The sequence below is a fragment of the Microcystis aeruginosa FD4 genome, assembly GCF_009792235.1.
Taxonomy (GTDB): Bacteria; Cyanobacteriota; Cyanobacteriia; order Cyanobacteriales; family Microcystaceae; genus Microcystis; species Microcystis viridis.
In genome coordinates, this window is record NZ_CP046973.1 from 3,393,879 (window position 1) to 3,451,549 (window position 57,671).

Consider the following 57,671-nt stretch of genomic DNA (forward strand, 5'->3'; position numbering starts at 1 on the left):
AACCAAACCAAACATTTTCAAAAATAATCTCGCCAGTTTGACGTTTTTCTGGAAAATAAAGCTCTTTAGAACTGTTAGGATCGGTGATTTCAATGGGAATACTAATTAATTCACCAATGCGTTCTATAGCAGTAAAACCCGCTTGAAACATGGTAAATTTTTCCGCAAACTGACGCAGGGGATTAAAGAGACGCTGAGAGAATAAAATAAAAGCTGATAAAACTCCAAAATCAATGGTTTTCTGGAGAATAAAAATACCGCCTAACCATAATACTCCTCCCACGGCAATTAATCCGATCCATTCCAAAGTAGCTGAGACGGCAGAATCATAAAAAATTGTTTGATCTAGGGATTGACGATATTGAGTATTGATAGCGCGAAACATTTCAGCATTAAAGCGTTCGCGGCGAAATAATTGAACAATATTGACTCCGACTACATTTTCCTGTAATTGGGCATTAAGTTTTGATAATTCCTCGCGTACTTGATAGTTAGCGCTGCGGTATTGTTTTTGAAAAAAGATAATTAAAGCGGTGACGGGAAATAACATCAACACCAACAATAGAGCTAATTGCCATTGCAAGGTAAACATGGTGATGATAATAACTAAAATATTGACCAGATCACTGACAACTCCGATCGCCCCACTAGCAAAAACTTCTCCTAATGCTTCCACATCGCTGGTTAAACGAGTGACTAAACGTCCCACGGGAGAGCGATCAAAAAAACTAGAGGAAAGGGAGGTGACATGGGTAAATAAATCTTCCCGGACATTAGCAGTAATTGACTGACCGACTTTCTGCACTAGATAACCTTGTGTTGTCCCTAAAATCAGTCGTAAAATAATCGAAACCGACAGGATAATAATTAGGGTATTAATGGCTGCTGTTAAGGGCATTTGAGCCAAAAAATCCCAAGTTTGTTCCTTTTGCAAAAGGGAGACCGCTTGACCGATAATTAAGGGTTGGACTGCCCCCGTGAGAGATAGGGGAAAAAGAAGTATTAATGACCAAAATAGCAGGGCTTTTTGCTTTTTTGCGTAGGGAAGTAGTCTTAATAATAAGCTCCAGTCATTTTCTTTGACCGGAGGGGACACAGGTGAGGATGATAGACTCATGAAGGGATTTCCAGTGAAATTCTCGGCAGCCGGGGAGAAATTACGCCCCTATTGTTAACTTTTCTAACAGGCGATCAATCTGGAAATGTTCCTCCATTAATTCTCGAATACAAGCGACTTTTACCTGTTCCTGTAAGCGAATCTTCCCGAAGGCCTGATCGACGATTTCCACGGTGGTGAGAGTATCTAAATTTACCGAGAGAATTGGTACTTCTAAATCCTCGGCCCGGTCTAAAATCAGAGGCTCTGGAGAGATGGAACCGGTTAAGATTAAACAGGTGGTGGAAGTTTCTAGGGCAGCTAACTGTAGGTCTGTGCGATCGCCACCCGTAATCACGGCCATATTTTCCCCCTTGCGAAAATATTCTAAAGCGGCGTTGACATTCATTGCCCCGATCGCTAAACTTTCTACCATCCAATCCAAACGATCGGGCCGACATAATACTTTGGCCCCCAAAAGATGGACGATTTCCCGAACACTAATACTACGCAGCAGTTTACTAGCGGGTAACAGTCCTAAAACTTCCACCCCTTGGCCAGCGAGATAGGGTTTCAGGAGAGATTGTACTTCCTCCCAATCATCGGCAGGGATATCACTAATCACTACCCCCAGCAGCTGATTATTTAATTCCTGTCTTGCTTTCAGCAGACTCTCGGCAATCAGGGGAGAACTATAGCGGGCCACCAATAGGATCGGAGTCTGGAGAATTTTGGCCATCTCCCCCATTGATAACTGAAAAATACTGCCTTCCCAGAGAGTCCCCGGCCCTTCGAGGAGGGTAATATCACTGTTAACCCGATCGAGATAGCCCGCAAGAATATTGCCGTAGTCCTGTTGATCTGCACCTTGTAGACGTTTAGCAACGGAATCCACATCCGTATAGATCAGGGGTAAACGCAGCTGCTCGGGGGATAATTCTAGTAATTGCCGGATAAATTCTACATCCTCATCGACCAATTGCCCATCGACGTAGCCCGGACAATTGCCCACTGGTTTGCCGTAACTTATCTCTAGTCCTTTTTGTCGCAAGAGATGCGCTAAACCGACTACAGTTCCCGATTTACCACTGAGGGGTTCCAGGGAAGAAATAAGTATAGATTTGGCTGATTTCGCCACGATTTGCTCCTTTTAACCCGTACAGTCCCGACTTTTATTCTTCAAATCGCAGCAGTTTCCGATAAAATCCCTGCGAAAAGTCGGCCGAACCTAGCTGCTTAAAGGTTTTAATCGCATCGATGAGATATTCGATCAACTCGGAGTTAATAATCGTCATCTCATAGCTTAGGTCGGCCTGTCCTTCAAATTGTAAACGACAACGGGTCAATTCCGAGGGCAATTTTGATACATACCAAGACGCTACAAAGGGAATCCCTTTACTGCTTTCTATGCGACGACGACCTTCTAAAGATCCTGCTTGATACAAAGCGATCGCATAGGGCAGGATACTATGTTTGTCCTTGGCATAGTAGGGCATATATACTACCACATCGGCCTTATTAGCGGGTTCTAATTGTTCGATAGTCGGCATAATTAGTCAATTCTTTTTTGGTTCACAGCCAAGTTACCAGTGACACTGATATTTTCCATATATTTTAACCGATCGATCGGGGAATCTCCTGATCGGGACAATAGGCAGAATTTACGACCAGATCAACTTTCTATACTGAGGTGATCATCGGCTATAATCGGCATACTAACCCGAAAAACCGTGCCAGGGTAGGGGGAACTTGTTGGATCGGGATTGGGACTGATAAATTCAATCGTCCCCCCCATGCTGGTAATTAATTCTTTGGCGATCGCTAAACCCAATCCCGTACCCCCTATATCTCCCCCCGCTTGCACTCCCCGGTAGTGACGTTGAAAAATTCTTTCTTGATCGCTCCTCGGAATACCATAACCCGTGTCTTTAAAAACAATTTCTACACTATTCTTAACATTTTTTACCTCGACGGTGACTTTGCCGCCGGCAGCAGTATATTTGAGGGCATTATCAATTAAATTGCTGAATACTTCCCGCAAACCGGGGACATTGGCGCGAATAAGTGGTATGTCTTCCCCGTGAATCGTTTCTAGACCGATATTTCTCTCTTTGGCTACCGCTTGGGCGGAAAGGAGCAGCGGATCGAGAAGATCATGGAGATCGATCGGAGTTAGTTGGCTGCTGTCAGCAGGCAAGAGAAAGGCGGTGGGGGAAGATTGCGCTTGCAGGAGAGGAATATCGACAGTGGGGTAATTTTCGCTTTCTTGGTGGATTTGTGCCTCAAATTCGGCGATTAAGTCCCGAACTCGATCGCTTTCCCTCAGGATACCAGCAATGGCGGGATCGTTACCTTCTTCGGCTAAAAGTCTTTTGAGCAGAAGTTTACCAAAGGTTTTTAAAGCGGTGAGGGGATTGCGGATTTGATGGAGAAAGGTATCGAGGCGCTGACTTTGCCATTGTCGATAATAACGTTCTTCCCCCAATTGGCGATCAAGTACACAGGCTAAAGCGAGGGTTTGGGTGATTTTTTCCATCTGGGTTAATTCCCAGCTTTGCCAAGGTCGTTTTTCTCTGGTTGTCACCAATAATCCGATCATGCCCTCTTCATACATTAAGGGTAAAAACAAGCGATGACTGCTGACGCTCTCCTGATTACCCCAGAGGTGGGACAAATCTTCTAACTTAACCGCAGTTAACAAGTCTGCCGCCGGTTGCCCCGGTTGTAAGGAAAGCCGCTTTTTTTGGGGAGAAGGGGGATTAAAAGGCGGATAAACAACGACTGGGATTAAATTACTCGATAAAGGTTCGGTTAAATAAACCGCACTTCTGTCAGCTTCCATTTGCTCCCGCAAAAGTTCCATCTGCACTTGACAAAGGGCAATAAAATCATCACTAAGGGGCGTCCGGGAGGGGGAGGAGAAGAGCATACCAAGAAAGTAAAAAGTAAAAAATTAGAAAACCCAGATACAGCTAGGGTTGCGAGTTTTGTTTCCCAGTGTACATAGGAGAGAATGACCATCCTCTTGGGTCGAGGGCAGCCAGCAAAAAGCAATTAGGACAAGGGTTTGGTCACTATTTTAGGGGTGGATCACGGTATATATTAAAAAAAGTTTAAGAATAATAAGTTTTGTATCGGTATTTGGGGGTGTGTTTTTGTCAGAAAAACTTAAACATAGTCTCAGTCTAGCTTCTAGTCAAACTTGTCTGTAATTGGGTTTGTGAGAGACACTTGATTTCTTGGTCTAGAAGGGATATAATCACTACGGCTTTTGTAACTATCATTACAACGATTAGCCAAAACAGGAGGTAATTGGGTTGGCCAGAAAACGGAAACGTAAAAGTCGCCGTCGTCAAGAAGGACGTAAGATACTTGAACTTGTACCCCAGTATAGTATTGAAAGTGGCGAGGATAAACCCGTAACTGCGGCGCGTAAGTATATTCAAGCTATAGGCATTAGCCCACCAGCTTTATTGATTGTCAAGCGTAACGAGCATACAACTGATCGCTATTTCTGGGCTGAAAAAGGACTGTTTGGAGCGCAATATGTGGAGGAAAACCACTTCCTTTTCCCCAGTTTGCGCGACCTGCAGCCCCAACCCGTCAAAGCACCAGTAGCAGTTGCTAAGTAACCGAAAGGACTATTAATCATATCATGGAAAGTGAACTCGTTTGCGAAAAAGTAAACGAGTTTTTTTTGTCTGAGATCTGGGAATCAGCCATCAGCTTTTCGCTGATGGCTGAAGATAAGAAATCTGAGGCTGAAAAGCAGCCGAGTTTTAGGCGACATTACCTGCTGTGGCCGTAATAATTTGACGCACTTGAGCATCGGTCAGATTAGGATTGGCATTCAACATTAAGGCCACCACTCCGGCCACATGAGGTGCTGCCATGGAGGTTCCACTCAAGAAACCATAGCCACCATTAGGGAGAGTAGAATACACTTGTACACCAGGGGCGGTGACATACCGCATCGAAGAATTGGAACCAGCACGATTGGAGAAGGAAGCCATCTGGTTAGAACTATTAACAGCACCGACGGCAAGACCCCAAGAGGTGGCATTGACAGCGGGATAACCGGGTTGAGCTGCCCCCCCATTACCGGCGGCCATAACCACGATAACACTGCGACTGCTGGCATACTGGAGGGCTGCTTGAACCTCACTGTTAGTGCTACCACCTCCCAAACTCATATTAATCACATCAGCACCGTTATCTACCGCATAGCGAATGCCTTGGGCAACGCCACTATAGCTGCCACTACCAGAATCGCTCAAAACTTTCACCGGCATAATTCTGGCATTGTAGGCCACACCAGTGGCCCCGAAACCATTATTACCAGCAGCAATGGTTCCCGCCACATGGCTACCATGGCCGTTAACATCTAAAGTGTTATTATTGCCATTGGCAAAGTTCCAGCCATAAACGTCATCAACGTAACCGTTGCCATCGTTATCAAGACCATCATTGGCAATTTCGCCCGCATTCGTCCAAATATTGGCCGCTAAGTCGGCATGATTGCGGTCAACTCCTGTATCTAGTACAGCAACGATGACTCCTTGTCCTGTATAACCTCTTGCCCACGCTTCGGGAGCATTAACTAAGTTAACCCCCCAGTCATTAGCACCACCAAAAGTGGGAACATCGGCAAAAGGACTTTGATTCAAGGCTCCGGCGACGGCTCCCGCAGCATTAACTAAACCGTATCCTGAAATGGCACTATATCCGGGTACAACTGGGGTTGTGGTTGCCGACAGGGTTAAGTTATAGTTAGTACTGCCACTGTAGGGATAAACCCGGACAAAGTAAGTACCCGCATTCAGTTGACCAGTAATACTCTCACTGATGTTACTGCCATTAGTGGATCTAGCAATCACACTGCCATTACTATCTAACAAGGACACATCAGCATCGGCACTTAATCCCGTTAAACTCAGGCTAAAGTTGCTACTGGTTCCTAAACTAAAACGATAGTAATCATTGGTGTCTGTAAAACCAACAAAATCGCTGTAGGTGCTAGGAGTTGCTCCAATGGTGATATCACGCGCCGTTGCTAAGGTATTACCGGCATTATCAGGAATCACTACAGAAGCGGCAGCTAAACTTAAGTCATAGTTAGTGCTGCCACTGTAGGGATAAACCCAAACATAGTAAGTACCCGCATTCAGTTGACCAGTAATACTCTCACTATCGTTACTGCCATTAATGGAGCTAGTAATCTCATTGCCATTACTATCTAATAAGGACACATCAGCATCGGCACTTAATCCTGTTAAATTCAGGCTAAAGTTGCTACTGGTTCCTAAACTAAAACGATAGTAATCATTGGTGTCTGTAGAACCAACAAAATCGCTGTAGGTGCTAGGAGTTTCTCCAATGGTGATATCACGGGCCGTTGCTAAGGTATTACCGGCGTTATCTAAGGTAGTAAGATTAAGATCAAGGCTCGCTACTTCTTCTTTGAAAAGAGATGTGGCTAGATTAGTGGTGGAGGGAAAAATTGATGACTTATTCCCCGCTAGGAATTTCTGAAAACCTGAGGAATCTAGACTATCTATACAGTTATAGAGGTCGTTGCTAGTAAAGTTATCTATCATGGTGTTCTGGTGGTTTTTTATTGGTTAAATGGCTGAGAGAACAATCAAGAAGACCTGATCAGACAGACAATATTTGTCAACTTTTGGGTAAGTCCCCAAAAGAGTAGGCCAATTCAAATCTGAATTGCATTACTGTCCGAGTTTTTACGTCAATTCAAATCTGGATTACACCACCCTCTGACATTATTCCAAAGAATACCTTGAATGGGGTTCGATAGTCAAGACATTTTTGGGGACGTATGAATTATGAATGATGAATTATGAATGATGAATTATGAATGATGAATGATGAATTATGAATTATGAATTAATGCGATGTGTAACTAAGAAACGACAGAATCAGGGTTCCAGAGGATACTTTATCTCTGCTGATTTCTGAAAGCCTTGTAAATCAAGGGCTCTTCTGGTTTCTGTGTGAAAACGAGGTCTATACTGATAGAATATCCGCAAAATAGCCCTAAAAGTCTTGCCCGATAAGCATTTCACGATTCCATAAGCAAAAATTATCACACAAAGTCGAGAAGAGCCAAAATTAGTTGCACATGGGGTGAATTATGAAGTAGGGAGCAGGGAGCGGGGAGCTTTTTTTCAGTGACCAGTCAACAGTAAACAGTAATCAGTGAAGTGAAAACTCACATCTGATCACTGATCACTGATTCAAAGCTGACTCCTGACGAATGTTACGATTGTTACAACATCTTGACATTAATTCTGATACCCTGACAATGTGTCAATCTGTGCAGTAATGGGGCAGAAACTCAAGTGGTATCGATCCATATTTCTATTGTTGAGGGCAACCCGCACTTGCGATCGCTATTAGCTTGGCATCTGCAACAGGCCGGTTATTTGGTTAATCAATCGGCAACCCTGCAAAGTGCGCGTCAAGCTTTCCTTCATCGTCAACCAACCTTAGCAATTATCGATTCCGACTTGCCAGATGGGGATGGAATCGAACTTTGCCGTTGGCTTTATCAACAAAAACAGTCTTTAATACTGATTCTATCGGCCCGCAATAGCGAAAAAGATGTGGTCAATGGTTTAAAAGCAGGGGCCGACGACTACCTGAGAAAGCCCTTTGGAATGCAAGAATTTATGGCTAGGGTAGAAGTGTTAACTCGTCGTTTAGGCAGTAGGGCTGCTCCCCTACACTTGGATTATGGGGAATTAAAAATAGATTTAGCCCAAAGACGGGTACAATTTCGCGAGGAATATATCGAATTAACCCCCCAAGAGTTTAGCCTACTCTACGTTTTAGCCCAAGCGGAGGGAACACCCCTATCAAGAGCCGATTTGCTGCGTCGTGCCTGGCCTGAGGAAATTGATAACCCCCGGACAATTGATACCCATGTTCTCTCTCTGCGGAAAAAAATCGAAACCGATCCCAGGCAACCTAATTTAATTCAAACCGTCCGCAACGTCGGCTATCGTTTCAATCTAGAAATGTTGGCCGAGATGACTTCAGCTTTAGAAGCTAATATTATTGCCCCCACCAAAGGCAATCATAACGGTCATTCCATGAGTAAAATTCCCGCTCACAATGTTAGTCGTTAATTCTGGCTTTGTCCAACCAATGAGCAGATTTTCTGCTGAAATCAATCGTCTCCTAAGCACTTCCTCAAAGCGAGGAGACGAAAACAAAATTAAACCGTAGTCACCATTGACCGATCTGCTTGTTGCTGAAATTCCGTCAATAAACGCCGGAATTCGTCGCCGTCAATGGTTTCCTGTTCAATCAGTATATCCACCAAGCGATCAATCGCCACACGATGGTCAAGGATAAGTTTTGTTGCTAAATCGTGGCATTGCTTGACAAGTTCTCGTACTTGTGCGTCAATTTTCGCCATCATCGCAAAAGAATGGTCGGGATGATAACCAGCACCAGCACCACCGAGATAGGAATTACCCTCCTCCTCTAGGGCAATCAATCCCAATTCCGACATTCCCAGACGCGTTACCATCTGTCGGGCCAGATAGGTAATTTTTTCAATATCACTACCAGCGCCGGTGGTCACTTCATCCTCACCGAAGACACATTCCTCCGCCACTCTTCCCCCTAATAAACCCGCAATTCGCGCTAATAACTGGGAGCGACTGGTTAAACCCTGTTCTTCATCGGGAGTGAACCAAGTTAACCCCTGCGCTTGACCCCGGGGAATCAGAGTGACTTTTTCCACTTGATCGTGGCCGGGACAGAGAGTACCGACAATCGCATGGCCGACTTCATGATAGGCGATCAAACGCTTGGCTTTACTATCGACTAAAGCGCGCCCTTCCATACCGGCCACAATCCGATCGATCGCATCGTTGACTTCCGCCATGGTAATCGCCTCTTTGCGCCGTCTAGCGGTAAAAATCGCCGCTTCGTTGAGCATATTAGCCAAATCTGCCCCAGTAAAACCGGGGGTGCGACGGGCGATCGCCTCCAGAGCCACATCCGCAGCCACCTTTTTATCGCGAGAATGAACCTCTAAAATGGCCAAACGTCCCTTACAATCTGGATAATCCACCACTACCTGTCGATCAAAACGACCCGGACGCAGCAAGGCCGAATCCAAAACATCAGGGCGGTTGGTGGCGGCAATGACGATAATGCCAGTATTTCCTTCAAAACCGTCCATTTCCGTCAATAATTGGTTCAGGGTTTGTTCCCGTTCATCATTACCTCCCCCATAACCGATCCCTCGTTGACGACCAACGGCATCAATTTCATCGATAAAAACCAAACAAGGGGCATTTTCCTGAGCTTTTCGGAACAGATCTCGCACTCGCGACGCACCAACCCCGACGAACATCTCCACAAATTCCGACCCAGAGATGCTGAAAAAAGGCACTCCCGCCTCTCCTGCGATCGCTTTAGCCAGTAAAGTTTTTCCCGTCCCCGGAGGCCCAATTAACAGGACTCCTTTCGGGATTTTTGCGCCAATCGCCGTAAATTTTTCCGGTTGTTTGAGGAATGTCACCACTTCCTCTAGATCTTCCTTGGCCTCATCCACACCCGCCACATCATTGAATTCTATGCCAGTTTTTGCCTCCATCTGAAACCGCGCCCTTGATTTACCGAAGTTCATCGCTTGACCGGAAGCATTGGCAGAACGACGGATAATAAACACCAATAATCCCAAGACGAGAATAATCACTAACAGGTTAGTGAGAACATTGATCAAGGCCGAATTGTCAGTGCTGGGGAGAATGCCGTACTCAATTTTTTGAGCATCGAGTTTCTTGATTAATTCGGGATTTTGGTCAAATAAATTGACTTCTTTCGGGGTATCCTTGTCCGTTTGACCGACGAGGGTAACTGCTGCCTGCTGCAAAGAAGGATTGATTTCGACCTTTTTTACCTTTCCTTGGTCGATTTTCTCTAACAATTCACCGTAGGTGAGGGTATTTTGGTTTTTTTGACTCCAAGCAGGAGTGACATGGCTAAAGGTTTGCAGAATCATCCAAGTGGTGACAATCCCTTTCCATACTGGCCGATTACCAAGATTCTTAGCTGACTTGGCTCTAACTACGGTGAGTGGAGATTTTTGATCCATAATTGACTCTATATCTAGTTACCCTGTATTCATTGTGACAGATCGACTCGATCGTGACCACTGTTCTGTTTTCCCCCAGGCACGACCCCGGGGGCAAATAGTGATGACGTTTTTTGCTATATTGTATTCAGCTAGGTGGTCTAACAACTGCCTATCCCAATCACTAACAGTTTAGGGAAGTGGGTTTCGCCCGCTTTTTTTATTGTCTAAATCATGACCCATCCGCTCATCCCCGACCTGCTGCACCTAGCCACCCCTATCGCTGAAAACTTGGGGCTAGAAGTGGTCGATATTGTTTTCCAAACCAATAAAAGGCCTCCCGTCCTGCGCGTCGATATTCGCAATCTGGGGGGAGATACGGGTTTAGAGGACTGTGAGCAGATGAGTCGGGCCTTAGAAACCGCCCTCGACAGTCAAGAAGTCTTACCGGGGGCCTACGTTTTAGAAATATCTAGCCCCGGCATTTCTCGACAACTGAGCAGTGAGCGCGAATTTCAGTCTTTTAAAGGTTTTGCCGTCATCGTTACCGGCCAAGATAGCCAGGGAAAACCGCAAGAATGGCGCGGAAAACTGCAAGGTAGAGATGAGCAATCTATTTATCTTAACCAAAAAGGTCGCTCCCTGACCATCGATCGCACTACCGTCATCAGCGTCCGTTTAGATGAGCAGCGGGATCATCAGTAATCAGTGATCAGTAAACAGTAATCAGTAAACAGTAATCAGTAAACAGTAAACAGGGATAAGGATGAAGATAAATAACTAACTAACTAATTAACTTAAAACTTACATCTGATAACTGATATAAGGCTAAAAAACTAATAACTCAAAAGTAAGGAGAAAAAATAATTATGGCTACTGTTAATTTGCCTGGTTTAAAAATGATGCTCGAAGAAATTAGCCAACGACATAATCTGCCCAAAAATGCCGTACAAGAAGCCTTGCGCGAAGCACTTATCAAGGGTTACGAACGTTATCGACGCGCCCAAAGTTTAGAAAAAGCCGCTCAATTTCATGAAGATTATTTCAATAACTTTGATGTGGAATTAGACGTAGAAGAAGAAGGCTTTCGCATCCTTTCTACTAAAACTATTGTGGAAGAAGTGACCAATCCCGACCATCACATCGGTCTCAAAGAAGTGCAAGAAGTGGCCGATGAGGCCCAATTAGGGGATGAAGTAGTTCTTGATGTCACCCCCGACCAAAGAGAATTTGGTCGCATGGCGGCGATTCAAACTAAACAGGTTTTACTGCAAAAACTGCGGGATAACCAACGTAAATTGATTCAAGAGGAGTTCCAAGAGTTGGAAGGAACCGTTTTACAGGCCCGGGTCGTCCGTTTTGAAAGACAGGCGGCTATTGTCATGGTACAAAGTACCTACGGTCAACCGGAAGTGGAAGCGGAACTACCCAAACGGGAACAGCTGCCCAACGATAACTATCGCGCCAACGCCACCTTTAAAGTTCTGCTCAAAAAAGTCCTAGAAGGTTCTCACCGCGGCCCGCAATTAATCGTTTCCAGAGCGGCGGCGGGTTTGGTAGTATATCTGTTCGCCAACGAAGTTCCCGAAATCGAGGAGGAAATCGTGCGTATTGTTGCCGTCGCCCGGGAAGCCAATCCCCCCTCCCGTCACGTTGGTTCGCGGACAAAAATCGCCGTCGATACCTTAGAGAGAGACGTGGATCCAGTTGGTGCTTGTATTGGGGCCAGAGGTTCGCGGATTCAAGCTGTGGTTAATGAATTGCGGGGCGAAAAAATCGACGTGATTCGTTGGTCTCCAGATCCCGCCACCTACATTGCCAATGCCCTTAGTCCCGCCCGTATCGACCAAGTTTTGTTCACTAATGCCGAAGAAAAACAAGCACTGGTACTGGTGGCACAGGATCAATTAAGTTTAGCGATTGGCAAAGAAGGGCAGAACGTGCGTCTAGCCGCCCGTCTGACGGGCTGGAAAATCGATATTAAGGATATAGCCCTGTATAAAGGCGAACAAGAGGTAAAAAACGATGAAACCGACCCAGAAGCGCAGGATTTAGACCAAGAATGAACCCCTTCGTCAATTATCGACGCTGTATTAGCTGCCGTCTCTTCGCCCCGAAAGAATCCTTTTGGCGAATTGTCCGACTACACCCGTCCGGACAGATACAATTAGATCAAGGCATGGGAAGGGCTGCCTATATCTGTCCGCAACCTAATTGCCTGCAACTGGCCCGGCAAAAAAATCGTCTCGGACGGGCCCTAAAAGCCAATATTCCCGAAACGCTCTATGAATCCTTGCAGGAGCGCCTCGGGACTGCCAAGCAAGGTCGTCCAAATCAGGATTAAAATTGACGATCATAGCCACAAAATCGTTAGCATGGAAAGGGAGCAGTCCTGACAGGATCAAAAAATCAGCCAAATTATTAGGATCACTAACACTTTAGCCGGGGGATAATGGATGAGTAACACGAAAGTCAGAATTTACGATTTATCAAAAGAATTGAATCTAGACAACAAAGACATTTTGGATATCTGTGACCAGTTGAACATCGAGTACAAGAGCCACAGTAGCACGATCAGCGAAGAGGATGCCCAACGCATCAAAGCAATCGCTGCGAAGGGAGTTACCTCGAGTACCAGTAAAAATAGCACGGGTCAGCGAGAATCGGCTAGTCCTGCTGAAGAAAAAAAACAAAAGATTTTAGCCCTGCATAAACATAACCGCCCCGAAACTGGCGAAGAAGGGCCAAGCCATCTCGGTCAGGCTGGTTCCTCGGCCAAACCGACTTTAATCAGTCCCCCCCGTCCCCCGGTTAAACCCCTCGTTGCTCCCCCAGGGCGCGATGGTGTAGCCGAAAAAACTCCCCCCACCGCTGCAGAGATGCCATCTCAGTCCGCCAGTGTTAAAGAAACCCCGACCGAAACCCCGCTAGTGCCAGAAGTATCCCCCACCTTAATCGCCCCACCTAATCGACCCTCCCTCACCCCGAAACCGCGCCCTGAAACCGCCTCGGGCCGGCCAGAACCCCGACCTAAAAATGCCCCCGGCAGTAACGACAGGCCCCGGGGAGAAAAACGCGAGCGTGGCGAGAGCGAAAACGCTCCTAGTCCTGAGCGCAGGGTTGGCTTGGCTAAACCAGAAAAACCGACCCTCAACCGCAAACCCGACGGAAAAAGCCCGAAACTGGCGGAACCAGCTAGAGAAGTGCGGGAGACGGTGGAATTGAAGCGCCCAGTTCGCCCCGGTTTACCCGCTAAAATCTCGGCCACCGGCGGGGAAGAAACCGATACCACCAAAAAATCTGGTGTTGATGGCACAGAAATCGATACAGATACCGGATTGCTCGGAGCAGACGGGCCCAAAAAACTCAAACGACCGACCATGCCCCCTCGCATGGCCAAAAAATCTACCTGGGAAGAAGAAGAAGAAGAAGAAAAAAAAGCAGCCAAAACCGCCAAAACTGCTGGCAAAAACAAACGCCGTACCCAAGCTCTCTTTGAAGATGACGATGATCTAGAATCGGAACTATCTGGGTTGATCAATACCCCCAGTTTTACTCTCTCCACCGCTCGTCCCCCCAAACCGCCCACCGCTAAAGCCGCCACCCCTAGCACTCCAACAGCAGTCAAAGTTAAGCGGCCCAGTAAACCTGGTGTCCACGGCGGCGGACCGAAAAGCGAGCGCCAAGAACCCCAAGAGGAAAAACGCCCAGAAAGCATCGTCGTCACCGGCAGTCTCACCGTGCGTGACCTCTCGGAATTGATGAAAGTCCCCGAAACCGAGATCATCAGAACCCTATTTTTTAAAGGGATGGCGGTTAATATCACCCAAACTCTCGACGTGGACACGATCGAAATGATCGCCAGGGACTTCGAGATCGCCGTGGAAACCCCCAGCACCCAGTCGGCGGCAATCAAAACCACGGAAATGATCGATGTCTCCGACTGGGAAAGTCTCCAGCGTCGTCCCCCCGTAGTCACCATTATGGGTCACGTTGACCACGGTAAAACCACCCTCCTCGACTCGATCCGCAAAACCAAAGTCGCCCAGGGGGAAGCTGGCGGCATCACCCAGCACATCGGTGCTTACCACGTCGATGTGGAACATAACGGCAAACCGGAACAGATTGTCTTTTTGGATACCCCTGGCCACGAAGCTTTTACCGCTATGCGCGCCCGTGGGGCGAGAGTCACCGATATAGCGGTGCTGGTGGTGGCCGCCGATGATGGCGTGCAACCCCAAACGAAAGAGGCAATTAGTCACGCCAGGGCTGCCGAAGTCCCGATCGTGGTGGCGATTAACAAAGTCGATAAACCCTCGGCTAACCCCGACCGAATTAAACAGGAATTGACCGAACAGGGACTGGTGGCCGAAGATTGGGGCGGTGAGACGATTATGGTTCCCGTTAGCGCCCTGCGGGGGGAAAATCTCGATAATCTGCTGGAAATGATCCTCTTGGTGGCAGAAGTGGAGGAATTGGTCGCTAACCCCGATCGCTTGGCTAAGGGAACCGTGATCGAGGCTAACCTCGATCGCACCAGAGGACCCGTGGCCACCCTGCTCGTCCAGAATGGCACTCTCCGCGTCGGTGATAGCATCGTCGCCGGTTCCGTTTTCGGCAAAATTCGGGCGATGATCGATGATCGCGGTCAAAAAGTCGAAGCGGCCACCCCCTCCTTCGCCGTGGAAATCCTCGGTCTTAGTGATGTTCCAGCCGCCGGCGATGAATTCGATGTCTATGAAAGTGAAAAAGAAGCCCGATCAATTGCCGATCAACGGGCGATCGAACGACGCAACACCCGTTTACAACAGGCCCTCTCCTCCCGTCGCGTTAGCCTTAGCACCCTCTCTATCCAAGCTCAAGAAGGACAACTCAAGGAACTTAATCTCATCCTCAAGGCAGATGTGCAAGGTTCCGTCGAGGCCATCCTCGGTGCGCTCAAACAGTTACCCCAAAACGAAGTGCAGATTCGCGTTCTCCTCGCCTCTCCGGGAGAAATCACCGAAACCGATGTGGATCTGGCCGCCGCTAGTGGTGCGGTAGTGGTGGGCTTTAATACCACCCTTGCCAGTGGTGCGCGCGCGTCCGCCGATCGGGAAGGGGTCGATATCCGCGATTACAATATCATCTACAAGCTTCTCGATGATATTCAAGGGGCGATGGAAGGTCTTCTCGACCCCGAAGAAGTGGAAGAACACCTCGGTTTTGCTGAAGTGCGGGCCGTCTTCACCGTCGGTCGGGGAGCCGTGGCGGGCTGTTATGTCCAATCTGGTAAACTGGTGCGGAATCGCTTCCTGCGCGTGCGTCGCGGCAAGGAAATTGTTTATCAGGGAGTTCTCGATTCCCTCAAACGGATGAAGGAAGATGCCCGGGAAGTGGCGACCGGTTTCGAGTGCGGTGTCGGTGTTTCTAAATTCAATGACTGGAAAGAAGGCGACATTATCGAAGCCTACGAAATGGTCATGAAACGTCGCACTTTATCCAGTTAATTAGACGGTCAGCGTCAGGGAGTCGGGATTCAGGATTCAGGATTCAGGATTCAGGATTCAGGAGATTATTTTTATTTATTCTTCCCCACTTCCCCACTCCCCCACTTCCTGCTCCCTGCTCCCCATTTCCCCCATTTCCCTCTATGAAATCAGAACCTTTTTTGTGGATTCATCTGGCAGGGTTAGCGGCTTTGCCAATCTTTTTACAAATCGCTTGCATTGGTTTAGCTGTGGGCGATCCCTTGCCTTTTCTTTGGCTAGAATGGTTATTTCTGGGAGCGATCGCTATTATTCCCGTTTTTTGGATGCAGTGGACAAAACCTTTTGATATTTTTAGTCTTTTGTTGGTTGCTCTCAAACCTAGTCAACTCACCCCCGAACAGTTAAAAATTCTCTCTCTTTTTAAACGTCCTCGCCATCGTCTTCTTACTCTTTTGGGAGTCGTCCTCCTAATTCTCATCGCTTGGCCAATCTATAATTTTGCCCCTCTAGCGGCTGCCGTGGCCGCCTATCTCCCCCAATGGCGGCTTTTAGGTTTAGTCATCGCTGCGATCGCTCTCCTCTTAAGTCACCTGTTTTTACAGGTTCCTCTGAGTGTTCTGGGGGTTTTAGCCACGAAGGAAAGTGACTGGACAGCCACCGAAGCTTTAGTTATTGAGCGCATTCCTGATTTATTTACCATTTTTGGTCTAAAAGTTAATAAAATTATCTAGGGTTTGCTGAAAAAGTACGGGCGAAGCATTCGGATAGAAAATCTACGGTTTCACCGATAGGTTATTGCCCGAATGCTTCGCCCCTACAGGACGCGGGCCGATGAAGATGCAAGGTTTTGAACCACGATTCTCTCAAAATCTTGCACCTGTTTCGCGAGAAAAGCCCCAAAACCCTTACTTTGCATACATTTCACATTTATTCAGCCAGCCCTATCTAGATTAGCCAAAATGCAGACAATTGGTGGGCTAGGAATGCAGTATTGAGCGCCCGTTTAAGGGTTGAATGTTTCTAGCATTACGGGGGAAAATCTCGGCGAATTTTTGCAGTTGTTGGGGAGAAATTTTGATCGCATTTTGCCAGACTAACCAGAGAACATCCTCGCTACACCGGAGGAGTGGACAAAGACCCCCGATATTCATAAAAACCGCTATTTTCTGGCAGTAAAAGCCCGGCATTGACCCAAGTATCGGGGATGATCATTTCAGGAGAAGGTTCTTGGGGCAAATAATCCCAAATGGTTTGTAAATAGGGATTATTTGCCCCAATGTCGGCTAAGATGCCCACAACTGCTAAATTTCCCCTCTCATTCCCATGCACTAAATGAATTTCTAGAGGGAAAGACTGACCTTTAATCTGATGTTCGCCCTCGGTGATGAAAATGGAACTGCAATAAATCCCAGTTTTCGCCGTGAAAACTCATGTTTCCACCTTTTTCGGTCTGAACCAAGATTGTATGACCGTTATGGCGAATTTTTAGGGGGTACAGGACGATAATTAAAGGTGGGTTGGTATAGCTCTTTTTCAGTCACTATACTCAGATCGATCGGTGTTTGTTGCTTTCCCGTGGTGCAGAGGCGATAATTCGTTGATAATTCGCCCCAATGGTCAATATTTTGATAATTCCAAGTAAATTCTGGATTAATAGCCCCAAAAAGAGCATGAGAGCCAATAAATTGCAGTAATTCTCGTCTATACATGGTATTAAATTCAGCAATCATCGGATAATTAGCAATTTTCTTGGGGATTTATGCCCAATTCCCGCAGTTTAGCCGCTAATTTTGCGGCTTTCTGTCTTTCCTGTTGGACTTGATTTTCTGCTTCTACAGCCCGATTTTCTGCCTGTTGTGCCGCTTCTGCGGGAGTGGGTACTAATTCCCCTTCGGGGGTAAAATAGCGCAATTTATTGGCAGATAAACCCAAATATAAGCCTAATTGTTGACTCCAGAGCCATCCCTGGGCATTGGGGGCAATCGGTTGATATTGACCGCTAATTAGGGTAAATCCTTCAAATTCTAAGCTTTCTGGGTCAAACCAAAAATAATCGGGAGTGCGAAATATATCTTGATAAATTTGTTTTTTCTCCTCTCGGTCAACTTTGGCGGTACTATCGGAGAGAATTTCGATAATTAAATTGGGATATTTGCCCTCTTCTCGCCAAATTACCCAACTTCTGCGGTTAGGATTGGGATTTGTCCCCAAAACGACGAAAAAATCGGGACCACGGAAGAATTCTGACTTTTTCTGGTGGGGACTGTAATAAATGGTTAAATTGCCGGCGGCAAAATAATCTTCTCGCTCGCGCCACCACCATTCTAAACACTGAATTAATAAAATAATTTGTTGTAGATGTAGGTTGCTTTCCAAGGGTGGTTCATCACTCCAAAATTCGCCTTCTGGGAAGATTATCTCAGGGTTGACATGAGACTCGACTAGGGGTAAGCTTTGAGCGATAGTCATGGTTTTCCAACAGAGATAGGTTGATAATTAATTATAAACTAAATTTGTTACAGCAGTTAGTAATCAGTCCTCAGCCCTTAGCTATTTCACTGTAGATTTATCAATGTTTTAACCTTGCGAATCAGTGCTATCTTTGGGAAGTTGTTGATATTTTTTTGTATTCGATTTGACTAAACTAGACCTACCTTTTCTCTAAGATTAGTAAATATTCGGATTTCATGCCATCAGGATTTTTATTCTTGCGAGATTTGAATAATTGTCTGGTTTTAATTCTATCCTCAAAGACGGTATTAAAAATAAAGCCATTTTCCTGAAAATATTCTCTTAATATTCGCCAAGTTTCTACTTCCACTCCATCCACTTTCGGATTACCCACAAAAATGCAAGCTTTCCCAGCTTGTTTTAATTTTATGGTGGCATTTTCTAAAGCGTTGATAGTATGACAAAAGTAGGAATCGAGTATTTTATGTAAATTCTCTTTCTCTAAACTCGCTCTCACTTGATTTAAGGTTTCGGTTTCGATTAATCTGGTAGCCTGTCGGTAGGGAATTTCTAGCTTAGAGATTTTTTGCACTTCTTTTTCTGTATATCCTAACCAATATAAATCTAGTTTTGCTGTTCTGATATATTCCTGTGCTTGCAGATAGGGAGGTGAACTAATTAAACAATCTAACTCTAGATTTTGATCGATCTCAAAAGTGGCACTATCTACTCCTCCATAAAAAAGCACTTGATTATAATTATGCCAAGTGACGGCAATATATTGATTAACGCTGGTTAAAGTTTCAAAACTCATCTCTTTAATCGTTCGTTTTAATTCCTCTTGCCAATCTCTTTGTAATAGTTCCTGTATATCTGATTTTTTGTATTTCGATTGAAATAATTTAGGTTTGGTATGTTCTGCATAGGAAAACTGCTTACTAACTTTCACTAAAACCGCTTGAATGATCTGGGAATACAAATCAGGTTCTAGACTTTTTTGCCCTGCCCAAAGTTGCTGTAAAACTGCTAAAATTTCCTCTGGATACCAATAGTTTAAATTTGACCACTGAGGGATAAATTTATCCTCGTTGGCAAAAACTTCTAAGATTTTTTTATCTAACTCCGAGTAACTCAATGGTTCTTGGTGTTCTGTAATCTTAATCGGTATAATATGGTTTAAAAGATAATTCAGGTCAGTTAAAACTGCATTTCTTTGACAAAGTTTAGCCTCTAACCCCACCGTACCAGAACCGGCAAAAGGATCGATAATCCAATCATCCTTTTTAGTGTAGTTATCAAGACAAAATCTAACTACTTGGGGAATAAATTTGGCAGGATAATAATAGATGCCGTGGGTTAGATAACTGGTGCTGGTGATTTCTGGTACTAAATCTCGAAAGGAAACTAATCGCGGGGTTCCCCGATTAAATTCTTCTAAATTATTAGAATCGAAAAGTTCTAGCTGCATGATTCGGCTATCAATTCTCCCTAGGGTAGGTCAGCCAATTAAAATAAAGATTAAAACCGTAGTTGATCAATATTCTAACTTATCGTCCCCTAACCTAACCGAGAACTCAGCTTTTTTACTTTTTAGTTTTTACTTTTTACTTAACGTGATATACTGCCAGAGGAAAAAATGACGTTTTAATTAGTCTGCGTGAATAGCCAATCCTCGACGATCATAGAACAGGTTAGAGTCCTTGACCCCCTGACACAAACCGATCGCATTGCCGATGTCTGGATTGAGGAGGGGGTAATTAAAGCGATCGAATCTCAGCTTCCCCCAAGAGAAAATAGTAACTATATTTCTGGTCAAAACTGTATTTTTGCTCCCGGATTAGTCGATCTCTACAGTCATTCCGGGGAACCCGGCCACGAGGACCGAGAAACCCTTGCATCTCTGATCAAAGCGGCCACGGCCGGAGGCTGCACCCGGTTGGCAATTCTCCCCAATACTCTCCCCCCTCTCGATCACCCCGCACTTATTAGCACATTACAGCAAAAAAGTCAAGGGTTTTTTGACTCAAAATCGACTCGTCTGCATTTTTGGGCCAGTCTCACCCTAGGAAGACAAGGGCAAAAAATGACGGAATTAGCCGATTTAATACCTGTAGCGGTGGGGTTTACCGATAATCGCAGTCTGGAAGATTTGGGACTGTTGCGGCACTTATTGGAATACCTAAAACCCTTCGGTAAAAATATCGCCCTTTCCCCCGTAAATCAGCAATTAAAGGGTAATGGAGTCATGCGCGAGGGAGAAACCTCGATTCGCTTCGGTTTACCTGGAGATCCTGCTATTTCCGAAACCACTGCTTTAGCCACAATTTTAGAAATCGTTGGCGAAATTAATACACCTGTTCACCTAATGCGAATTTCTACCCGTCGAGGAGTGGAATTAATTCGCGAGGCAAAAATGCGGGGATTGCCGATAACCGCTAGTGTGACGTGGTTGCATCTCCTCTTAAATACAGGATCGATCGCCAGCTACCATCCCAGTTTACACCTCGCTCCACCCTTGGGCAACGAAAGCGATCGCAAGGCGTTAATTGCGGCAATTAAGGAGGGAATTATCGATGCAATCGCGATCGATCATCGTCCCTATACCTACGAAGAAAAAACCGTCTCTTTTGCAGAAGCACCCCCCGGCGCGATCGGGTTAGAATTAGCTTTACCGCTACTCTGGGAAAAATTAGTAATAACCGGGCAATTATCAGCTTTACAATTGTGGCAAGCGCTTAGTCTCAATCCCTGTCATTGTTTACAACAAAAACCAGCATCGCTCAACCCCAGTAATCGCGCAGAAGCAATTCTTTTTCATCCCCAAGCAAGCTGGAAAGTAACGGCAAATAATCTTCACTCCCTCAGTCATAATACTTTCTGGTTAAATCAAACAATTACGGGAAAAGTGTTAGAAATGTGGAATTTTTAAAGGGTGGCTAATTTCTATCTTGAGACTCTCCTAGTTTTTTGGATAATGATCAACTAGAAATCTAGAGAGATATAGAGTAATGGCATGGAAAAAGAACTGCTATCATAAAAGCGCGGTTATCGGGTGCATCTCATATTTGAGATTTTCTCTCACTTATGGTGAGCAGCAGAAGTTGTTCAAAGAGGGCGAATGCAATTCGCCCCTACAATAATATTATTGTGCCAATGGTAGGGGCGCACCGCGTGCGCCCAAAATGTCATCTAGCTATTTCTCCAAAATTGAGATGCACCCCGGTTATCTCCTTCGCACGGTGGCAGAAGCTAAAGAAATTGTCGGCTCTTCGGGAATTGTTATGCAAATAATTAACTAAAAATAAAATTCGATGAGATTGCCTACGCCTAAAAGTAGCTGAAATCCAGGTAATGATTCGGTAGTAGTGCCGTAGCTCTCTTGCTTACCTGGTATGAATTGTGTAAAATATTTATTAATAAAAATAATTGGAACCCGCTCAGTCTTTAAACCTCTAGCTTGCTCATGACTTTTCTGATAAATATCTTTTTCTGGCTCCTGTCTGGCTTACTCAAATATCAGTCTAGCACCGAACAAAATCCCCCCCTAGTTCACCTCTATTCCCCTGTCAAGCGTTGTGGTTCTCACCATAGGATCAAGAATGGTTCTATTCATAAGGGAAAACCCAAACGTCAATGTAAAGAATGTGGTCAACCGTTTGTGATCAATCCCACTAATAAAACCGTCTCTGACGAAACTAAACAATTAATTGATAAACTCTTACTCGAACGAATTTCCTGACGAGGAATTGCTAGAGTAACAGGAGTAAGTTGGTCATGGTTACAAAATTATGTCAACAATAAACTGGCGGCTGTCCCCCGTCAAATAAAGGTTTCGGACAAACCAAAAGGTAAATTGGTTAGAGAATGTGATGAGATGTGGTCTTTTGTTTTTTCTAAGACGATAAAAGTTTATATTTGGCGGTTAATTGATAGAAAGACAAGAGAAATTATTGGTTGCTATGCGCGGAGATAGGAGTCGTCAATCAGCCAAAAAACTTTGGGGCTAGTTTACCAGGTGTTTACCGACAATGCGCGGTTGCTTACACAGACTTTTGGGATTACTATAAGACAGTAATTCCCAGTAAACGTCATCGACCGGTCGGAAAAAAAACTGGTCAAACTAATCCTATTGAAAGATTAAATAATACCTTTCGACAAAGGATTTCTCGGCTGGTGAGAGAGAGTCTATCTTTCTCTAAAAAAATGGAGAATCACGTTGGGGAGTCCTTTGGTATTTTATCCATGACTACAATGCACAGCAAAGCAAAGGATTAAGCCGCCATCACTACTACCGAATCACCACCGAGAAATTGTCCATCTTTTAGGGGTAAACAATGAAGGGGAATAATATGTAAAAACCAATGGGGAATGAGAGCAAGATTTAGGAATCAGTTCTAAAAGTTCATCAATGGGGAGAATTTCTGATAGTTGATTTAAACAATCATTAAGATTATTGATCCACGCAGTTTTATTGTTTTCATAAGCTTCACGATAATCTTTAATAAAATCAATCAATTTTTCTCGATCTTCTGCTGATGATTGCCAAACCTTTAATACTTGGGAAGTTACTATAAACGCCATAATTCTATCCCCTGAAATATACCATTCTAAAATGGCAGTTTGTTGATCAATTAAGAATTGAATTTCACTTAAGGGAATATTTTTAAACTTTTGATTTAAGCTAAAAGTGGAATCTATGGTGGTTATTTCACGGTCAATGAATTGATTTAATTTTTGTTTTAATTGATTGAGGTGAGTATAGTCATTTAAGATGGGTTGTCTTTGTTGCCCTAGGGTTAAAGTTACTCCCCGATTGCGGGTTTGTTCTTGGATGGCTAACTGTTGTTCTTCCCCAATAATGGCACGGCGGAGGCGATCTAATTCGGTAATAATCGTTTGGGGGATATTCTCTTTAGGATAGATATCTCGATTGGTTAGCAATTGAACTAGATAGCGGGTTTTGCTGCGTTCAACATATTCTAAGGCGCGATCTTTTTGATTGAGGTTGAGATAGGATTGAACTATGCCATGATAAACATCCATTGCATCGGAGAGGATTTCCTGTTGTCGTTGGGGGTTTAAAGCTTCGAGTCGGATATTTTCTACTGCTTCGATGGCTAAATTGTAGCCTTTGATGGCGGTTTCCCAGTCTTCGATCAGGTTAGCAGTATTTCCTAAGTTTCGTCCTGTTCTTAAACAGTCTGTCGGGAAAGCCGTCGGGGTATATACTTCTAATGACTGGTTATAAGCAGTGATCGCTAACTCTAGATTATCAGCCCTTTTCCCTCTGATGCGATCTCGATAAGCTAATCCCAGATTATTTTGTGTACCTGCCCAATCTTCAGGAAAGGAATCACGGGTATATATTTCTAAAGATAGGTTATGAGCTGCAATAGCTAACTCTAGATTATCAGCCCGTTCCTCTCTGATGCGATATAGATAAGCATTCCCCAGATTATTTTGTGTCCTTGCCCATTCATAAGGAAAGGCTTCACGGGTATATACTTCTAATGACAGGTTATATAGCGGTATTCGCTTGAGTGAGATACAGACCATCGTCTTGCCTAGACTGACTTATAGCTGGTTGCAGTATACCTCATTCGACTGCATACCGCTATATGCTCTTTCCCCAAGAATGCGAATACAATAAGCATTCCCCAGACTATTCTGTGTGTTTGCCCACTGTTTAGGAAAAGCTTGGCGAGTATATACTTCTAACAGAGTTTGGTAGCCTGTAATGGCAATTTCCAGATTATTAGCTCGACTTCCCAAAGGAAACTCTGAAATATCAAGACATAAATTATGAATTATCTCGGCAATAATTGCCACTTTTTCAACGTTACCTTGAGAAAATACATTTCTAGCGTATTCTTGCAACAGTTGGGCAAAAGTATTATCTAACAGATGTTGACGGCGTTGTAGGATAAGATAAACCACCGTAGGATTACTGTTACTGTCAATTTCTGCTTGTAATACTTCTAATAAAAACCCCTGATATTCCGACCTATTGATCGCTTGAGAGTTGAGAAACTGCCCCAACTGTTGCGCTATATTCCGTAACCAGGCGGCGGGATTATTATTTCCTTGTTGTTCTAACCCTGTTGCATAGTTTTCCATCACCCGCAAAAATTCGGGGTCAATCAATTCCTGATTTGCTTGTAGAATATTATTGAGTTCCTCATCATCAGTACAAGCGAGCAACTGTTGAATTAAATTAACATAAGCTTGGGCGCGTTGTTCATCCATTGTCTGAACGGTGATTGATGTAATTATGTGATGGACTGTGATTTTTTTTGAGAGAACGACCCGATCATAATAATAAATACTCATGATTGTCTAAAGACAATCTAAGGATAGTCGATAATTCAATCATTCTCAATCATAGTTTAGACGGTATTGCAATTAAGGATTACCCGAAATAACAAACCTACCCACTGCCACTAAAAACCCTCCTACCGCCGTAATTAAAATACCAATTAATGTCCAAATTTGAGCCTGTTGTGAACTTTTAATCGCATTAACATCTTGCTTCAGGTTATCGATTTCCACCTTTAATACCTGTCTTTCCCCCTTAGCTTCTGTTAACTCAATTTTGATGTCTGTAACATCTTTTTGTAAATTCTCTAATTTGTGATTAATTTGAGCTAAAATTTCTCCTAGGTTTTGTTCAATTATCACCGACATTTCTATTTTTACTCATAATCAAAAAGCTCCCCGCATCATTCACCCTAAAACTCAAAATTGTTGAGCCAGTTTTTGGATAGCAAAGAATAATAAATTTTATCGTTTTCACAAGGCATTTTTGGGGCGACGGTTCCAGAATTCGGGCTAGTCAAAGACTAAACCCGAACTTGACCGAGTTTTTTAATCCTCTAAACTAATCTTGACCGGATTAACTTTCCAAATCTCTTGACAATATTCCCAGATTGTGCGATCGCTAGAGAATTTGGCCATACGAACCGAGTTAAGAATCGACATCCGCGTCCACTTGTCCCGATCGCGATAAGCTTGACTTACCTGTTCCTGACAATCAGCGTAGGATTGATAATCAGCTAAAAGCATATACTGGTCATCGTAGAGGAGAGAATCAACGATCGGCCTGAATAATTCCGTATCACCATGGCTAAAATAACCACTCTTAATTCGATCGATCACTCCCTTCAATTCGCGATTATTTTTGTAATAGCTCATCGGTTCATAACCCTGTGCCTTCTTAGCATAAACTTCTTCTGCTGTCAAGCCAAAAAGGAAGAAATTTTCTGCCCCTGCTTCCTCGCGAATTTCGATATTAGCACCGTCCAGAGTCCCGATGGTGAGGGAGCCATTCATGGCAAACTTCATATTACCGGTTCCGGAAGCTTCCTTACCCGCCGTAGAAATCTGTTCGGAAAGATCCGCCGCTGGATAGATGCGCTGACCCAAAGAAACGTTAAAGTTAGGCAGGAAAACCACTTTTAAACGACCTCTGACATCAGGATCCTTATTCACAATTTCAGCCACAGCATTAGTTAACTTAATAATTAACTTCGCCATAAAGTAACCCGGGGCTGCCTTACCACCAAAGATAAAAGTGCGCGGCACGATATCGATCTGAGGGTTCTGTTTAATGCGATTATAAAGGGCGATAATGTGCAGAACTGCCAGATGTTGGCGTTTGTATTCGTGAATCCGTTTTACCTGCACATCGAAAATCGAATTAACATCCACCTCGATATTGCGGGTTTTCAGCATATAAGCCGCTAAATCGGCCTTATTCGCCTGTTTAATTTCATACCAACGCTGACGGAATTCGGGATCATCAAGGTATTGTTCCAGTTTTCGCAATTCCTTCAGGTCTTTTAACCAATTATCGCCGATTTTTTCGGTAAATAGTGCCGATAATTGGGGATTGCTCAATAAAATCCACCGGCGCGGGGTGACACCATTGGTTTTATTGTAGAATTTTTCCGGCCAGAGCATGGCAAACTCTTTCAGGGTGTCTTTTTGCAGTAACTCTGTGTGTAAAGCGGCGACTCCATTAATCGAGTGACTACCCACACAGGCTAAATTAGCCATGCGAATTTGTTTATTACCCCAACCAGCTTCTTCAACTATCGACAATTTGCCCAATAATTCCTCGTTATCGGGAAACCAAGTCCGCACATCCTTGAGGAAAAAGTGATTGATCAGGTAGATAATTTCTAGATGTCGGGGTAGCAGTTTGCCGAGTAAATCCGCCGACCAACGTTCCAGGGCTTCTGGCAATAGGGTATGATTGGTATAAGCGAAGGTTTTTTGGGTAATTGTCCAAGCTTGTGACCATTCTAAGCCGTTTTCATCCACTAACAAACGCATTAACTCAGCGATCGCAATGGCGGGGTGAGTATCGTTCAGTTGAATAGCGGCGGTTTCGTGGAAATTTTGCAGATTTTTGTGGCTTTTTAGGTGAATGCGAATTAAATCTTGCAGGGAAGCGGCCACAAAAAAGTATTGTTGGGCGAGACGTAATTCTCGACCGGCGGGGGTGTTATCGTTGGGATAAAGGACTTTAGAAATGGTTTCCGCGTCCATTTTTTCAGCCACGGATTGATCGTATAACCCAGCGTTAAAAGCCTCAAAATTAAACGATTCACTCGCTTCTGCTTTCCAGAGACGCAAAGCGTTCACCGTGTTGGTTTTATAACCCGGGACGGGGGTATCGTGGGGAATGGCTAAAACCCGACGTTCCGGCAGCCATTGGACCCGTTCCTGTCCCTTATCATCGTGATAGATTTCCGTCCGGCCCCCCAGTTTTACTTCCACACTTTCATCAGGACGGGGTAATTCCCAAGGATTGCCGAAGCGTAGCCAGTTATCGGGGATTTCCACCTGCCAACCGTCTTGGATCATTTGATGGAAAATGCCAAATTCGTAGCGGATACCGTAACCGATGGCGGGAATTTCTAGGGAAGCGAGAGAATCAAGGAAACAAGCCGCTAAACGCCCTAAACCGCCGTTTCCGAGGCCGGGATCCGGTTCCTGTTCGATAATTTCCTCAAAATCAAGACCTAATTCCTCGATCATCTCTTTGATTCGGTCATAAATACCCAAATTAGCGAGATTATTACCTAAATACCGCCCCATGAGAAATTCGGCCGAGAAATAGCAGACGAGTTTAACTTTTTCTTGTTTGTAGGTGTCGGTGGATTTGAGAAAACGACGCAGCAGGCGATCGCGAACGGTGTAGGCAAGGGCGACATAGTAATTGTAGGGACTGGCATTGGTGCGGTTAACCCCTTGCAAATAAAATAAATTGTCCAGAAAAGCCCGTTTTAGGGTTTCGGGACTCATGCCCGTGCGATCATCTTCAATTAGGGTGGGGCATTGAAGCACTTCACGCCCATCAGCTAGGGTAGAGGTTGTCTCCATGGGTTTTTGTTGTCCATATATTCGGGAGTCGATCGCCGCTCAGATTCTGATGGCGATATCCCTTATAGTTTACCTAAAATGTCGGATGAATGCCCCCGCTAGATTTTTCGACAAGATACTCACCTTTGCGGGGGATGAAATTTGACCAGAATATCAACTCCATACCACAATTTAATTCTACCATCTGTGGGTAAACTGTATTATACTTAACCTAGCCAATGGTCGAGGATTGTCAGATGCTAGTCGTAGAAGCGAAGCTAAAAAACGGAACACCAGAGCAATATCAGAAACTTGATGAAGCGATCAGAACTTCTCAGTTTGTGCGTAATTCTTGTGTTCGTCATTGGCGGTCAAATCAAGGAACAACCCGCAATGATCTCCAAAAACTTTGCGCGGTACTAGCTAACAATAAAGAAACACCATGGGTTAATAAATTAAACTCTCAAGCACGTCAATCGGCTGCTGATAGAGCCTGGCAATCAATTAATCGGTTTTATCAGAATTGTCGTGCCAAGATACCGGGTAAAAAAGGTTTTCCTCGGTTCAAAAAGCCTAGTCGTTCCGTTGAGTATAAACTAACGGGCTACAAACTATCTGATGATCGACGTAAAATCAGATTTACTGATGGTTTTAAAGCAGGAGAATTTGATTTATGGTGTAGTCAAAAAACCTTAGTTTATTATTCAGAGCAACAGATTAAACGGGTAAGAGTTGTTAGACGTGCTGACGGTTATTATTGCCAGTTTTTGATTGACGTAGAACGGCAAGAATACCATAAACCAACGGGACAAATAACAGGAATTGACTTAGGGTTAAAGGAATTTTATACTGATGCCCAAGGCAATACCGTAGAGAATCCACGTTATTTAAGAAAGTCAGAAAAACGACTTCAAAAAGCACAACGACGATTATCCAAAAAGTTTCGTCAAGGAAAGAAACAGTCTAAAAACTATCACAAGCAACGGATAAAAGTAGCTAAACTTCACCTTAAAGTATCAAGACAACGTCAAGACAAAGCAATTAAAGACGCTTTGGCGTTAGTCCAGTCTAATGATCTGGTAGTTTATGAAGCTTTAAAGGTAAGAAACTTAGTCAAAAACCGTAAGCTGTCTAAGTCGATTTCCGATGCTTCTTGGTATCAATTCACTCAATGGTTGAATTATTTTGCTAAGATTTATCAGATTGTTTGTGTTGCTGTACCTCCCCATTTTACTAGCCAAGATTGTTCAGTTTGTGGGACGAGAGTTCAAAAAACATTAAGCAATAGAACTCATCAATGTCCTAACTGTAAAACAGTCTTAGATAGGGATCATAATGCAGCAATAAATATTCTTAAAAAAGGGTTGACATATTTGGGAAATTATCTCAACGGTACTGTTGGGCAAACAGAAACCGACCCAAATGCCTTGGGAGAGTCCGGCAAGAAAGATTTTCAGTGGAGACATTGAGAATCTAAGCTGTCTCGTTGAACAAGGAATTTCCGGTAGTGATAGGGAAAGAATCCCCCGTCACAGCGTAGCTTGACGGTGGGAGTATGTCAATTGTTACCTTTTGGAGAGACTCAGACATTTAGATTTCTATTGGTTTTGAGCGGATCTGCGATCGCAATGGCCGACAAAAAAGGGTGAACCCTGTCCACCCTCCGACAATCATTTACAAAAAAAGCTTAATAGCGTTTTTTTCTGTCACCACCACCACCATTGAAGGGCGCGCGCTCTTCACGATCACGGGCCTGGTTAACTTTAATTGATCGTCCCATCCAGTCAGCACCATCCAGTGCCTCAATTGCGGCGGCTTCCTGGGCTTTACTTTCCATTTCCACGAAGGCGAAACCGCGTTTGCGGCCTGTGTCTTTGTCCACGGGAATATGAACCCTTTGAACCTTGCCGTACTCTGCAAAGACGTCGTTCAGATCTTCTGGGGAAATCTCGTAAGAGAGATTACCAACAAAAATAGACATAATACTTGAATCCTCGAACAATACTCGAAACGGTGTGGAGACACAAAATTCAGGGAGAAGCCGAACAATACTAAAGTAAAAGACTTACCGAGTTAATACTGAAAACGAACTTGAACACTAATCTTGACTCTCGCCCCGATCATAACACGGAAAGATTGGAGTTAATGTTAACTTTTATTCTCTGGGGCAAGAGACTGTTTTAGCCAGCGGTCGCTACTCCCTCAACCCTGAGCTTTTTTCTCCCGACGAAATAACCAAATCATTAGGGCCACCACACCGATTTGTAGGGCAAAATTGGGTAAAGCGGTGGCTACGTCCCTGGCTGCCGCTAATTGGGCCAGAAAAACCACCGCACCGATAAAACCGGAAGCCCCCAAACCGAGATAGATAAACTGCCGCAGCCCTCGGTAGGGATTGGCCGCTTCCTCTTTCAAGCGCGCGTATTTTCGGGGATCAAGTCGAGGGGATTTGCTCATAAAAAAATTTTTCTAGCTGTGTATCTATTGTCCGTGATATAATCGGAAACTGGCAATGTGCCGATGTAGCTCAGTGGTAGAGTAGTTGATTCGTAATCAATTGGTCGTGGGTTCAAATCCCATCATCGGCTTGGGGTTTTACCTCCTGGAAGTTGACTAAGAAATAGTTAGTAAAAGTATAGTCAAATATAGACAGACTGAATTCCATTTCAGAAATTCCCTTCACTTTTACTTCGAGAGATTGATTCTCCTTGGGTGAACTACGCACCTCTCTATCCCATAGCGGTTAAACGCATTTGGGAATGCTTTTCGCAAAATGTTGTAGGAACCCATCACATCAGATTGGCAAAGAAATCCTCTATCTGTGCGATATAAACCTCGTTTAATCCTTTTTCCTGAAAACACTGGCTTTTCAGTTGTTTGTCCATACACTGGTAGGGGGTCTAAATTCAAAAAATTAGCAACGGAGGTATAGGATTCCTCTTGAATAATCACTTTGATTCCTACTAATTGACATTTATAAATAATCATGTCAATTAATCGAGCATGAGGGATGGTCACAAATTTTTGATTATTGACTTTGCCTAAGTTCACTCCTTGTTTCCAACCGTCATTTTTCCCAATTACTAAAGTTGTTATCTCTTGGTCAACTAAGAGCTTAACCAAATAACGACTAGCTTTATAAAGATAATCATCTATTTTCTGATTTCGACCGCGAGTTAAACGGCGAATCCTCTGGGAACTTTGACGATTACCTTTTAACAGAGATTGTAACTTAGCTCGACGTTGGTTATAAAATTGATTCAGGCTTTTTAACGGTCTGCCATTAATCAACAAAGGGATAAAATCCGGTTGATTTGAAGTTACAGCCATCAAATTATCTAGGGTTTGCGGCAAAAAGTTTTTCGTGGGGGTAGGGTGTGGGGTGTAGGGTGTGGGGTGTAGGGTTTTACCGATTTTGAGGGTGTCAATTACCTAATTTTCAGGGAAAAAGTATCTGAATTTTCCCCCCGAACACTCCCATATCCGGTACTTTTTGATTGACAAAAAGTCTAAAAGTCTTACCCAACAAGGTTTTTAGATTTATTCAGCCAACCCTATCTATGCCTAAATCTATCGCAGCTATCTTTTCATTAGGAGCTAAGAACTGTTCAGTTTTCTCATAAATTACCTCGATTACATAACAATCACATTTAGGAACTATTCTGACTTCTGCTAGGCGCTCTAACCCTCTCGTCGGCAACGCAATTGAAGTACCTGATAGCTTGACTAATCCTTGCTTAAGACCTACTTTGCTGATGGCTTGAATCGTGTAAAATAAGAGATTTCTTCCTTCTTTTTTTGGCTCCTTATAACCAGGAATTTTGGGTTTTCCTAGAAATTTATCGGGGTGACTTTTAAACTCCGATGAAGCGGCAAAAAATGATTTCCAGTTCCGGTCTAATCCTCTTAAAACTTGTTGGGAAATTTTAGCGGGTAACGCTTGATACTGTTCTGTCTCTGACCTCAGAGAAGCCATCTGATTATAGGTCAAATAGCCATGGCCATAAATGAAGTTTTGTCGGATTAAATAATTGGCTGAGTTATAGAGATTTTTAGACTGCCAAGATCAATTATCTATTTCAGCCCAAAATCGATGTCCTTTCTTGATAATGTGTCTTTCTGCTACTAACATTATTCTCCGTTGTCTTTTAACTCAGCGTCGGGTTTTGAAGGGTTGTTATCCGTTGTGATAATTGTACCGGAAGGCAATTGATAGCCTGTTAAATTCCCTTGTTTCCACCACCTCCAAGCCGTTCGATAACTTATTCTTGTTTTTTTTGCCTAGTCTGATAGTTTCCTGTCTATATATTACCATGCCTGGCTATATATGACTATATTTGTATTTAAACTTTACAATACTGTTACAGTGGTTAAATGTCTTGATTTGGCTGCTGCTAGGCCAAAACTACCCCTAAGCTAACGCCTTGGCTGGGGATTTGCGGCTCTCTTCGGTTTGGTGGGTAAAATCTATTCTAAGATACATTCGGCCAGCGAATGGAAAGAACCACAAGGACACAAAGGATACAAAGATTGATCGCTACTATATAAGTTAAACTTATCACACAAAGAGTAAGAGAGCCGATTTGCTTAAATAGGCTATTTTAGCCTCAAACAAGAGGTAATAGAGTTTATTGCTCAGGCCGATCGCTAAGGCCGAAAATCTTTTCAGGACTCGTAGCGTCGATAAAGCCGCTGCAACTTGTCATAGAAACGCTTGCGGACTTTTTCTGGGGAGACCAGCAGGCAATCTTCTCCGTAGGGGAGAATCTCGCGGAAAAACCAGAAGCTACTCGTTACCTGTCGGGTAATCTGCCGGACGGGGGGATCGATCGAGATCAATTCGTTGGCGATATCGATAGCGGTTTTGGTCTGGTACGATCGAGCTAATCCATCGAATAGGTGAAACTCGGCCGACACGCTATCAAGCTGACTGCGCCACTTTACCCTAGGAATCGGGGTAATTAAGGAATCGTTGGGGATTCGATCGATCCGTAAACTCCAATTGTGGTGTAGTTCGGAAATATCTTGATTTCCCTCGGTTTCCTCGCACCAGCAGTCGAGATATAGCCGCTCCTCGTGACGATTGATAGCGCCATGATAAATATGAAATTCCCAGATTCGATCGCCAGCATCCTGATAGGATAACTGAAAGGGTTGTTGTCGGAGAATGAAGCGATCGAGTTCCAGTCGCCATGGTGGGAGAGGATTATCGAGGTAGCGTTCTAGCTCTTTCCGTAAGGGGCCTGACAGTTCGCTCCGTTCTAATAGTAGTTTAGTTAGTTCCAGGGCGATGGGGATTTGTCCAGCATCAATGAGAGAATCGATCGCCTGTTGGAGCATCTGCAAGCGATCGGGCTTCCAGTCGTGATTAGGAGCAATTTTAAGCTTATTACGGGCAATTTCTTTGATTAGCTTCGATATATTCGGTTTATCTCCCCAAAATAGCCCGAATTCACTGGCAAGGATTTCTAGGGACTGTTTTTCTTTTTCACTGACCGATAAAGTGATCGATTGTCCTATCCGGCTCATAGTTTATAAGTGTACGGACACTTTTTCTGTTTAGGTACTTGTCTATCCCTATTATCGTGGTTACTATGGAAGATAGCAAGGAGTTACGGACAGAAATTCATGGTAAATTATCAAGTAACGCTCAGGCCGGTCTATTCCTGTCCCGCAGACGAGATTCCAGACGGGATCAAGGTTCCCCAAGGATGGCGGTTATCGTGGCATCAGGTGGAGACCTGGAAAGCACTAAACGATCCCGATGTCGCGGTGATCATCAATTCGGCCATGACAGGGGACGGGAAAAGTCTAGCTGCGTATCTCGACGCGATGCAGGGAGTGAAACCCGATGATTCTCTCTGCCGTCCGATCGGTCTCTATCCCACCAATGAACTCGCTAGAGATCAGGAAAGTCAAATACAAGGCTATATCGATCGATTCAGACCTAATAACGATCCTCGCGTTAGTCGATTGAGTGGTGCAACACTGGAAATTTACGCGGAAAGTGAAGACATTCGGAAAGACAACGCCATTTTAACCCGCATTGACCAATCGGATATTATCCTCACAAATCCTGATATTTTACATTATCTCCATCGTCACGCTTATATTACTCCTAAAGATGCCCCCGATAAACTTTGGAGTCGTCTAGACGTTACATTCAATCTTTTTATACACGATGAATTTCATGTTTTTAGTGCGCCACAGATCGCGAGTGTTATTAATACGATGCTATTGATGCGTCACACTAAAAATGAACGCAAACATCTATTTCTTTCTGCCACCCCAGAAAAACAACTACTCGAACGATTGAAAACCGTGTTCGCTGCCGAGGAAATTCGAGAGATTAACCCTTACGAACGTGAAAAGTACCGCTTTCCCGATTCAGAAGCGGAAAAACAGCAATTGGAGTCGCAGGGATGGCGACAGATCGCTCGACAGATAACTTTAAATTTTATTCCTATAGATTCTACTTTCGGGGCGTCGGAAACGTGGCTATTGGAAAACTGGCAGTTAATTCGTGACTATTTTCTGCAATATCCGGGGAGTAAAGGTGCGATCATTCTCAATTCGATCGCTTCTGTCAAACGCTTAATCCGAGAGTTTAAGAACTTGCTCCATCCGTTGACAGTGGCAGAAAATACCGGTTTAACGGGACAAACACGAAAAAACGAATCGTTACAAGCCGATTTAGTTCTCGGAACCAGTACGATCGATGTGGGGGTGGATTTCCGGATTAACTTTTTAATTTTCGAGTCTGGGGATTCGGGGAGTTTTATCCAGCGCTTGGGACGACTCGGCAGACACGATGGACAGAGCGACGATCAACCCTTCCTCAATTTTACTGCCTATGCGCTCGCGTCTAACTTCTTGGTCGAGCGATTATTTCTTGGCGAACATCCTCCTTTAGAGAAAAATGTCGCCTATGATCGCCCATTTTTAAACGAGCAAATTCGGGATAAATACCGCAAAATTAATAACTTTCAGGGATATTTCCGCCGTTGGGCGGGAGTGCAGTCCGTGGAGATAAGTCGCAAGCTCAATCATAAAACGATTCGGGATACATACCAAAAGAGTCGCGTCGCGTTTGAGGAGGATTGTCAGAGGGTTTTCCAGACGAGTCTGGGCCGGGTGAGGGGATGTCTGCAAACTTGGAGAGAAGACTGGCAACAGCTATCGGGACAAGTATCGAAAAGTCCGATTGAAGAGGACGCGAGTAGCTTTCGAGGTTCTAGCTCGCTTTCCTGCGGGTTGTACGATGAAGCATACGAAGACTGGCCCGGTGATTACTTCAAAACCTACGATTTACCCGGCATCCTCAGCAATCTCGACATTGAACCGATGACCCAAGCGGACTACCTCCGACTTCTAGAGTCAACCGCGGCCCGTCTTCAACAACCGATTGCCAAGGGACGGTTTCGCCACTGCCTCGCGTTTATGAAGTTGCTGAGATATCGTCCAGAAAGACGACCATGGCGATTTAGCTACGGGGGAGACCTGAGAGAACTGGCGAATAGCTGGAAAGTGCAGGTTTTACGGGGTATTCAAGTCTATCCCTGTCCCTATCGGCAGATTAACGAGCGGATGAAAACCAGATATTTCGTCAGTTATCTGGTTCCGCACCCAGTCGAGGAGGTGAAAAAACGTCTCCAGCTACCGATGCACTTTCAGATTTATCCGATAGACGAGTTCGGCCGCGAAAAAACCTCCGCACCTTACTCTATAGCTTTCGGTCAATCGGCACTGCTACTCGATACCCAAGCCTACCGTCTCAAGGACAAAGGAGGAGACTCATGGATATGCTAGAACTGTTATCCCTATTAGGGTTTGCTCATCACCTTATGGGCGATGACAGGAAAGTTAAATATAACTATATCTCTAATCGAGTAGATAAAGTTTCAATACCTAATAGGCATTATTACTCACTTAACGGAAGTCGAGGAGGTTTACTTTCCCTTGCTCAGGGTAGCAGAATCGGGCAGGTAGTTTTACAATGGTCTTTATATACTCAATTAGCAAGCGAGAAGCTATAATTGATGGATGAACCATAGAAGGAGCCGCCTATGCAATCCTCAAACAGTCATTTAGCGAACTCATCTAAAATTACGGTGGAGCCATGCAAGTTTATGTACTACCTATTGATCGCGTTCAATGAAATGGAGCATCAACATCGAAAAATCTTTCAAATTCAACAAGCGCAAGAAGAGAAAATCGAGCATATTCAAAGGAAGTTCGATGAACTGGAGGAATCATTCGGTGGAATTTTAGCTGAATATCGATATTTCAAGAATCGTACCGCCGATTTAGAACATCAAGTCCTTACTGAAAACTTGGAAGATTAATACTCGGTTAGAAAATCATGGCTAACTCTATTTTAGAAAACTCCCAAAAGCTGTCCTCTCAACTTCTCGAAAAAATTCCCTATGTCAAACTATTAGTTTTATTCGGTTCTAGAGCGACCAGAAAAAATCACGACGGTAGTGATTGGGATTTTGCGGTTCTATATGACGAAAAAGCCGAGGGGAAACAAGATCAAGAAAAATACGAGCGATATCTAGAAGTTCTTGACTACCTGAGTGAAGTATTAAAGATCAATAGGGACGCAATCGATCTTGTTGAACTTGATCGCTGTTCTCCCCTTATCGGTTATCAAGTCGCACGAGATGGAAAACTTATTTACGAAAGTCATGTTGGCGAGTTTCTTAAATTTCGTGTTCGAGCGTGGAAGGTATATGCTGATACCGCCAAGTTTCGTAAAACCCAGAAAGAAAGTATTCATCTTTGGTTAAAAAAATGGAGTTTGCAATGATGGAAAGAAAAATTATAGAATCAAGAATTAGCTTGATGATTAAATATCTTGATCGCCTGAAATGTTTCGAGTCTATCAAGTTAATCGATTATCAAGAAAATGAGTAAATTGATCATGAAATTGTTTTTAAATCTATCCCTAAAACTTAAAAACAATTCCCTATTTATATCTACAAATCATCACTTACTTAGATGTACAGGAGCAGGATAATGGCTAGAAAGAAAAAAGAAACAAGTCAAGAGATTCAACAATTAAATATTTTTGACTATCGAGATAATATTGAATCCTTTCAAGACGAAAACGAGGATATAAATAATTATGAGGAAGAGGAAGAAGAGCCACCAGATTCTAACCGAGATGAAGAAGAGATTCAAAAAGAATTTTTAACGACTAAACTCTTTAAAGAAGCAATTATTAAGCAGAATCCCGAAGATCCTGTCATGATAGATTTCGCCGAGTATGTATTGCCTAATTTCTTGAAAGTTGCTGCTGGTGTGACTGCAAAAGGAGGTAAATGGATCGAGAATAAAATAGCGGAGGGAAATTTAAAAAGCGATCGAGCTTTGCACGACCAATCATTAAGCACTCACATCCTGAATGGATTATTCGCAGCCAACTTAATCGAACAACAAATAGAAAAATTAGACACAACTATTAAACGATATATCAAAGAATTTGATAGAAGATTGGGTATGGCGGGATTTATTTTACATGATTTCGAGAAATTTAAGTATGATCGCTTTCCACAGATGCCTGAAAAGTACAAAAATTTGTCAGAAATTCGAGGATTATCTATTCAAGAACATCGAGAAATTCTTGATGTGATGGTTCGTTATCTACAATTAGATGTTTTTATTGATCCAGAAAATCCAGAAGTATATCGAGAATACATAGATGATTTACTGGTGATAGCTTACAACACGCAAGTTCGTTGGGGAACTAACTGGAATTTCTCCATTCATGATGGACTCTTTCCTAAATTAAAACCGAGAGGTGATAAATTATTTTCTTTAACTGGATTAGCTTGTTTAGCCGATCGGATATCCTCCATAGTCAAGCATCCTCAAGACGCTTTAAGTTCTAGCTTAGACGACATTCTAGGTCGATTGAGTAATAGAAATTTGAAGTTAACCTATCATGCTATCTCGGAAAATCGAGGAGTCTTAACTAATGTTATCAATAACGCTCTTATCGATGAATATGTCAGTCTCAACACCCCCGAAAAGCAGTATTATCAACCGTTACTATATTTACCGACTGGAGTAGTTTATCTAACCTCCCGTAATGCACCAGAAATATCGGTAGATAATATTCCCGAAAGAGTGGTTGATAAAATCAATTCTCTCTGTATCGGAGAATTGCGAACTAGACAGACAGGATTTAATCGAGATGGTAAAGGAATGAAATACGCAGAATATTATCATTTATTCTTTAACACCCTCGAATTGATGGACGTTGGTTTAGATGCAACGCTAAAAATTCTGAAAGATGGGAAAAAGCCTGTTTCTGGCGATCGAAGCGGTACTTTGGTTAAATTTCAAAAGTTAGGAATTTTATCCGATCAATATAATTTCGAGTTTAAAGAAGATATTCGGATCGATCAGATCGCCGAGTTTTGTGATTTAATCAGCCGTAAAATATGGGATGAGAAAGTCTCTCAAATTCTAGAAACTTGTAAGCGGGATAAAAACATTCCTAAACCACCTGACTTCGATTTTATGCTTGAAGTCGCCAAACATTGGGATTTACTAAGCTATATTCCCGCCATTCGGGAGATTCAAAGAATAAACGATAGTCTTAAGGAACGTAAATTAAAAGGCAATACAGGTGGACTACCTTTAGAATGGTATTATTTGGCCGCCAAGTATTTAGAGCATAATGTAGGAATCGGAAATGAAGAAATTAAACCGAGATGTCAAAAATTATTAATCCATCTTCGCAATTCGATCGAACCCATTTTAAACGATTATCAAGTTTTCGATGGATGGGATGATTTACGCGCGTGGGTTAAACAAGTAGTCATGTTACCAAATCAACAGACAGATACCAGATCACCCGATAAATTTTTTGAAGAATTTCAACGCTATAAAAATGCTAAAAAATCGGGAAGGGGAAAAACAGCACTTTGCTCTATATCCCATTCCGCATATAGCGTAACCGAGCAGATGGAATCGGCAGTCTTGTTCACTCCCCAAGTTTACACTAATAAACAAAATCTAGGAGGTTCTAACGCTAAACGTAACATTTCCAGCATCGCAGGAATCGAATTCATGTTACGGCAAATTTTAATGAGCGAGACAGAAGCGGTAGGAAAAAATTTTGAGGATGCTAAATATCGTTATATTTATTTTTATCCTACCTACTACTGCACTCCAGAAACCAACGCATTTTTGCATCGGGTATATGAGGAAATCAAACAATCTCGCTTCGATACAGATGTTCGTAATCATTTCATTAGTAAAGACTTAAAAGCGAATCTCGAATTAGACCAATATCGGAGTCTTGATATTTTTCATCTCGATAATACTTCAATAAAGGATCGATCTCTCAAACTCTCCTATCCCGAAAAGCAACCTCTCACCTTCTACTTTATGGCTCTTCCTCCTGAAGTTAAAGGGAAAGATAAAAAAATAACCGACACGGAATCATGGATTATGCCAGCATGGTTAGGATTAGCTTTCCCGATGATCTTGGATGTTAAAACGGTGGTTTCTGAGTCTCCTATTCCTCCCTTTAATGATGGTGCAGAATTTCAGGAAACTGTTTTTCTCGATGGTGCGCCACCTGCACTTCGAGCTTTAGTTCAACGAGATTTATTTCGCTTGGACTACATCTTAGAAAGTTGGGAGGAAGAAGGAAAAAAATATTCCGCCCCTCTAAATACCCTAACCGCAGCCTATTATATTCATTTGGACGTAAACTCGAAGCAGGGTAAGACGGGTTATGACCCCAATTGGGGCAAATTAACGGAACTAGCTATCAATTTAGAAACCAGTCCTCTCTATGTTTTTCATTACCTTAAACAGTGGAAACGGGGCAAAGATGCTGATATACCGAGCGCTAATCGGATCGCTCTGTATCTCTACGATTTTTATCCTTGTTTCGATCCCTATGTACAAGCTAACCGAACCAATTTAACTATCGATATGACAGCAGAATCGCCCTTAAATCACCCGAAAAACTTAACCGAATTGTATCGTCAATTCTATCGAGCTAATAAACGATATAATCCGAAAGCAAACGCAGTTTTAAAACCGATCGATGTGGCTGCAGATACGATTCTCAAAGGAGGAATGTATCAGGGAGAAGCCCTAGTTTCTGTAGTAGCGGCGGAAGTGGCCAGCTTAATGAATCGTGTTCATGCTTCTACAGCAGAAGGTCGCTGGATTCTATCCGATCGAGAACAGGAAAGACAGAAAATATTGTCTTTTGCTCGTTATTTTGTGATCGATGTGTTCGAGGGTTCTTTTAAGGGCGATCGAGCGCGTCTAGCCGGCAGACAATTAAACCTCATTTGCGATACCTGCGAATTTCTTTACCGTCTCGAACAGGACAAAGAAAATCAAGAGTTAAAAGCCCAGGGTCAACCTGTGGAAGAAGATTCTGAAAACAATAATTAATTCAAGGAGTACCTACCATGTCTTTACTGAAAACCCTCGATTCTAAATTCTTTCATGGCGAGATTCCCTACAAACCGATGGGAAAATATGTTCACTTTTTGACGATTCGAGTCACGGAATCTTATCCTTTATTTCAAACAGATGGAGAGCTAAATAAAGCTCGTGTTCGTGCGGGAATTGACAAGAATAAAACTATCAGTCGTTTATCGATGTTTAAGCGTAAACAGTCAACTCCAGAACGTCTAGTTGGTCGAGAATTACTCAGAAACTACGGATTAATTACCGCCAAAGAATGTGAGTACAATGTAAAATTTGCCATGAATAACCCCGACTGTATTATCTATGGGTTCGCTATTGGTGATTCGGGTTCAGAAAAATCGAAAGTAGTAGTAGATACGGCTTTTTCGATCACACCCTTTGATGAATCCCATGAAAGTTTTACTTTAAACGCTCCCTACGAGAATGGTACCATGGCATCTAAGGGAGAAAATAACACAAAAGTAGGTGAAGTGACTAGCCGAATTAACCAGCAGGATCACATCCGTCCGCAGGTGTTTTTCCCTAGTATTGTCACCCTAAAAGATCCGACAGAAGCGGGTTTTCTCTACGTTTTTAATAACATCCTGCGTACCCGTCACTACGGCGCGCAAACTACCCGGACGGGACGGGTAAGAAATGAGCTTATTGGTGTTATTTTTGCCGATGGGGAAATTGTTAGTAATTTGCGCTGGACACAGGCAATATATGATCGCCTTCCCGATGAAGTATTACACTCGATCGATCCCTTAGACGAGGATTTAGTTATGGAAAAAGCCACCGAAGCAATACAAGCATTAATGGCGGAAGAATTTATCGTTCATACCGATTTTATCGGGGAAAATTTTCAACCTTTATTAACCGAGGTGAAAACTCTCACGGGTACGGAAGCAGGAATTCGATCGATCCTAGATCAAGCGAATGACGATTCAAAAAAATACTTTAAAGAATATATTGAGAAAAAGAAAGCCGAGAAAAAATAGCTAATTTCGTCGGGTGGGTGTCGCCCACCCTATCATTATGGTTCACATCTATTCCTGTCAATTAGAACTGCACGATAGTCTTTATTACGCAACCCGTGAAATCGGCAGACTCTACGAAACCGAACCCGTAATTCATAATTACGCGCTCTGTTATGCTTTGGGATTGGTAAATAGCGATAGTTATCGTTACTTCTGTTCCGAACAGATTCCACAGTACCAAGAACATTTAAATCCTCTTAACGAAGAGAAAATTTATGTCACTCCCGCACGGGCGATCGCTCATACGGCGGTTCTCAATACTTGGAAATATGCCAATAATAACTATCATGTGGAGATGGAAAAAACCCAGAAAAATATTCCCATTTTTGGCAGAGCAAAAGAAATCGCTCCCGAAAGTGTTTTTGAATGTTTTATCATTTCCTGTCACCCCCTACAGCTTCCTAAATGGATTCGTTTGGGAAAATGGATGAGTAAAGCGGAAGTAAAACTAACAGAACTTTCCCTATCAAAACAAAAAGAGGATTTATTTATCTATCCCTATCCTTTAAATCCTCTCGATGTTATGTTTACCCATCAGGTGATTGGCTACGACGTGATCAATATGCCACCCGTTAGTTTAATCCGTAATGTACGAATGCGCGGGGAGTATTACCAAATAAGCGATCGCACCGATCTGAAAATTCCCGCTCGATTGTCCTATCACTTCGGTTAAAAATTGACTATGACTCTTATCTCTTCTAAATCCCTCACTTTACCAGAATTTCTATCGTTACCCGATGGCGATATTACCTATGAATTAGTCGATGGAGAAGCGATCCCGAAAATGTCACCAAAATTCTTTCATTCTCGTTTAACTGGTGCTTTATTTCTGGTACTCGATCGCTGGAATCAAGGACGGGGAGAAGTGGGAATCGAATGGGCGATCATTCTAAGCAAAAACGATCGAGATTGGTGTCCTGTTCCCGATCTCCTCTACATTTCCCCGGAAAGGTTAGGAGACATTCCCCTCACCGATGAAGCTTGTCCCGTTCCCCCGGAATTAGTCATCGAAATTATTTCCCCTGAACAATCCTTCAGCAGCCTGAGCGAAAAAGCCGTGGCCTACCTAAAAGCGGGAGTTAGTCGCGTCTGGATCGTCGATCCCCGGGCCAAGCAGATCACGATTTTCTATCCCGACGCACCCCCAGCGATTAAAAAAGGTGATGACGAGATTAGCGATATTCTCCTCCCCGATTTAACCCTAACTCCCAGACAAATTTTTGCCAAGGCCCGATTAAGTTAATGCCCTACAGTCTCGTTCTCAATCTCACACCCCGATCGCCTATCTATCCGAATTTTCTCACCGGACGACACCTTCATGCGCTATTTCTTACCCATCAGGTGATTGGCTACGATGTGATCAATATGCCACCGGTTAGTTTAATCCGTAATGTGCGAATGCGCGGGGAATATTACCAAATAAGCGATCGCACCGATCTGAAAATTCCCGCTCGATTGTCCTATCACTTCGGTTGAAAATTGACTATGACTCTTATCTCTTCTAAATCCCTCACTTTACCAGAATTTCTCTCGCTAACCGCTCCCGATGGCGATATTACCTATGAATTAGTCGATGGAGAAGCGATCCCGAAAATGTCACCGAAATTCTTTCATTCTCGTTTAACTCTGGCTTTATCTTCTATACTCGATCGCTGGAATCAAGGACGGGGAGAAGTGGGAATCGAATGGGCGATCGTCCTAAGCAAAAACGATCGAGATTGGTGTCCCGTTCCCGATTCTTCTCTACATTTCCCCCGAAAGGTTAGGAGACATTCCCCTCACCGATGAAGCTTGTCCCGTTCCTCCGGAATTAGTCATCGAAATTATTTCCCCTGAACAATCCTTCAGCAGCCTGAGCGAAAAAGCCGTGGCCTACCTAAAAGCGGGAGTCAGTCGCGTCTGGATCGTCGATCCCCGGGCCAAGCAGATCACGATTTTCTATCCCGACGCACCCCCAGCGATTAAAAAAGGCGATGACGAAATTAGCGATATTCTCCTCCCCGATTTAACCCTAACTCCCAGACAAATTTTTGCCAAGGCCCGATTAAGTTAATGCCCTACAGTCTCGTTCTCAATCTCACACCTCGATCGCCGATCTATCCGAATTTTCTCACCGGACGACACCTTCATGCGCTATTTCTTACCCTTGTCAGTAGTGTTGATCAGGAATTAGGGGACACCCTGCACGCAGCCGAGGGAGATAAAGCTTTTACCCTCTCCCCACTACAGATTCAATCCGGGGGGAAAATAACGATAAATTCCCTGCGCTGGCGACACGAACGGGAGATCGCCCCAGAAACTCCCTGCTGGTGGCGGATTTCTCTGCTCGATGACCGATTATTCGGTAAATTAACCTCACTCTGGTTGAATCTCAATCCGCAACACCCTTGGCATCTCGGTTCCGCCGATCTCGTCATTACCAGCGTCCTCGCTACCCCGCAATCGGTTCAACCCTGGGCGAACTCTTGTACTTATCAAGACCTGTATGAAAACGCCTCGGAAACGAATCGGGAATTTGATTTCCTTTTCGCTACCCCCGTCACCTTCCGGCAGGGAAAATTCGATAGTGCCTTACCGACGCGGGAACTGGTGTTTAATAGCCTTCTCAATCGTTGGAATCGCTATAGCGGGATCCCCTTCGATTCTATTGCCCTAGAGTCGATTTTCCCTAGTTTCTTCGATATTCAAACGAAATTAGCCGACGAAGCCTATAAAAACCAGTCGTTCGGTTGTGTAGGCGAGATTCACTATCGTCTTTTGGGAGAGGTGGAACCCGCAAAGATTAAAGCGATTAATGTACTGGCGGATTTTGCCCTCTACGCGGGAGTGGGACGGAAAACCACCATGGGGATGGGGATGACTCGCAGAATTTCTAAAGATAAAAGATAGTTATGGATGAATCTGACTACATACCGATCGCCGCTCTCAACCATTACGCCTACTGTCCCCACCGTTGTTGGAGAATGTTCGTCGCTGGGGAATTTCTCGATAATAGCTATACGATCGAGGGAACAAATTTACACGAGCGAGTTCACACCGTCGGGGCGGGAAACCGGGAGGAAATATGGCAAATTCGGGCGATCTGGCTTAAATCAGATAATTACCGTCTCATCGGTAAAGCCGATCTGATCGAGTCCCACGACGGCGAATTTATCCCCGTGGAATACAAACGGGGCAGTAAGGGCGAATGGGATAACGACGAGTTGCAGGTGTGCGCTCAAGCCATCTGTTTGGAAGAAATGACTGGAAAAAGGCTAGATACTGGCTATATCTACTATGCCAGTTCCCACCAGCGTCAACTGGTGGCGATCGATCTTGCTCTACGGCAACGGGCGATCGCTACGATCGGAGCAGTTGAAACCCTGATCCAGACGGGAAAAATGCCCCCGGCGGTCTATTCACCCCGCTGCAAGGGATGCAGTTTGTTCGATCGCTGCTTGCCCCGATTAACCGAAAAAGTCCAACGATATCGAGAGGAAGACTAAAAAATATGGGAACGGTATATGTGACAAGAGAAGACGCATTTCTCGGCAAAAATGACGAGCGTTTAACGGTCAAAGCATCCAAGGAAACGATACTCGATGTACCTCTATTGAACGTGGAAGGAGTGGTGATTTTCGGACGGGGTTCAGTTTCTCCCGCATTGGTGATCGAATTGTTGGAACGTCATATTCCCCTGAGTTTTGTCACTGCCACGGGAAAATATCTCGGTAGATTGGAGCCGGAGATGACCAAAAATATTTTCGTTCGTCGAGCGCAATGGCAGGCCGCCGGCGATTCTCCGAAAGCCATTCAATTAGTGCGGGGATTCGTCCGCGGCAAGCTGAAGAATTACCGCAACATTCTGCTCCGTCGTCAACGCGATCGAAAAGAGTTGGATTTACAAACTGCGATCGCTTGTTTGGAAGCAGCGATCGGCTCGATCGCAACAACCTCGGCGATCGATTCTCTCCGGGGGTTAGAGGGAGCGGGAAGCGCAGCCTATTTCAGTTGTTTTGATTCCCTAATTCTCGGTGATACTTTTACCTTCCCCTCTCGTAACCGTCGCCCCCCGCGAGATCCGGTCAATTCTCTTTTGAGTCTGGGTTATGCGTTATTGCGCCATGACGTGCAGAGTGCGATCAATTTGGTCGGTTTTGACCCCTATCTCGGTTATCTTCACTATCAACGCTACGGTCGCCCCTCGCTGGCACTAGATCTGATGGAGGAATTTAGAGCGATCGTCGTTGATGCCGTGGTTCTCAACGGGATCAATCATCCTTATCTTACCCCCGAACATTTCACCACTGAACCCTTAAGTGGTGCGGTTTCCTTGACGAGGGAAGGGTTACAGATTTTCCTGCGCTTGTACGAACAGAAGAAACAATCGAAGTTTAAGCATCCAGTAATGGGTAAACAGTGTACTTATCAAGAAGCTTTCGAGATTCAGGCCCGACTAATGGCGAAATATCTGATGGATGAGACGGATAAGTATCCACCCTTGATTTTAAAGTAGATAGAGGCGGTCATGTATTTTGTTGTCAGTTACGACATTTCCGATGATAAGCGACGAACCAAAATTCACAATACGTTAAAGTCCTACGGCCAACGGGTGCAGTATAGTGTTTTTGAGTGCGATCTAACCGATACCCAGTACGCTAAGCTGCGCGGGCGCTTGAGTAAGTTGATCAAACCCGATACCGATAGCATCCGCTTTTATTTTCTCTGCGCCTGTTGTCGGGGCAAAGTGGAACGCATCGGTGGTGAGTTACCCCGGGATAATACAATTTTTTTTGTTTAGCTCGGTTGCGCTTCCGGGTAGCTGTAAAAATTCTTAACTATTATCTGGTGGCTGAAAAGCTTATGGAATATAGATTCGAGATGATTTTCCTTTCCAATGCGGGGCGCACCTTATCCCGTAAGGTTTTGCGGGGTCTTGAAGAACTGGGTCACTTGCTGTACAATGGGTTTATTGCGGGTGCGGCGCAACGGAACCTTGAAAATCCCATAGCGTACGGCTTTTACCACTGGGCGGTTCCAATTAATCTTAAACCCTATTAGGGATTGAAACACGATAGAATCACGAAATGATATGGGATATTCCCTGTTCCAATTAATCTTAAACCCTATTAGGGATTGAAACAAACCAAAGCTATTTCCCTGCCTGATTCTAACGGGGTTCCAATTAATCTTAAACCCTATTAGGGATTGAAACTTCTCGTGCTGTAAATGCCGAAATGATATTCGCGTTCCAATTAATCTTAAACCCTATTAGGGATTGAAACTTTGAGTTTCGAGTGATACCTGCGCTACTCGCTAGTTCCAATTAATCTTAAACCCTATTAGGGATTGAAACACTATATAGATGTTTCTATCTATGATGTTGACAATGTTCCAATTAATCTTAAACCCTATTAGGGATTGAAACCATCGTGGACATGATAGCCCCATCTTTATTCACGTTCCAATTAATCTTAAACCCTATTAGGGATTGAAACAAATCCGACAATAAAAGCGAATGCGTCCCTCGTATTGTTCCAATTAATCTTAAACCCTATTAGGGATTGAAACAAGACTAGGGTCTATGCCAATCGGGTCTTTAAATCCGGTTCCAATTAATCTTAAACCCTATTAGGGATTGAAACACACCGGGACGCGCTGACTATGAGCAAAGCCCTAGTTCCAATTAATCTTAAACCCTATTAGGGATTGAAACATTTCAGTGGTAATCAGAAAATCGGCTGTACTCTGTTCCAATTAATCTTAAACCCTATTAGGGATTGAAACAAGGTGTACGCCATCAGCCGAGTATTCTTCGGGGGTTCCAATTAATCTTAAACCCTATTAGGGATTGAAACCCAATTCCACGTTTTCCCGTTGTTTGTCGAGTGTTGTTCCAATTAATCTTAAACCCTATTAGGGATTGAAACAAATAGCCCGGTTAGTTCGTCGGCCAGCCATACCGTTCCAATTAATCTTAAACCCTATTAGGGATTGAAACTAAATATGAAGCTGGAACTGTTTTTGATCGCACATGGTTCCAATTAATCTTAAACCCTATTAGGGATTGAAACTACTAGAGGGGATTAAAAAGAACGATTGGAATAATGTTCCAATTAATCTTAAACCCTATTAGGGATTGAAACTAAGATGTCTGCTTTGTACCCATCCGAGGGTGATCTTGTTCCAATTAATCTTAAACCCTATTAGGGATTGAAACACCTGCGGCCACGGCGGCCAGTAGGGGACAGATATTTGTTCCAATTAATCTTAAACCCTATTAGGGATTGAAACTAGCGATACCCAATCTAGTAGGCTTGAAAAAATGGTTCCAATTAATCTTAAACCCTATTAGGGATTGAAACCTGCGCGAGTCGAGGATTGAGCCGGCGATCGTTCCTAGTTCCAATTAATCTTAAACCCTATTAGGGATTGAAACCTAACGGACGAAGCGTTAGAAGGCGCAATTTCTTGTTCCAATTAATCTTAAACCCTATTAGGGATTGAAACTTTTTGTCCGATTAGTAGCCCGATGCGGCAAGCTGTTGATCGTTCCAATTAATCTTAAACCCTATTAGGGATTGAAACATTTACTGGGGCGGCCGACTCGATCGCCGCTCACGATTCAGGTTCCAATTAATCTTAAACCCTATTAGGGATTGAAACATAGGTATTTCTTGATAACTTGAATTACCATCCGTTCCAATTAATCTTAAACCCTATTAGGGATTGAAACAAAGGAGGGTGATGGCTATGGCTTGTTAGTGCTTGTTCCAATTAATCTTAAACCCTATTAGGGATTGAAACTGGCCATCGATAAGCATTAGGCTGGAATCTATTGGTTCCAATTAATCTTAAACCCTATTAGGGATTGAAACAGCGACAATCCCTAAACTGTGTGCTAATCTGATTAGAGTTCCAATTAATCTTAAACCCTATTAGGGATTGAAACAACATAAACTTAAACAGGTTAACCCTTGACAGACGTTCCAATTAATCTTAAACCCTATTAGGGATTGAAACAACCAAAATTTAACCAAGTTAACCCTTGACAAACCATGTTCCAATTAATCTTAAACCCTATTAGGGATTGAAACAATTGGTACTCTTTTACAATGCCGGTACAAGCTAATGTTCCAATTAATCTTAAACCCTATTAGGGATTGAAACTTTCCTAATAATTTCACCCAACAGGAGTAACACATGGTTCCAATTAATCTTAAACCCTATTAGGGATTGAAACAGTATCTCAACTCTGGACTGACACTAGGGGAAACGTTCCAATTAATCTTAAACCCTATTAGGGATTGAAACAGGGTAATTTCTTTTTTGGGCTTTAACTGCTCAATAGTTCCAATTAATCTTAAACCCTATTAGGGATTGAAACTTCGCACTTAAGAAAGGAACCCAGGATTTAATTGTGTTCCAATTAATCTTAAACCCTATTAGGGATTGAAACAATTATCTCAACAGGGAGAAACTTGCTTTTTACTTGTTCCAATTAATCTTAAACCCTATTAGGGATTGAAACCACTGTATCGTATTCGGAGATACTCATCTGCTCAAAAGTTCCAATTAATCTTAAACCCTATTAGGGATTGAAACCAGTCTGGTATATTTTCTTATCTTTTCTTTTTCCCTAGTTCCAATTAATCTTAAACCCTATTAGGGATTGAAACAGTAATATTGTCAAGCATTATTCCAAAAAAAGTTGTTCCAATTAATCTTAAACCCTATTAGGGATTGAAACATTTGCTTCATTTATCCTAGCCCGCATTTTTCCCAAGTTCCAATTAATCTTAAACCCTATTAGGGATTGAAACAAAAAATCTTTGATAACATTAAAATCTTGCTTGCCAGGTTCCAATTAATCTTAAACCCTATTAGGGATTGAAACGCTTACAATTGACTATAGATTTTATTAAAACCAAAGTTCCAATTAATCTTAAACCCTATTAGGGATTGAAACTGCTGAATGAATTTATAGATTGTGATGCCTCTAGACTGGTTCCAATTAATCTTAAACCCTATTAGGGATTGAAACGATTTTACCGCCTCAAGACAACGAATCTCTAACTGTTCCAATTAATCTTAAACCCTATTAGGGATTGAAACTAAAATTTTATTATACTCTTTGATTTTCGAGTATAGTTCCAATTAATCTTAAACCCTATTAGGGATTGAAACTATTCCGCTATTTCTATAGATTTGCCCGACGGGAATATCTAGTTCCAATTAATCTTAAACCCTATTAGGGATTGAAACGGTTTAGATATGGGTGCTGTGGCAATATTTACCGATGTTCCAATTAATCTTAAACCCTATTAGGGATTGAAACTTGTTCATACTATGCACTGGCACGATGGAAAAAGGTTCCAATTAATCTTAAACCCTATTAGGGATTGAAACAGCAATAAGAACACAAAAATAATATTGGAGGATAAGGTTCCAATTAATCTTAAGTCCTATTAGGGATTGAAACTCGACGGTGAACCCACCAGTAGGCGGAGTTCCTACAGGTTCCAATTAATCTTAAACCCTACTAGGGATTGAAACGGATTATCGTTTTAGTGGTTTCTCGACACTCTGACGTTCCAATTAATCTTAAACCCTACTAGGGATTGAAACTGGCCTCTTCTCGCACGAAAGCTAATCCTTTGGCGTTCCAATTAATCTTAAACCCTATTAGGGATTGAAACGTCCCAAACATCAGAACAAGTGAACTGCTGATTAGTTCGGCTCTTCGTTACTTGGTATGATTCGATCAGGGGGCATAAATCGACTAAATCCTTATCTGGCAAGAGACTTAATTGATTAGCTCGTTCTAGATCGAAAACAATTGACAAATATTGCAGCAATGTCTTTCTCTATAAGGGTTTCATCTCTTATAATCCCGTCCCTTGCATAACAAAAACCGAAGAACCAAAAATATCAAGAAAAAGAGTCAGGAACATCCGAGAGAAAAAGAACCTTTATTGAAGAAAGAACAATTACAAAAATTAAAATTGAATAAATTCAGGGAAATTTACGGTAATCTTGCCAGTTAAATCAATTCCCTGCTATCTCCATCCCAAATTACTGCTAGTACAAAAAGTCGATCAACTTTTAAATTATCGATTGAGAATAGAAATAGTTCGATGATTTTGAGGAGTTTTTTCCTGAATTATAGGACGTAGTTGTTGCACCAGTTCCTTAGAGCGTCTTATTCTTGCTTCTGGTAATAAATGCTCATGGGTATCGGCAAATAAACTAGAATCTGTTTGCAGATTAAGAGTTTTTGGATTGTAGATTAAAGGTACTATATTAGACAATTCTTCAATAGTTTTTTTAACATTTTTGACAGTGGTTTCATCGGTCTTAGCATAAACCCAAGAGAGAGAAACTACTAAATCAGCACCTTTAGCTTTTAACTCCTCTTGAAATTGAGCGATGCGTTTGAGGGAGTGTTGAGAAACAGGCAAATCAAATGTTCTAGCCCACCATTTACCTGTACGATGTTTGACTACGGTAGGATCTCCTTTTTCTGTGATTGGATCTGATAAATAACCCCTAGCTTTTCCTGTTTGTATAACATCAACAGCAGTTTTTACTATAGCGCGTAAACTAGGAACTCCCATTAACCAAGTCTCGGAAACTAATTGTTCTAAGGGTATATTTCCTAAACCAGGTTTTCCAATGGCAACACCAAAGGGAACCGAACCAAATAAACCATCACCATAACCAATACCATCATCATCCAGTAACATTAAATATTCAGGAATGAGAACCACTATATCCCCCGGACGTACCTGTTCTAAAATAATTGGGCAAATGACATTTAATCCCAAATCTCCCTGCAAACCAAAGTTAAAAACTGAGATTTTTAGCTCCTGTTCTATGAATTGAGAGTTAATACTATAATTTACCCCCGACCCCCCCGCAAAAATTATTCGTCTCGGTGCATCTATCTGCTTGGCAAAAGATACTTTTTGTTCGTACATTTGTAGAAGCCACTTTAATTCACCACCGTAGTGTACGTTATAAAAAAAACCCAAAGACCAAGCCACACCAACGGTAGCTAACCAAGGCCAAAAAGTAAACATTTTCTTCATAAGTTTAGCTCCTAGAGTTGAAGAACTAGAGGACAACTAGAGAATAACTAATTCTAGTTCAAAAAAGAAATAATTGTCTTATCTTTCTTGCCACAATTGCCAAATAGTTGCCACATATTTCCGTCCTTTTGACAAATAATCCCAGAGATTAATTCCGGTTTTACTCTCACCATAAATGCGAGGAACGCAAAGATAAGGAACTTCCACTAACTTATAACCTAAACGATTGGCACGGGTTAATAAATCAATGCAGTATTCTCCATAATCTCCCTTTAAGCGAATTTTTTCTAAAACCTGAGAACGAACGGCAATAAAACCACTGGTATAGTCGTGAACTTGATTGCCTAGCATCACGATTGCCATGCGATTAATAATCCAGCTTAACATCCGGGCCATCAGTCCATGGGCAACATCATCACCCCCCGGAATCCAACGAGAACCTACGGCCATATCAGCTTTTTTAGCTCGAATCGCTGTGATTAATTGCGGCACATCTTCTGGAGGCATAGACAAATCACAATCCATCCAAGTAATAATTTTAGCCCCATACAGATTAATTGCATCGTCAATACCTCTTTGTAGAGCCGAGGTTAATCCTTTCTCGTTGATTCTGCGACACAAAATTACCCCCGATTGGAATTGCGAATCTTGGGGAGGAGTGGGATATTGTTTGGCTAAATTTTCTACTATCTGCCAAGTTTCATCGGGAGAATTATCATCCACCACTAGCACTAAATAAGGACTAGGAACACTAGCTAGTAAACGTTCAACTAATTGACTAATATTATCTCGCTCGTTATAGGTGGGTAAAATCGTACAGACTAAATCATTAGCTGCTGGAGTAATTGTTGGCTTATCCTCGGATTTTTGGGCTAGTAAACCTGTCTCAGAAGCAGATATAACTATTTCATAGAAAGGATACTTACCAATAATTCCAGAGCGATTTATGTCAATTTGAAACTTTTTTCCATCTTGGCTAAATTCCAGTTCTTCCGGTGGGGATTCTAAGAGTTGACAAGGGCGATAGGGATAGCAAACGTAGGGAAAACTAGACAATCCTTGACTGAGTAATTCTTGGCATAGTTTAACCATGGCTTGACTATCTTCCACACGGAAGAAAGTTTTTTGTTTCTCCAAACCAAAACCCAAAACTTGTGCCGCATATTGATGAGAAAAGGCAACAATAGAATTAGTATCCTCTTCTATGCTTTTGATAGCTGGTGCTATCCCCTGATGGGTTTTATAGAAAAATTCTCCCCCTTGATAAATGTTTTTGTAGACACCTATTGCCATTAAGATTAACAGTAAAACCCAACTTCCCTTGGCTACAAAAACTTCTTGGTTCGCCCCGACAATTTTTACTTGTTCCACCGTTAATAAGGTAACAAAGGGGATAAGAGGCAATAAATATCTCGGTCCCCATTGTTTCCCTCCCACCATGACTTCTCCCGGGGCAATATCGACTAAACAAGACACCCCTACTGTGTAGATAAAATAGAGAGCATAGACAAAAAGCATTTGTTTATCTAGAGATATATTGCCGATGTCAAATAGATAACAACTAGCTAAAAGTATCAGGAAGTAAATGATATTGTTCTTGACTAACGCCTTGGTTTTGACCATTCCTTGCCGGCGAAGATTGACGAGAACAGCTAAGATGATAATCGCCGTTACACTAATTAAAGTTACGGGAATATCCCTAGCAAAATTCAATTGTTGACCGCTCCAAGTGAGCAGGTAAGCTAAGGGAATTATACAGATAGGAAAATGCAGCCAAAAAGAGCTATTTAACTGATAAAAACTGGTCAGGGCTTCTTGAATACGTTTTTTCCAAGAAAACTCCTCAAGGACTAACAGAGCGTGAACTCCTAGAAAACGATTATAAATTAACTTATTGCACAACCACAGTAAAAACACACTAACAATCATGCCTAGCACAAAACTAAAAGCTATTCGATTAGTTAGCAGAAATTCAGAAAAATTAAGATTTTGCTCGGTTGAATACCAAGCAAAAATTGAGGTTTGTTCTGGAGTTAACCCCAAGAAAACTAATAAAGTTAAAGTTGCCACTAGGGCCAGACATTCCGAGCGGAACCATACTGATAAACCCACTAGAAATCCGCCTAATAAATTGGGCAGCCAGCCACTATTAGCTGTATCGGGTAGAAAAAAAGCGATAACAATTCCCAAAAATCCTAAAGCGACAGCGAGGGTATGTTCACAATATATGGCACTGTATAGAGTTAAGGGAGAAGCAAAAATCAAAATAACTAATCCCAAAAGACCCCCCCAACTGTCCAGGGAAAAAGCGGGAATTGCTCTCGAAAAACTGAGCCACAATACCCAAGTTGATAGGAGGGGAATCAAGTAAAACCCCCGATAACCCCAAAGTTTATAAAAAAGGGAAGTTAGCAAAGAGAAGGGAAAAGGAAAAGAGATATAATAACGTTGATTTAAGTAGTAGACAAAAGGGGGGCGATAAGTATATAAACCCTCTTGCCAAAGACGAGTAACCCAAGCTTCTGCGCGCTCAACTAAGTCAAATCGCCATTGACCATTACTTAGCTGACGAGCTAGTAAAGCTTTCAGCGCTCCATCACCATTAAAAAAAACATCCTTGGGAACTGAAATACATAGATATAGGGAATAAAAGCAACCAGTGGCAATTACTACCCCAGATAAAAACTCCGTGCCAATTATCATAAAAGTCGGTTTTTATTCAAAAAATTTTCATCAATTTTTCATCCCTACTCAGCCTCAGCAAAAACTTGCTGAACTGCTTGGGCTACTCGCTCAATTTGCTCGTCCGTGAGAGCTAAACCGCTGGGCAGATAAAAACCCCTGCGGGCGAGTCTTTCAGCCACGGGACAGGAAATATTTTGCAATAATCCCATTTTGTGAAATACCGGTTGTTCGTGCATACACCAGAAAAAAGGACGCGTACCAATCTGATGTTCTTGGAGGCGTTTCATCGCTTCCACAGCATCAAAGTTAACCTCATCTTTGAGAACAACACCATAAACCCAATAAATATTTTCGGCATAATCAGTTTGAGGCAGGGGCAATTCTAGACAGGGTATATTTTGCAATAATTCCCTGTAGCGTCTGCCCATTTTTCTCTTGCGCTCGACAAAAGTTTCTAGCTGTTCTAATTGTGCTAAACCCACTGCCGCTTGCAGATTAGTCATCCTCAGATTCCAGCCCAGTTCTTCGTGAATAAAACGTCGTTGGGGCTGAAAATATAAATTTCTCAGGGAACGACAACGCTCAAAAATATCCTCTTGGTTGGTGACAATCATGCCCCCTTCCCCAGTGGTAATATGTTTGTTGGAATAGAAACTAAAGATGCTGATATCACCGAAACTACCACAGGGTTTACCTTGATAGGTTTGACCGTGCATTTCAGCCGCATCTTCAATAATTTTTAAACCATATTTTTGAGCTAATTCTAAAACTGGAGTCATTGCCACCGGTAATCCGTAGATATGAACCACCATTATCGCTTTAGTGCGGGGCGTGATTTTTGCCTCTATCTGAGCGATATCCATGTTCCAAGTCTGCGCTTCGCAGTCCACCACCACCGGAATCGCCCCAGCTTTGACAATGGCGGCCCCGCAGGAAATGATGGTAAAAGTGGGGAGAATCACCTCATCCCCCGAACCAATTCCTAAAGCGACGATGGCCGCTTCTAAGGCCATAGAACCATTGCACACGGAAACGGCATACTTTCGTCCAACAGCGAGGGCAAAGTTTTCTTCAAATTTCTGAACGAAGGGACCTTCCGAAGAAATCCAACCACTATCAATACATTCGTTAAGATACTGTTTTTCCTTGCCCGCAAGCAGTGGCTCATTGACGGGAATAAAGCTACTCATGCTATCTCTGCTCCCGCCATTTTAACCACGGTTTCCTCAATTCCTGTAAAGCGAGTTTTATCCTGATTACCAACGTAGGGACCCTGTTTGACTTCAATCATTTCTACTTCTTCTAAGACTTGGAAACCATGGCCACCTTGTACCAATAAAACCACATCCCCATCTCTCAATATATGACTTTCTAGATATTGTTGGTCGTCATCATAGAAATCTACCCGCAGTTTTCCTCTTTTGATAATTAAGACTTCCTGGGTAAAAAATACTTCCCGTTGTACTTTGTTATGAACGTGGGGCATAATAGTTTTTCCCGTCGGGTGTCTCATATAGGCCAACTGTTGGGAAAAATCATCGGGAGTTAGGAAATGAATCCCCTCTTGGTTAAACTCTCGTCGGAGAATTATCGCTAAAACTTTACCCTCTTTCGTGATTTGAGAAATTGGCAAAGAGTTAAATTGACTTTCTGGCTTATTTTTCTGATTTGGTTGCAACTCTGAAGCTAGTTTAAACACGAATTTAACCCCCCTAGGGAATGGCTGTGAGAAAGGCTGAAATTAATTGACAGGAAAAAATTGGACAACCAGTGACTAACTTTTGTCATTCTTGGCAGGACGATTTAATTTAATTAGCTAAAGCTTAATCTAATCAACACGATGTTAATTTAGTTAACAGAAGGTTAATCCCGACTAAGGCAAGACGCTTATACCATACATTTAAGAAAATACAAGCGTAAATTTGTTTTTTTTCAATCTTTTTACAGACGAGCTTGGCTTATCTTAAAATGCAGCACAGCTTACCTACCATCGTTATTTGACTGACGGCTAACTGCTATATTTTGTGATGACGATATAAATAGCAAAAACTATAGACGAATAGCTATGAGCTTTGGTGAAGAATTTGAATTACTGCTGCGGGCCCGTTATCCTCTCATCTATGTTACCACCCTAGAAGAAGAACGTCTCGAAAAAGCGATCGCCGATATTGCCAAACAGAGCAATAACCGTGCTGTCTATGTCTGGGATTTTGTGGATGGTTATCAAGATAATCCCAATAATGAGAACCTGGCTCGGCGTAATCCACTGCAAGCTCTTGAATTCGTCGAAAAGCTGCCGCCGAACATCGCCGCAATCGTAATTTTACGGGATTTCCAGCGCTTTTTAGAAGATATTTCCATCGCCAGAAAATTGCGAAATCTGACCCGTTCCCTGAAATCTCAGCCCAAAAACCTAATTATCGTCGCTCCTGAACTGTCTATCCCCTCGGATCTAACCGAAGTAATCACCGTCGTCGATTTTCCCCTCCCCAGTGGCGAAGAAATTAAACAGGAAATCCAGCGATTAATCGCTGCCACCGGACAACCCCTCAAAGAACCACTCCTCGATGAATTAGTGCTTTCTGCCCAAGGATTGTCCCTAGAGAGAATTCGTCGGGTTTTAGCCAAATGTTTAGCCAGTCACGGCAAAATTGAGCCAGAGGACGTGGAATTAATTTTGGCAGAAAAACGCCAATCGATTCGTCAAACCCAGATATTAGACTTTTATCCCGCCACAGAACAGATTTCTGACATCGGGGGACTAGATAATCTCAAAGATTGGCTGATTCGTCGCGGTGGTGCTTTTAGTGAACGCGCCCGCGCCTACGGTTTACCCAATCCCCGGGGTTTACTATTGGTGGGAATTCAGGGGACGGGTAAATCCCTGACAGCGAAAGCTATTTCCCATCATTGGCACTTACCGCTACTGCGTCTAGACGTGGGGCGTTTATTTGGCGGATTGGTGGGAGAATCGGAATCGCGTACCCGTCAGATGATTAATCTCGCCGAAGCTTTAGCTCCCTGTGTGCTGTGGATAGACGAAATCGATAAAGCTTTCGCCGGAGCAGATGGAAAAGGCGACGGGGGAACCACCAGCCGGGTTTTCGGGACTTTTATCACTTGGTTAGCCGAGAAACAATCGCCGGTTTTTGTCGTCGCTACAGCTAATAACATCCAATCTTTGCCCCCGGAAATGTTGCGAAAAGGACGCTTCGATGAGATATTTTTTGTCGGACTACCTAGCCAAAAGTCCCGCGAGGAGATTTTTAGCGTTCATCTGGGGAAAGTCCGGCCCCATAATCTGAAAAGTTATGATATCAAGCGACTAGCCTACGAAACTCCCGATTTTTCGGGGGCAGAAATCGAACAAACCATCGTGGAAGCGATGCACATCGGTTTTAGTCAAAATCGCGACTTTAGCACCGATGATGTGCTTGAGGCCGCTAGTCAGATTATACCCCTGGCTCGGACTGCTCAAGAACAGATTCAATTTCTACAGGATTGGGCTAAGTCTGGTAAAGCTCGTTTAGCCTCTCGCGATGATCGTTTTAATGTTAATCCTAATAGTTAATTTAGCACCAATATGAAGCGTTTATCTGGTTTATTGCAATTTATGGTCGGTTTTGTCCTGGGAGTGGCGATTTTGGTCGGTGGGGCTACTGCTGTCGCCTATATGCTGCTCTCCGGTATGAATTCTAATCCTCCTAAACCCGTCTTTACCGAGGAGAAAAAAGAGGAAACTAAGGAGGAAAAAACCGCCGTCAAACCTTCTCCCACCGCTACTACTCCCGTCCCAGAACAACCCCAAGCTGAGGTGAAAGAGTCTCCCACAGCTGCACCAACAGCAAAAGCTGCCCCGAAACCCAGTCCCGAAGCAAGAAAAAGAGAAACCACATCGGAGGGTTATCAAGCGCGGGTTACATGGCAAAG

42 protein-coding genes, 1 tRNA gene, 6 pseudogenes and 1 CRISPR repeat array (2 of these 50 cut by a window edge) are annotated in these 57,671 nt (G+C 43.2%); of the genes and pseudogenes, 28 read left to right on the forward strand and 21 right to left on the reverse strand.

Annotation, left to right across the window (positions count from 1 at the left end):
* From GQR42_RS17020 to GQR42_RS17035, 4 genes are all read right to left on the reverse strand, one after another.
* Positions 1–1,117, reverse strand: the 5' portion of a protein-coding gene (locus tag GQR42_RS17020; protein WP_158200855.1) for an ABC transporter ATP-binding protein. Its footprint begins 698 nt before the window's first position; the window shows 1,117 of its 1,815 coding nt (coding positions 1–1,117); its start codon is at positions 1,115–1,117; the stop codon falls past the left edge of the window.
* Between the two features lie 40 nt (positions 1,118–1,157).
* A complete protein-coding gene (locus GQR42_RS17025; RefSeq protein WP_158200856.1) occupies positions 1,158–2,234 on the reverse strand; it encodes a phosphotransacetylase family protein in 1,077 nt (358 codons plus the stop codon).
* A 34-nt stretch (positions 2,235–2,268) separates the two neighbouring features.
* Positions 2,269–2,646 carry a type IV pilus biogenesis protein EbsA gene (ebsA, locus tag GQR42_RS17030; RefSeq protein WP_158200857.1) on the reverse strand — a complete coding sequence of 126 codons (378 nt, stop codon included), beginning with the start codon at positions 2,644–2,646 and terminating at the stop codon, positions 2,269–2,271.
* Positions 2,647–2,768: 122 nt separating this feature from the next.
* Complete coding sequence (locus GQR42_RS17035) at positions 2,769–4,025, reverse strand: GAF domain-containing sensor histidine kinase (RefSeq protein WP_158200858.1); 1,257 nt, start codon at positions 4,023–4,025, stop codon at positions 2,769–2,771.
* 388 nt (positions 4,026–4,413) lie between these two features.
* On the opposite strand from GQR42_RS17035, the gene GQR42_RS17040 reads away from it, so the two are divergent.
* A complete protein-coding gene (locus GQR42_RS17040; protein ID WP_004268081.1) occupies positions 4,414–4,728 on the forward strand; it encodes a DUF3155 domain-containing protein in 315 nt (104 codons plus the stop codon).
* A gap of 147 nt (positions 4,729–4,875) precedes the next feature.
* On the opposite strand, the gene GQR42_RS17045 is transcribed toward GQR42_RS17040, so the two are convergent.
* Positions 4,876–6,693, reverse strand: coding sequence for a S8 family serine peptidase (locus GQR42_RS17045; RefSeq protein ID WP_233271055.1), 1,818 nt, complete (start codon positions 6,691–6,693; stop codon positions 4,876–4,878).
* 762 nt (positions 6,694–7,455) lie between these two features.
* Between GQR42_RS17045 and GQR42_RS17050 the strand changes: the two genes are divergently transcribed.
* The gene (locus GQR42_RS17050) at positions 7,456–8,244 is read left to right on the forward strand and encodes a response regulator transcription factor (protein WP_158200859.1); all 789 of its coding nucleotides are present in this window, start codon (positions 7,456–7,458) and stop codon (positions 8,242–8,244) included.
* 89 nt (positions 8,245–8,333) lie between these two features.
* Here the strand turns inward: GQR42_RS17050 and ftsH are convergent, their stop codons facing one another.
* Positions 8,334–10,229, reverse strand: a complete 1,896-nt coding sequence (gene ftsH, locus GQR42_RS17055; RefSeq protein ID WP_158200860.1) for an ATP-dependent zinc metalloprotease FtsH — start codon at positions 10,227–10,229, stop codon at positions 8,334–8,336.
* 213 nt (positions 10,230–10,442) lie between these two features.
* On the opposite strand from ftsH, the gene rimP reads away from it, so the two are divergent.
* From rimP to GQR42_RS17080, 5 genes are all read left to right on the forward strand, one after another.
* Positions 10,443–10,913 (forward strand): ribosome maturation factor RimP, encoded by a 471-nt coding sequence (rimP, locus tag GQR42_RS17060; RefSeq protein WP_158200861.1) that lies wholly within the window; start codon positions 10,443–10,445, stop codon positions 10,911–10,913.
* Between the two features lie 164 nt (positions 10,914–11,077).
* The gene (nusA, locus tag GQR42_RS17065) at positions 11,078–12,274 is read left to right on the forward strand and encodes a transcription termination factor NusA (RefSeq protein WP_158200862.1); all 1,197 of its coding nucleotides are present in this window, start codon (positions 11,078–11,080) and stop codon (positions 12,272–12,274) included.
* Positions 12,271–12,552: a YlxR family protein gene (locus GQR42_RS17070; RefSeq protein ID WP_002738851.1), complete on the forward strand. Its 282-nt coding sequence runs from the start codon at positions 12,271–12,273 to the stop codon at positions 12,550–12,552. The genes nusA and GQR42_RS17070 overlap by 4 nt, the downstream gene beginning before the upstream one ends.
* Positions 12,553–12,664: 112 nt before the next feature.
* Positions 12,665–15,697, forward strand: a complete 3,033-nt coding sequence (gene infB / locus GQR42_RS17075) for a translation initiation factor IF-2 (protein ID WP_158200863.1) — start codon at positions 12,665–12,667, stop codon at positions 15,695–15,697.
* Between the two features lie 143 nt (positions 15,698–15,840).
* The gene (locus GQR42_RS17080) at positions 15,841–16,410 is read left to right on the forward strand and encodes a low-complexity tail membrane protein (protein ID WP_158200864.1); all 570 of its coding nucleotides are present in this window, start codon (positions 15,841–15,843) and stop codon (positions 16,408–16,410) included.
* A gap of 246 nt (positions 16,411–16,656) precedes the next feature.
* Here the strand turns inward: GQR42_RS17080 and GQR42_RS17085 are convergent.
* From GQR42_RS17085 to GQR42_RS17095, 3 genes and pseudogenes are all read right to left on the reverse strand, one after another.
* Positions 16,657–17,388, reverse strand: a pseudogene (locus tag GQR42_RS17085) (carbonic anhydrase).
* Between the two features lie 28 nt (positions 17,389–17,416).
* Positions 17,417–18,148 (reverse strand): Uma2 family endonuclease, encoded by a 732-nt coding sequence (locus GQR42_RS17090; RefSeq protein ID WP_158200865.1) that lies wholly within the window; start codon positions 18,146–18,148, stop codon positions 17,417–17,419.
* Positions 18,149–18,329: 181 nt separating this feature from the next.
* A complete protein-coding gene (locus GQR42_RS17095) occupies positions 18,330–19,598 on the reverse strand; it encodes a DNA methyltransferase (protein ID WP_158200866.1) in 1,269 nt (422 codons plus the stop codon).
* A gap of 189 nt (positions 19,599–19,787) precedes the next feature.
* Between GQR42_RS17095 and GQR42_RS17100 the strand changes: the two genes are divergently transcribed.
* Positions 19,788–21,059: a dihydroorotase gene (locus GQR42_RS17100; RefSeq protein ID WP_158200867.1), complete on the forward strand. Its 1,272-nt coding sequence runs from the start codon at positions 19,788–19,790 to the stop codon at positions 21,057–21,059.
* 663 nt (positions 21,060–21,722) lie between these two features.
* Positions 21,723–22,455: pseudogene (locus GQR42_RS17105) on the forward strand (IS1 family transposase).
* On the opposite strand, the pseudogene GQR42_RS17110 reads toward GQR42_RS17105, so the two are convergent.
* The 3 genes and pseudogenes from GQR42_RS17110 to GQR42_RS17120 all read right to left on the reverse strand — a co-directional run bounded on the left by GQR42_RS17110 (position 22,402) and on the right by GQR42_RS17120 (position 27,517).
* Positions 22,402–24,181 (reverse strand): annotated as a pseudogene (locus GQR42_RS17110) (hypothetical protein). The pseudogenes GQR42_RS17105 and GQR42_RS17110 overlap by 54 nt on opposite strands.
* Positions 24,182–24,532: 351 nt before the next feature.
* Positions 24,533–24,814, reverse strand: coding sequence for a hemolysin XhlA family protein (locus tag GQR42_RS17115; protein ID WP_002786273.1), 282 nt, complete (start codon positions 24,812–24,814; stop codon positions 24,533–24,535).
* A 180-nt stretch (positions 24,815–24,994) separates the two neighbouring features.
* Positions 24,995–27,517: a glycogen/starch/alpha-glucan phosphorylase gene (locus GQR42_RS17120; protein WP_158200868.1), complete on the reverse strand. Its 2,523-nt coding sequence runs from the start codon at positions 27,515–27,517 to the stop codon at positions 24,995–24,997.
* Positions 27,518–27,753: 236 nt separating this feature from the next.
* Here GQR42_RS17120 and GQR42_RS17125 point away from each other — a divergent pair.
* A pseudogene (locus tag GQR42_RS17125) lies at positions 27,754–29,041 on the forward strand (RNA-guided endonuclease InsQ/TnpB family protein).
* 142 nt (positions 29,042–29,183) lie between these two features.
* On the opposite strand, the gene GQR42_RS17130 reads toward GQR42_RS17125, so the two are convergent.
* Positions 29,184–29,477, reverse strand: coding sequence for an RNA recognition motif domain-containing protein (locus tag GQR42_RS17130; protein ID WP_158200869.1), 294 nt, complete (start codon positions 29,475–29,477; stop codon positions 29,184–29,186).
* Positions 29,478–29,698: 221 nt separating this feature from the next.
* Positions 29,699–29,953 carry a DUF3493 domain-containing protein gene (locus GQR42_RS17135; protein WP_158200870.1) on the reverse strand — a complete coding sequence of 85 codons (255 nt, stop codon included), beginning with the start codon at positions 29,951–29,953 and terminating at the stop codon, positions 29,699–29,701.
* 59 nt (positions 29,954–30,012) lie between these two features.
* Here GQR42_RS17135 and GQR42_RS17140 point away from each other — a divergent pair.
* A tRNA-Thr gene (locus tag GQR42_RS17140) sits at positions 30,013–30,084 on the forward strand.
* A 97-nt stretch (positions 30,085–30,181) separates the two neighbouring features.
* On the opposite strand, the gene GQR42_RS17145 is transcribed toward GQR42_RS17140, so the two are convergent.
* From GQR42_RS17145 to GQR42_RS17155, 3 genes are all read right to left on the reverse strand, one after another.
* Positions 30,182–30,826 carry an IS200/IS605 family accessory protein TnpB-related protein gene (locus GQR42_RS17145; RefSeq protein ID WP_158200871.1) on the reverse strand — a complete coding sequence of 215 codons (645 nt, stop codon included), beginning with the start codon at positions 30,824–30,826 and terminating at the stop codon, positions 30,182–30,184.
* Between the two features lie 214 nt (positions 30,827–31,040).
* Entirely contained in the window at positions 31,041–31,487 is a 447-nt protein-coding gene (locus tag GQR42_RS17150; protein ID WP_233271056.1) for a hypothetical protein, read from the reverse strand.
* A 674-nt stretch (positions 31,488–32,161) separates the two neighbouring features.
* Positions 32,162–33,025 (reverse strand): WYL domain-containing protein, encoded by an 864-nt coding sequence (locus tag GQR42_RS17155; RefSeq protein ID WP_158200872.1) that lies wholly within the window; start codon positions 33,023–33,025, stop codon positions 32,162–32,164.
* A 99-nt stretch (positions 33,026–33,124) separates the two neighbouring features.
* Here GQR42_RS17155 and cas3 point away from each other — a divergent pair, with 99 nt between their 5' ends.
* From cas3 to cas2, 15 genes and pseudogenes are all read left to right on the forward strand, one after another.
* Positions 33,125–35,305: a type I-D CRISPR-associated helicase Cas3' gene (cas3, locus tag GQR42_RS17160; protein ID WP_158200873.1), complete on the forward strand. Its 2,181-nt coding sequence runs from the start codon at positions 33,125–33,127 to the stop codon at positions 35,303–35,305.
* Positions 35,293–35,532, forward strand: a complete 240-nt coding sequence (locus tag GQR42_RS17165; protein WP_158200874.1) for a hypothetical protein — start codon at positions 35,293–35,295, stop codon at positions 35,530–35,532. The genes cas3 and GQR42_RS17165 overlap by 13 nt, the downstream gene beginning before the upstream one ends.
* Positions 35,533–35,625: 93 nt before the next feature.
* Positions 35,626–35,841: a hypothetical protein gene (locus GQR42_RS17170; protein WP_158200875.1), complete on the forward strand. Its 216-nt coding sequence runs from the start codon at positions 35,626–35,628 to the stop codon at positions 35,839–35,841.
* A 17-nt stretch (positions 35,842–35,858) separates the two neighbouring features.
* Positions 35,859–36,308, forward strand: coding sequence for a type VII toxin-antitoxin system MntA family adenylyltransferase antitoxin (mntA, locus tag GQR42_RS17175; RefSeq protein ID WP_158200876.1), 450 nt, complete (start codon positions 35,859–35,861; stop codon positions 36,306–36,308).
* A complete protein-coding gene (locus GQR42_RS29565) occupies positions 36,293–36,415 on the forward strand; it encodes a hypothetical protein (protein WP_257792585.1) in 123 nt (40 codons plus the stop codon). Before mntA ends, GQR42_RS29565 begins: the two co-directional genes overlap by 16 nt.
* A gap of 102 nt (positions 36,416–36,517) precedes the next feature.
* Positions 36,518–39,928 carry a type I-D CRISPR-associated protein Cas10d/Csc3 gene (gene cas10d, locus GQR42_RS17180; RefSeq protein ID WP_158200877.1) on the forward strand — a complete coding sequence of 1,137 codons (3,411 nt, stop codon included), beginning with the start codon at positions 36,518–36,520 and terminating at the stop codon, positions 39,926–39,928.
* Between the two features lie 17 nt (positions 39,929–39,945).
* Positions 39,946–40,947 carry a type I-D CRISPR-associated protein Cas7/Csc2 gene (gene cas7d / locus GQR42_RS17185; RefSeq protein ID WP_158200878.1) on the forward strand — a complete coding sequence of 334 codons (1,002 nt, stop codon included), beginning with the start codon at positions 39,946–39,948 and terminating at the stop codon, positions 40,945–40,947.
* Between the two features lie 37 nt (positions 40,948–40,984).
* Complete coding sequence (cas5d, locus tag GQR42_RS17190; protein WP_158200879.1) at positions 40,985–41,659, forward strand: type I-D CRISPR-associated protein Cas5/Csc1; 675 nt, start codon at positions 40,985–40,987, stop codon at positions 41,657–41,659.
* Between the two features lie 9 nt (positions 41,660–41,668).
* The gene (locus GQR42_RS17195; protein ID WP_158200880.1) at positions 41,669–42,229 is read left to right on the forward strand and encodes a Uma2 family endonuclease; all 561 of its coding nucleotides are present in this window, start codon (positions 41,669–41,671) and stop codon (positions 42,227–42,229) included.
* A pseudogene (locus GQR42_RS27855) lies at positions 42,229–42,321 on the forward strand (CRISPR-associated endoribonuclease Cas6); the annotation flags it as partial. The gene GQR42_RS17195 and the pseudogene GQR42_RS27855, both read left to right, overlap by 1 nt.
* Positions 42,322–42,471: 150 nt before the next feature.
* Positions 42,472–43,039, forward strand: a pseudogene (locus tag GQR42_RS17205) (Uma2 family endonuclease).
* Positions 43,039–43,875, forward strand: a complete 837-nt coding sequence (gene cas6 / locus GQR42_RS17210) for a CRISPR-associated endoribonuclease Cas6 (protein WP_158200882.1) — start codon at positions 43,039–43,041, stop codon at positions 43,873–43,875. Before GQR42_RS17205 ends, cas6 begins: the two are co-directional and overlap by 1 nt.
* A gap of 2 nt (positions 43,876–43,877) precedes the next feature.
* Positions 43,878–44,471 (forward strand): CRISPR-associated protein Cas4, encoded by a 594-nt coding sequence (cas4, locus tag GQR42_RS17215; protein ID WP_158200883.1) that lies wholly within the window; start codon positions 43,878–43,880, stop codon positions 44,469–44,471.
* Between the two features lie 5 nt (positions 44,472–44,476).
* Entirely contained in the window at positions 44,477–45,481 is a 1,005-nt protein-coding gene (cas1d, locus tag GQR42_RS17220; protein ID WP_158200884.1) for a type I-D CRISPR-associated endonuclease Cas1d, read from the forward strand.
* Between the two features lie 12 nt (positions 45,482–45,493).
* Positions 45,494–45,766 (forward strand): CRISPR-associated endonuclease Cas2, encoded by a 273-nt coding sequence (gene cas2, locus GQR42_RS17225; RefSeq protein ID WP_002742874.1) that lies wholly within the window; start codon positions 45,494–45,496, stop codon positions 45,764–45,766.
* A 233-nt stretch (positions 45,767–45,999) separates the two neighbouring features.
* Positions 46,000–49,664: direct repeats of the CRISPR family, unit length 37 nt; unit sequence GTTCCAATTAATCTTAAACCCTATTAGGGATTGAAAC.
* A gap of 411 nt (positions 49,665–50,075) precedes the next feature.
* Here cas2 and GQR42_RS17230 read toward each other — a convergent pair.
* The 4 genes from GQR42_RS17230 to GQR42_RS17245 all read right to left on the reverse strand — a co-directional run bounded on the left by GQR42_RS17230 (position 50,076) and on the right by GQR42_RS17245 (position 55,440).
* The gene (locus GQR42_RS17230; protein ID WP_158200885.1) at positions 50,076–51,056 is read right to left on the reverse strand and encodes a hypothetical protein; all 981 of its coding nucleotides are present in this window, start codon (positions 51,054–51,056) and stop codon (positions 50,076–50,078) included.
* Between the two features lie 78 nt (positions 51,057–51,134).
* Positions 51,135–53,759: a polyprenol monophosphomannose synthase gene (locus GQR42_RS17235; RefSeq protein WP_158200886.1), complete on the reverse strand. Its 2,625-nt coding sequence runs from the start codon at positions 53,757–53,759 to the stop codon at positions 51,135–51,137.
* A gap of 44 nt (positions 53,760–53,803) precedes the next feature.
* A complete protein-coding gene (locus tag GQR42_RS17240) occupies positions 53,804–54,931 on the reverse strand; it encodes a DegT/DnrJ/EryC1/StrS family aminotransferase (protein ID WP_158200887.1) in 1,128 nt (375 codons plus the stop codon).
* Positions 54,928–55,440, reverse strand: a complete 513-nt coding sequence (locus tag GQR42_RS17245; protein ID WP_371730806.1) for a hypothetical protein — start codon at positions 55,438–55,440, stop codon at positions 54,928–54,930. Before GQR42_RS17245 ends, GQR42_RS17240 begins: the two co-directional genes overlap by 4 nt.
* 366 nt (positions 55,441–55,806) lie before the next feature.
* Between GQR42_RS17245 and GQR42_RS17250 the strand changes: the two genes are divergently transcribed.
* Entirely contained in the window at positions 55,807–57,312 is a 1,506-nt protein-coding gene (locus GQR42_RS17250; RefSeq protein ID WP_158200888.1) for an AAA family ATPase, read from the forward strand.
* A 12-nt stretch (positions 57,313–57,324) separates the two neighbouring features.
* On the forward strand, positions 57,325–57,671 hold the 5' portion of the coding sequence (locus tag GQR42_RS17255) for an SH3 domain-containing protein (protein ID WP_158200889.1). Its footprint extends 175 nt past the window's final position; the window shows 347 of its 522 coding nt (coding positions 1–347); the start codon lies at positions 57,325–57,327; its stop codon lies beyond the right edge, outside the window.

Excerpts from the sequence above, each read along its gene's own strand:
- ebsA (WP_158200857.1), bottom strand. The coding sequence starts at position 2,646 with ATGCCGACTATCGAACAATTAGAACCCGCTAATAAGGCCGATGTGGTA.
- GQR42_RS17035 (WP_158200858.1), bottom strand. The coding sequence starts at position 4,025 with ATGCTCTTCTCCTCCCCCTCCCGGACGCCCCTTAGTGATGATTTTATT.
- GQR42_RS17045 (WP_233271055.1), bottom strand. The coding sequence starts at position 6,693 with ATGATAGATAACTTTACTAGCAACGACCTCTATAACTGTATAGATAGT.
- ftsH (WP_158200860.1), bottom strand. The coding sequence starts at position 10,229 with ATGGATCAAAAATCTCCACTCACCGTAGTTAGAGCCAAGTCAGCTAAG.
- rimP (WP_158200861.1), top strand. The coding sequence starts at position 10,443 with ATGACCCATCCGCTCATCCCCGACCTGCTGCACCTAGCCACCCCTATC.
- nusA (WP_158200862.1), top strand. The coding sequence starts at position 11,078 with ATGGCTACTGTTAATTTGCCTGGTTTAAAAATGATGCTCGAAGAAATT.
- GQR42_RS17070 (WP_002738851.1), top strand. The coding sequence starts at position 12,271 with ATGAACCCCTTCGTCAATTATCGACGCTGTATTAGCTGCCGTCTCTTC.
- infB (WP_158200863.1), top strand. The coding sequence starts at position 12,665 with ATGAGTAACACGAAAGTCAGAATTTACGATTTATCAAAAGAATTGAAT.
- GQR42_RS17080 (WP_158200864.1), top strand. The coding sequence starts at position 15,841 with ATGAAATCAGAACCTTTTTTGTGGATTCATCTGGCAGGGTTAGCGGCT.
- GQR42_RS17090 (WP_158200865.1), bottom strand. The coding sequence starts at position 18,148 with ATGACTATCGCTCAAAGCTTACCCCTAGTCGAGTCTCATGTCAACCCT.
- GQR42_RS17095 (WP_158200866.1), bottom strand. The coding sequence starts at position 19,598 with ATGCAGCTAGAACTTTTCGATTCTAATAATTTAGAAGAATTTAATCGG.
- GQR42_RS17115 (WP_002786273.1), bottom strand. The coding sequence starts at position 24,814 with ATGTCGGTGATAATTGAACAAAACCTAGGAGAAATTTTAGCTCAAATT.
- GQR42_RS17120 (WP_158200868.1), bottom strand. The coding sequence starts at position 27,517 with ATGGAGACAACCTCTACCCTAGCTGATGGGCGTGAAGTGCTTCAATGC.
- GQR42_RS17130 (WP_158200869.1), bottom strand. The coding sequence starts at position 29,477 with ATGTCTATTTTTGTTGGTAATCTCTCTTACGAGATTTCCCCAGAAGAT.
- GQR42_RS17135 (WP_158200870.1), bottom strand. The coding sequence starts at position 29,953 with ATGAGCAAATCCCCTCGACTTGATCCCCGAAAATACGCGCGCTTGAAA.
- GQR42_RS17145 (WP_158200871.1), bottom strand. The coding sequence starts at position 30,826 with ATGGCTGTAACTTCAAATCAACCGGATTTTATCCCTTTGTTGATTAAT.
- GQR42_RS17155 (WP_158200872.1), bottom strand. The coding sequence starts at position 33,025 with ATGAGCCGGATAGGACAATCGATCACTTTATCGGTCAGTGAAAAAGAA.
- cas3 (WP_158200873.1), top strand. The coding sequence starts at position 33,125 with ATGGTAAATTATCAAGTAACGCTCAGGCCGGTCTATTCCTGTCCCGCA.
- GQR42_RS17165 (WP_158200874.1), top strand. The coding sequence starts at position 35,293 with ATGGATATGCTAGAACTGTTATCCCTATTAGGGTTTGCTCATCACCTT.
- GQR42_RS17170 (WP_158200875.1), top strand. The coding sequence starts at position 35,626 with ATGTACTACCTATTGATCGCGTTCAATGAAATGGAGCATCAACATCGA.
- mntA (WP_158200876.1), top strand. The coding sequence starts at position 35,859 with ATGGCTAACTCTATTTTAGAAAACTCCCAAAAGCTGTCCTCTCAACTT.
- GQR42_RS29565 (WP_257792585.1), top strand. The coding sequence starts at position 36,293 with ATGGAGTTTGCAATGATGGAAAGAAAAATTATAGAATCAAGAATTAGC.
- cas10d (WP_158200877.1), top strand. The coding sequence starts at position 36,518 with ATGGCTAGAAAGAAAAAAGAAACAAGTCAAGAGATTCAACAATTAAAT.
- cas7d (WP_158200878.1), top strand. The coding sequence starts at position 39,946 with ATGTCTTTACTGAAAACCCTCGATTCTAAATTCTTTCATGGCGAGATT.
- cas5d (WP_158200879.1), top strand. The coding sequence starts at position 40,985 with ATGGTTCACATCTATTCCTGTCAATTAGAACTGCACGATAGTCTTTAT.
- GQR42_RS17195 (WP_158200880.1), top strand. The coding sequence starts at position 41,669 with ATGACTCTTATCTCTTCTAAATCCCTCACTTTACCAGAATTTCTATCG.
- cas6 (WP_158200882.1), top strand. The coding sequence starts at position 43,039 with ATGCCCTACAGTCTCGTTCTCAATCTCACACCTCGATCGCCGATCTAT.
- cas4 (WP_158200883.1), top strand. The coding sequence starts at position 43,878 with ATGGATGAATCTGACTACATACCGATCGCCGCTCTCAACCATTACGCC.
- cas1d (WP_158200884.1), top strand. The coding sequence starts at position 44,477 with ATGGGAACGGTATATGTGACAAGAGAAGACGCATTTCTCGGCAAAAAT.
- cas2 (WP_002742874.1), top strand. The coding sequence starts at position 45,494 with ATGTATTTTGTTGTCAGTTACGACATTTCCGATGATAAGCGACGAACC.
- GQR42_RS17230 (WP_158200885.1), bottom strand. The coding sequence starts at position 51,056 with ATGAAGAAAATGTTTACTTTTTGGCCTTGGTTAGCTACCGTTGGTGTG.
- GQR42_RS17235 (WP_158200886.1), bottom strand. The coding sequence starts at position 53,759 with ATGATAATTGGCACGGAGTTTTTATCTGGGGTAGTAATTGCCACTGGT.
- GQR42_RS17240 (WP_158200887.1), bottom strand. The coding sequence starts at position 54,931 with ATGAGTAGCTTTATTCCCGTCAATGAGCCACTGCTTGCGGGCAAGGAA.
- GQR42_RS17250 (WP_158200888.1), top strand. The coding sequence starts at position 55,807 with ATGAGCTTTGGTGAAGAATTTGAATTACTGCTGCGGGCCCGTTATCCT.